This window comes from Vicinamibacterales bacterium (assembly GCA_035699745.1).
Taxonomy (GTDB): domain Bacteria; phylum Acidobacteriota; class Vicinamibacteria; order Vicinamibacterales; family 2-12-FULL-66-21; genus JAICSD01.
Window position 1 is genome coordinate 1 of record DASSPH010000097.1, and the last position, 57,671, is coordinate 57,671.

At 68.7% G+C, this 57,671-nt stretch carries 45 protein-coding genes (1 of these 45 running past the window's edge); 28 read left to right on the forward strand and 17 right to left on the reverse strand.

Annotation, left to right across the window (positions count from 1 at the left end):
* Window positions 1-26: 26 nt before the first annotated feature.
* The 9 genes from VFK57_22140 to mutS form a co-directional block, all read right to left on the reverse strand.
* Window positions 27-1,370, reverse strand: coding sequence for a TldD/PmbA family protein (locus tag VFK57_22140; GenBank protein ID HET7698431.1), 1,344 nt, complete (start codon window positions 1,368-1,370; stop codon window positions 27-29).
* Between the two features lie 173 nt (window positions 1,371-1,543).
* A complete protein-coding gene (locus tag VFK57_22145; protein HET7698432.1) occupies window positions 1,544-3,094 on the reverse strand; it encodes a TldD/PmbA family protein in 1,551 nt (516 codons plus the stop codon).
* Between the two features lie 206 nt (window positions 3,095-3,300).
* Window positions 3,301-3,708 (reverse strand): hypothetical protein, encoded by a 408-nt coding sequence (locus VFK57_22150; protein HET7698433.1) that lies wholly within the window; start codon window positions 3,706-3,708, stop codon window positions 3,301-3,303.
* Between the two features lie 166 nt (window positions 3,709-3,874).
* Window positions 3,875-6,778 carry a sigma 54-interacting transcriptional regulator gene (locus VFK57_22155; GenBank protein HET7698434.1) on the reverse strand — a complete coding sequence of 968 codons (2,904 nt, stop codon included), beginning with the start codon at window positions 6,776-6,778 and terminating at the stop codon, window positions 3,875-3,877.
* 42 nt (window positions 6,779-6,820) lie between these two features.
* Window positions 6,821-7,729, reverse strand: a complete 909-nt coding sequence (gene speB, locus VFK57_22160; GenBank protein ID HET7698435.1) for an agmatinase — start codon at window positions 7,727-7,729, stop codon at window positions 6,821-6,823.
* Between the two features lie 2 nt (window positions 7,730-7,731).
* Window positions 7,732-8,802: a deoxyhypusine synthase family protein gene (locus VFK57_22165; protein ID HET7698436.1), complete on the reverse strand. Its 1,071-nt coding sequence runs from the start codon at window positions 8,800-8,802 to the stop codon at window positions 7,732-7,734.
* Window positions 8,803-8,852: 50 nt separating this feature from the next.
* Complete coding sequence (locus VFK57_22170) at window positions 8,853-11,699, reverse strand: hypothetical protein (GenBank protein HET7698437.1); 2,847 nt, start codon at window positions 11,697-11,699, stop codon at window positions 8,853-8,855.
* The gene (locus tag VFK57_22175) at window positions 11,674-13,233 is read right to left on the reverse strand and encodes an ABC transporter substrate-binding protein (GenBank protein HET7698438.1); all 1,560 of its coding nucleotides are present in this window, start codon (window positions 13,231-13,233) and stop codon (window positions 11,674-11,676) included. Before VFK57_22175 ends, VFK57_22170 begins: the two co-directional genes overlap by 26 nt.
* The gene (gene mutS / locus VFK57_22180) at window positions 13,230-15,872 is read right to left on the reverse strand and encodes a DNA mismatch repair protein MutS (protein HET7698439.1); all 2,643 of its coding nucleotides are present in this window, start codon (window positions 15,870-15,872) and stop codon (window positions 13,230-13,232) included. Before mutS ends, VFK57_22175 begins: the two co-directional genes overlap by 4 nt.
* Window positions 15,873-15,908: 36 nt before the next feature.
* Here mutS and tsaB point away from each other — a divergent pair, with 36 nt between their 5' ends.
* The 5 genes from tsaB to pssA all read left to right on the forward strand — a co-directional run bounded on the left by tsaB (window position 15,909) and on the right by pssA (window position 18,937).
* Window positions 15,909-16,658, forward strand: coding sequence for a tRNA (adenosine(37)-N6)-threonylcarbamoyltransferase complex dimerization subunit type 1 TsaB (gene tsaB / locus VFK57_22185; protein HET7698440.1), 750 nt, complete (start codon window positions 15,909-15,911; stop codon window positions 16,656-16,658).
* Complete coding sequence (gene rimI / locus VFK57_22190; GenBank protein ID HET7698441.1) at window positions 16,658-17,125, forward strand: ribosomal protein S18-alanine N-acetyltransferase; 468 nt, start codon at window positions 16,658-16,660, stop codon at window positions 17,123-17,125. Before tsaB ends, rimI begins: the two co-directional genes overlap by 1 nt.
* Before the next feature lie 69 nt (window positions 17,126-17,194).
* Entirely contained in the window at window positions 17,195-17,443 is a 249-nt protein-coding gene (locus tag VFK57_22195) for a YdcH family protein (protein ID HET7698442.1), read from the forward strand.
* A gap of 64 nt (window positions 17,444-17,507) precedes the next feature.
* On the forward strand, window positions 17,508-18,149 hold the full coding sequence (locus VFK57_22200) for a phosphatidylserine decarboxylase (protein HET7698443.1): 642 nt from the start codon (window positions 17,508-17,510) through the stop codon (window positions 18,147-18,149).
* On the forward strand, window positions 18,146-18,937 hold the full coding sequence (gene pssA, locus VFK57_22205; GenBank protein ID HET7698444.1) for a CDP-diacylglycerol--serine O-phosphatidyltransferase: 792 nt from the start codon (window positions 18,146-18,148) through the stop codon (window positions 18,935-18,937). The genes VFK57_22200 and pssA overlap by 4 nt, the downstream gene beginning before the upstream one ends.
* Here the strand turns inward: pssA and VFK57_22210 are convergent.
* Window positions 18,909-22,856 (reverse strand): HAMP domain-containing sensor histidine kinase, encoded by a 3,948-nt coding sequence (locus VFK57_22210; protein HET7698445.1) that lies wholly within the window; start codon window positions 22,854-22,856, stop codon window positions 18,909-18,911. The genes pssA and VFK57_22210 overlap by 29 nt on opposite strands.
* Before the next feature lie 25 nt (window positions 22,857-22,881).
* Here VFK57_22210 and VFK57_22215 point away from each other — a divergent pair, with 25 nt between their 5' ends.
* On the forward strand, window positions 22,882-23,871 hold the full coding sequence (locus VFK57_22215) for a hypothetical protein (GenBank protein HET7698446.1): 990 nt from the start codon (window positions 22,882-22,884) through the stop codon (window positions 23,869-23,871).
* Window positions 23,868-25,127, forward strand: a complete 1,260-nt coding sequence (locus VFK57_22220) for a PLP-dependent aminotransferase family protein (protein HET7698447.1) — start codon at window positions 23,868-23,870, stop codon at window positions 25,125-25,127. Before VFK57_22215 ends, VFK57_22220 begins: the two co-directional genes overlap by 4 nt.
* On the opposite strand, the gene VFK57_22225 is transcribed toward VFK57_22220, so the two are convergent.
* Window positions 25,060-26,331: a PQQ-binding-like beta-propeller repeat protein gene (locus VFK57_22225; protein ID HET7698448.1), complete on the reverse strand. Its 1,272-nt coding sequence runs from the start codon at window positions 26,329-26,331 to the stop codon at window positions 25,060-25,062. The genes VFK57_22220 and VFK57_22225 overlap by 68 nt on opposite strands.
* A gap of 156 nt (window positions 26,332-26,487) precedes the next feature.
* Between VFK57_22225 and guaA the strand changes: the two genes are divergently transcribed.
* The 15 genes from guaA to VFK57_22300 all read left to right on the forward strand — a co-directional run bounded on the left by guaA (window position 26,488) and on the right by VFK57_22300 (window position 45,370).
* Window positions 26,488-28,038, forward strand: a complete 1,551-nt coding sequence (gene guaA / locus VFK57_22230) for a glutamine-hydrolyzing GMP synthase (protein HET7698449.1) — start codon at window positions 26,488-26,490, stop codon at window positions 28,036-28,038.
* A 211-nt stretch (window positions 28,039-28,249) separates the two neighbouring features.
* The gene (gene dnaE / locus VFK57_22235; GenBank protein ID HET7698450.1) at window positions 28,250-31,762 is read left to right on the forward strand and encodes a DNA polymerase III subunit alpha; all 3,513 of its coding nucleotides are present in this window, start codon (window positions 28,250-28,252) and stop codon (window positions 31,760-31,762) included.
* Window positions 31,763-31,898: 136 nt separating this feature from the next.
* Window positions 31,899-32,906, forward strand: coding sequence for an acetyl-CoA carboxylase carboxyltransferase subunit alpha (locus VFK57_22240; GenBank protein HET7698451.1), 1,008 nt, complete (start codon window positions 31,899-31,901; stop codon window positions 32,904-32,906).
* On the forward strand, window positions 32,903-34,624 hold the full coding sequence (gene recJ / locus VFK57_22245; GenBank protein HET7698452.1) for a single-stranded-DNA-specific exonuclease RecJ: 1,722 nt from the start codon (window positions 32,903-32,905) through the stop codon (window positions 34,622-34,624). Before VFK57_22240 ends, recJ begins: the two co-directional genes overlap by 4 nt.
* A 96-nt stretch (window positions 34,625-34,720) precedes the next feature.
* Window positions 34,721-36,886, forward strand: a complete 2,166-nt coding sequence (locus VFK57_22250; GenBank protein HET7698453.1) for an LptA/OstA family protein — start codon at window positions 34,721-34,723, stop codon at window positions 36,884-36,886.
* Window positions 36,887-37,612 carry an LPS export ABC transporter ATP-binding protein gene (gene lptB, locus VFK57_22255; GenBank protein ID HET7698454.1) on the forward strand — a complete coding sequence of 242 codons (726 nt, stop codon included), beginning with the start codon at window positions 36,887-36,889 and terminating at the stop codon, window positions 37,610-37,612. It abuts the gene before it with no gap.
* A gap of 30 nt (window positions 37,613-37,642) precedes the next feature.
* On the forward strand, window positions 37,643-39,103 hold the full coding sequence (gene rpoN / locus VFK57_22260; protein HET7698455.1) for an RNA polymerase factor sigma-54: 1,461 nt from the start codon (window positions 37,643-37,645) through the stop codon (window positions 39,101-39,103).
* A gap of 9 nt (window positions 39,104-39,112) precedes the next feature.
* Window positions 39,113-39,652 (forward strand): ribosome-associated translation inhibitor RaiA, encoded by a 540-nt coding sequence (gene raiA / locus VFK57_22265; protein ID HET7698456.1) that lies wholly within the window; start codon window positions 39,113-39,115, stop codon window positions 39,650-39,652.
* A gap of 175 nt (window positions 39,653-39,827) precedes the next feature.
* Window positions 39,828-40,808 (forward strand): HPr(Ser) kinase/phosphatase, encoded by a 981-nt coding sequence (hprK, locus tag VFK57_22270; GenBank protein ID HET7698457.1) that lies wholly within the window; start codon window positions 39,828-39,830, stop codon window positions 40,806-40,808.
* A gap of 18 nt (window positions 40,809-40,826) precedes the next feature.
* Window positions 40,827-41,792 carry an RNase adapter RapZ gene (gene rapZ / locus VFK57_22275; protein ID HET7698458.1) on the forward strand — a complete coding sequence of 322 codons (966 nt, stop codon included), beginning with the start codon at window positions 40,827-40,829 and terminating at the stop codon, window positions 41,790-41,792.
* Between the two features lie 108 nt (window positions 41,793-41,900).
* Window positions 41,901-42,332, forward strand: coding sequence for a PTS sugar transporter subunit IIA (locus VFK57_22280; GenBank protein ID HET7698459.1), 432 nt, complete (start codon window positions 41,901-41,903; stop codon window positions 42,330-42,332).
* Window positions 42,329-42,637: an HPr family phosphocarrier protein gene (locus tag VFK57_22285; GenBank protein ID HET7698460.1), complete on the forward strand. Its 309-nt coding sequence runs from the start codon at window positions 42,329-42,331 to the stop codon at window positions 42,635-42,637. The genes VFK57_22280 and VFK57_22285 overlap by 4 nt, the downstream gene beginning before the upstream one ends.
* A 2-nt stretch (window positions 42,638-42,639) precedes the next feature.
* A complete protein-coding gene (gene ptsP / locus VFK57_22290; GenBank protein HET7698461.1) occupies window positions 42,640-44,361 on the forward strand; it encodes a phosphoenolpyruvate--protein phosphotransferase in 1,722 nt (573 codons plus the stop codon).
* Between the two features lie 88 nt (window positions 44,362-44,449).
* Entirely contained in the window at window positions 44,450-44,818 is a 369-nt protein-coding gene (locus tag VFK57_22295) for a hypothetical protein (protein HET7698462.1), read from the forward strand.
* Window positions 44,819-44,926: 108 nt separating this feature from the next.
* A complete protein-coding gene (locus tag VFK57_22300; GenBank protein HET7698463.1) occupies window positions 44,927-45,370 on the forward strand; it encodes a single-stranded DNA-binding protein in 444 nt (147 codons plus the stop codon).
* Between the two features lie 7 nt (window positions 45,371-45,377).
* Here the strand turns inward: VFK57_22300 and VFK57_22305 are convergent, their stop codons facing one another.
* The 6 genes from VFK57_22305 to VFK57_22330 form a co-directional block, all read right to left on the reverse strand.
* Window positions 45,378-46,214 (reverse strand): tetratricopeptide repeat protein, encoded by an 837-nt coding sequence (locus VFK57_22305; protein HET7698464.1) that lies wholly within the window; start codon window positions 46,212-46,214, stop codon window positions 45,378-45,380.
* Between the two features lie 143 nt (window positions 46,215-46,357).
* Window positions 46,358-46,933: a peptidoglycan-associated lipoprotein Pal gene (gene pal / locus VFK57_22310; GenBank protein ID HET7698465.1), complete on the reverse strand. Its 576-nt coding sequence runs from the start codon at window positions 46,931-46,933 to the stop codon at window positions 46,358-46,360.
* A gap of 2 nt (window positions 46,934-46,935) precedes the next feature.
* Complete coding sequence (locus VFK57_22315) at window positions 46,936-48,324, reverse strand: hypothetical protein (GenBank protein HET7698466.1); 1,389 nt, start codon at window positions 48,322-48,324, stop codon at window positions 46,936-46,938.
* A gap of 2 nt (window positions 48,325-48,326) precedes the next feature.
* Window positions 48,327-49,106: a TonB family protein gene (locus VFK57_22320; GenBank protein HET7698467.1), complete on the reverse strand. Its 780-nt coding sequence runs from the start codon at window positions 49,104-49,106 to the stop codon at window positions 48,327-48,329.
* Window positions 49,107-49,119: 13 nt separating this feature from the next.
* On the reverse strand, window positions 49,120-49,581 hold the full coding sequence (locus tag VFK57_22325) for an ExbD/TolR family protein (GenBank protein HET7698468.1): 462 nt from the start codon (window positions 49,579-49,581) through the stop codon (window positions 49,120-49,122).
* A gap of 282 nt (window positions 49,582-49,863) precedes the next feature.
* Complete coding sequence (locus tag VFK57_22330; protein HET7698469.1) at window positions 49,864-50,640, reverse strand: MotA/TolQ/ExbB proton channel family protein; 777 nt, start codon at window positions 50,638-50,640, stop codon at window positions 49,864-49,866.
* 136 nt (window positions 50,641-50,776) lie between these two features.
* Here VFK57_22330 and recN point away from each other — a divergent pair, with 136 nt between their 5' ends.
* The 6 genes from recN to VFK57_22360 form a co-directional block, all read left to right on the forward strand.
* The gene (gene recN, locus VFK57_22335) at window positions 50,777-52,432 is read left to right on the forward strand and encodes a DNA repair protein RecN (GenBank protein HET7698470.1); all 1,656 of its coding nucleotides are present in this window, start codon (window positions 50,777-50,779) and stop codon (window positions 52,430-52,432) included.
* Window positions 52,429-53,805, forward strand: coding sequence for a tRNA (N6-isopentenyl adenosine(37)-C2)-methylthiotransferase MiaB (gene miaB, locus VFK57_22340; protein ID HET7698471.1), 1,377 nt, complete (start codon window positions 52,429-52,431; stop codon window positions 53,803-53,805). The genes recN and miaB overlap by 4 nt, the downstream gene beginning before the upstream one ends.
* Window positions 53,795-54,280, forward strand: coding sequence for a bifunctional nuclease family protein (locus VFK57_22345; GenBank protein HET7698472.1), 486 nt, complete (start codon window positions 53,795-53,797; stop codon window positions 54,278-54,280). Before miaB ends, VFK57_22345 begins: the two co-directional genes overlap by 11 nt.
* Before the next feature lie 82 nt (window positions 54,281-54,362).
* Window positions 54,363-55,121 carry a ParA family protein gene (locus tag VFK57_22350; GenBank protein ID HET7698473.1) on the forward strand — a complete coding sequence of 253 codons (759 nt, stop codon included), beginning with the start codon at window positions 54,363-54,365 and terminating at the stop codon, window positions 55,119-55,121.
* Window positions 55,122-55,139: 18 nt separating this feature from the next.
* On the forward strand, window positions 55,140-55,964 hold the full coding sequence (locus VFK57_22355; GenBank protein HET7698474.1) for a ParB/RepB/Spo0J family partition protein: 825 nt from the start codon (window positions 55,140-55,142) through the stop codon (window positions 55,962-55,964).
* Between the two features lie 325 nt (window positions 55,965-56,289).
* Window positions 56,290-57,671, forward strand: the 5' portion of a protein-coding gene (locus tag VFK57_22360) for an LptF/LptG family permease (GenBank protein HET7698475.1). Its footprint extends 1,021 nt past the window's final position; the window shows 1,382 of its 2,403 coding nt (coding positions 1-1,382); it begins with the start codon at window positions 56,290-56,292; the stop codon falls past the right edge of the window.

Consider the following 57,671-nt stretch of genomic DNA (forward strand, 5'->3'; position numbering starts at 1 on the left):
GGCAACCGGCAACCGGCAACTGGCAACTACACAGCGTCAGACCCCGACGTAAACGTGAACTCGCGGATCCGCGCCGCGGGGCACACCACCGCGAAGCCCGAGCCGCCGACACCTTCGCCGCTGACGGTACGCTCGGGCGCCGTCATCGCGTCGAGATTGTTCAGCGCGAACACCGGACTTTCGTTCCAGCGCATGTTCTTGACCGGTCGGGTCACTTTGCCTTTTTCGATCAGGAACAGCCCGTCGCGGGTCAGCCCGGTCACGAGCAGCGTCTGCGGATCCAGCGAACGGATGTACCAGAAGCGCGTCACCAGCACGCCGCGCTCGACGCCGCGGATCAGATCGTCCATGGTGGCGGTGCCGCCGTCCATGATCAGATTGCCGGGATTCGGCGTCGGCTCCTTGCCCTGCTTCTGCGCCCAGAAGCGCGAGTACGACAGGTTCTTGAGCACCCCCTTGTCGATCCAGTCGATCTTCTTCACCGGGAGGCCCTGGCCGTCGAACGGCAGCGACGGGGCCAGCGGGTGCGCAGGATCCGAATAGAGCCGGACCTTCTCACCGACGATCTGTTCGCCGAGCCGCGTGCCGCCGCCCTTCTTCGAGAAGAAGCTGCGTCCCTCGTCGGACTGGCGGGCATCGGCGGCGAAGATCAGGTTGACGATCAGATCCGCCATCGCCGCCGGCTCGAGGACGACGGTGTACTTGCCCGGTTCGATCGCGGTCGGATTCTGCGAGCGGGCGGCCTTGTCGATGGCGGCGCCGGCCAGCCGCACGGGATCCAGCAGCCGCAGCTCGTTGTACGACTTCGACGCCCAGCCGGAGCCGCTGCCGTCCGGCGTCCGCGCGGTGAGGTTGTAGTCGGCGGCGGTGAACCGCCCGTAGCCGAACTGCCCCTTGGAGGTGGCCACCGCCTGGATCTGCGCCGAGGTCTCGACGAAGCCCGCCGCCACGACGTTCTTCGTCCTGGCCTCGTCGATCGCCGCCTTGACGGCATTCGCCCGCCAGTCCGGCGTCGCGCCCGCCGCGTCTTCGAAGTACGGGTTCAACGCCGCGTACGTCTGCGCGCCGAGCATCGGCATCGCCTCGGGGTTGTCGGGCGACAGCCTGGCGATCTCCTCGGCGTTGCGCGCGGCGCGCTGCAGGCTGGCATCGCTGAACTCCGACGCGGTGACGGTGCCGCTCTTCTGGCCGAACTTCGCGACGATCGCCAGGCTGTAGCCTGACGACGCCCCGGCCGTGGTCACGCTGTTGCGCGCGAAGCGCACGTTCGCGCGATCGCCGCCGGTGAGTACGACCTGCGTTTCCTCCGCCTTGCTGTACGAGAGCGCCCTGTCGGTGAGCGCCTTGGCCTGTTCGCGTGTCCAGATCATGAGCGTCCTTCGGCTGTCGAACGGAGGTGGGCGGAGAGGGAACGGATCTCAAAACGGAGGAACGGAGGGAACGGAGGTGAACGGAGAGCAGGAATCATATTCTTGCTCCGTTCACCTCCGTTGCCTCCGTTGCTCCGTTTTTGAGATCCGTTCCCTCCGCCACCCTCCGTTGATCAGCGTGCGGTGTTCAAAACATTCACTTTCGCGAACCGCGCGACCGGGCAGCCGTGGCTGACCGAGTTGCTCTGCACCGGCTGCCCCTTGCCGTCGCTGAACGCGCCGCCCAGCGCATACGTCGACTTGCCGCCGAGCATGTCGAGCGACTTCCAGAACTCCGGCGTGTTCGATTGATACGCGACGTCGCGCAGCTGGGTGGTGATCCGGCCGTTCTTCACCTCCCAGAAGGTCTGGCCGCTGAACTGGAAGTTGTAGCGCTGATGGTCGATCGAGTAGCTGCTGTCTCCCTTCACGAAGATGCCGTCCTCGGTCGCCGAGATGATGTCCTGCTCGGTGACGTCCTTCTCGTTCGGCAGCAGCGACACGTTGGGCATCCGTTGGAAGGGGACCGACGACCAGTTGTCGGCATAGCTGCAGCCGTGCGACTTCGTCTGTCCGATCAGATGCGCCTGGTCGCGCGTCGTCTGGTAGCCGACGAACGTGCCGTCCTTGATGATCGGGAAGCTGGTCGTCTTCACCCCGTCGTCGTCATAGCCGCAGGTGGCCATCGCCTTCTCCTGCGTCTTGTCGCCGACGATGTTGACCGTCGGCGCGCCGAACTGGAACGTGCCCAGCTTGTCGGTGGTCAGGAAGCTGGTGCCGGCGAAGTTCGCCTCGTAGCCGAGCGCGCGATCCAGCTCGGTCGGATGGCCGACCGACTCGTGGATCGTGAGCCACAGGTTGGAGGGGTGCAGGATCAGCGTCTTCTGGCCGGGGACGACCGGCTTGGCCTTGTGCATCGCGACCGCTTCTTCGGCGGCCTGCTTCGCTTCCTGCAGCAGCGGCAGGCTCTCGATGTACTCGTAGCCCATGCTCATCGGCGCCACCAGCGCGTTGCGCTGGTAGAAGCGATTGGTCGATCGATCGACCGCGGTGATCGAGAACGTGGGGTAGGAGCGGATCAGCGACTGGGTGATGTACGAGCCCTCGCTGGAGGCGAAGAACTTCTTCTCGTTGACGAACAGCATGAAGGCGGAGACGAACGTGGCGCCGGGGACCTTCAGCGCTTCGTCGTTGATCTGCAGCAACAGGTCGATCTTCGGCTGAATCGGGACCTCGAAGGGATCCTTCTTCACCGGCGTGTTCCACTCCGCATCGGGATAGGACTCGACGGGCGCCAGGCGCACCGGATCGGTGTTGATGGCCTTGTTCGCCTTCGCGATGCCGACCGCCTGCCGGGCGATCGCGGCGACGTCGTCCCTGGTGACGGCGCTGCTGCTGGCGAAGCCCCAGGTGCCGTCGACCAGCACCCGCACGCCGAAGCCGAAATCCTCGGCGTTGACGATGTTCTGGACGCGGCGGTCGCGGGTGAACAGGAACTGGTTGCGATAGCGGTTGATGCGGATGTCCGCGTAAGAGGCGCCGAGCTGCTTCGCGGTCGTCAGCGCCACGTCGGCCAGCCCCTTCAGCTCCTGATTGGGGGCCGCGAACAGCACCGAGGCGGGACGAAGCGTGGTTGCCGCGCCCAGCGCCAGCATCGACTGTACGAACTCGCGTCTATCGATCATGGCAGTTCCTCTGGATGGAGCAGCAATTCTAGAACGGACGGCGCCGGGCGCGCCGGATTTGGGACGAACGGCAGGAGAGCCGATCAGGAGGACTTCCACATCCGCGGCTCGAGTGCATACCTCGTATCCGCAGGCCTGCAGGTTTGAGCCGCAGTGGGCGGCGTGCACGGTCGGCGCCTCGCCGCGCGAATCGCGGCGAGCGCGTCTCAGGCGGTGCGGGTCTCGACCTGCGGGGCGGCGGCGCGGACCGGTTCGACGAGCAGGCGCAACGCGTAGGACGAGGGGGCGCCGGTCGCGCGGCTGTCGTCGCTGACGCGGAAGATGGCCGACAGGACGTTCGGTTTCCGCAGCGCTTCGGGCAGATCCGGGCGATGACGCGCCTCGCGATCGACCTGGAAGTACACCAGCCGGTAGAGCGGAATCGCGGCGCCGGTCAGCGCCTGCACGGAGACGCCGTGATCGCTCACGTCGCGCGTCACCACCGAGGCGAGCCTGGTGTTGCCGCGGGCGTCCTTCCACACGATCTGCCCCGGCACGGCCACAGGCCGGCGTTCCGAGGTGCGCTTCTCGGCGCGAGGCTGGCTGCCCTGAACGAGGCGAAGACGCTGCTCCATGAGTCCTCCGGTTGTTGGTGAATCCGCCATCCCTTATTACAAGGCGCGGGCCGCAGGACGACCAAACTGTGATTGCCGACGATAAGTCGCTGGATTAAAAGACGTTACTTCGATTTACGCAGATCGTCAGCGCCGGTGAAAATCGTATACCAGGTAACCATGTGGCTCACACCGTGGATACTTTGTATTCGATCCCCAGCCGCTCCATCTTCAGATAGAGCCCGCGGCGCGTGAGGCCCAGCGCGCGCGCCGACTGCGAGACATTCCCGGCGGTGCGCTGCAGCACCCCCTCGATCAGCTCGCGCTCCAGCCGCTCGACCGCCGCCGACAAGGTCACGTTGCGCGCGCGCCGCGGCGCCGAGGGCGTGTCGTCCGGCCCGGCGAAGACAGGGGAGAGCAGATCGGGAGTAATGAGCCCTCCGGACGCGGCCATCGCGACGGCGCGCTGCACTTCGTTCCGCAGCTGGCGGACGTTGCCCGGCCAGCTGTACGCGTCGAACAGGTCGAGCGTCTCCGGGCTCAGGCGCACGTCAGCTTTGCCGAGGCGCTCGCACGCTTCGCGCGCGAAGAACGTGCTGAGGTGGGGAATCTCCTCGCGCCGGTCGCGCAGCGGCGGGACGTGAATGCGGATGACGCTCAACCGGTAGAAGAGATCTTCGCGGAACCGTCCCTCGGTGACCCGCTGCTCGAGATCCGCATTGGTCGCGGCGACCACGCGGACGTCGACGCGGATCGGGCGGGTCTCGCCGACCGGGAGGATTTCCCCCTGCTCGAGGAATCGCAGGAACTTGGGCTGGACGTCGAGCGGCAGGTCGCCGATCTCGTCCAGGAAGATCGTCCCGCCCGACGCGCTGCGGATGACGCCCGGCTGGTCCGAGATCGCGCCGGTAAAGCTGCCGCGGCGGTGGCCGAACAACTGGCTGTCGGCCAGCTCGCGCGTCGCGCTGGTGCAGTTGTAGGGCAGGAACATCGCGCCTGAGCGCGCCGACCCCGCATGGATCGCGCGTGCCACGAGGTCCTTGCCGGTGCCGCTCTCGCCGGTGATGAGCACCGTGAGGTCGCTTCCCTGGAGGCGCTGGATCAGGTCGGCGACGCGCTGCATCGCGGCGCTCGAGCACACGAACCCGGGCAGCAGCGGCTCCAGCGAGCGCTCCACCGTGCCGGGCGCCGGTTCCGCCGGACGCTCGCGGGCGTAGCACAGCTCGAATCCCTGACGGAGCACCGCGCAGAGGGTGTGGAAGCGCTGCATCATCGGCGTCGAGAACGGACGGACGGCCGAAACCGCGGCATACCGCGCCCCCGCCGGGTCCCGGCCGATTCCCTCGACGACGACGAGGTGCGACGGCCCGCCGGTCAGCGCCCGCAGCGCCGCCCGCGCCAGGGCGCGCGCCGCTTCGGTGTCGCAGCCGGCCGCCGCCACCAGGTGCGCGTCCCCCTTCTGCGGCTGCGTGAAGATGATCGCCGCCTGCGCGTCACACGCCTCGAGCAGCGTCGTCGCCCCCTCCTTGGCGAGGAGCGCGGGGGTGACCGCCGCGTCCACGATCCGGCGGACGAGGGCGGCATCGCCGTCCGCATTGACGCCGAGGAACGCCCCCGTCCCGGCGGCGGGCATGGCGGCAATCGCCGCGCGCGTCTCCGCGAGGTCCGGCTGCGCGTCCAGCGACTCGAAGATCGCCACCGCGTCGGAGAGATACCGCGTCGCGCGCGACCGCGCCCCGGCGTAGCCCGCCAGCTTGCCCAGCTCGAGGTGGCTCAGTCCCGCCTGGTACTTCTCGCCGAGCAGGTCGAACACGCTGACGCTCTGACCGAGGTCGTGATACGCCTCGGTCGCGCGTCCGGCCTGCGCGTGAACCCGGCCGCGCAACCGCAGGAACTCTCCCCAGACGCTGCTCATCCCGGCCGCGGTGAACTGGCCGGCGACGTCGTTCAGCCGCTGTTCGGCCTCGTCGCGGCGGCCGGACGCGAGGAGCGCCTCGATCGCGATCAGCTCCGCCTGCGCGACGTACGCGGACGGCGCGTCGTCAGAGCGCGAGATCTGCGTGGCGGCCGCCAGGGCAGCGCGCGCATCGCCGCGACGGAGGGCGAGCCGCGCCTCGAGCGCCTGCACCGACCACTGGTACCACTTGTTCGAATCGCCGTAGGCTTCACGGGAGCGCTGCAGGCAGCGGCTGGCTTCCTCGTGGTTGCCGCGCACCAGGTGAATCTGCGCCAGCGTATCGAACACCGCGCCGGTGGTCTCGCGCATGAACTGAAGCGGGCTGCGGACGTCGAGCGCGCGATTGAGCGCCTGCTCGGCGCGGCGCAGGTTGCCCAGCCGGACGCTGATCTGGCCCAGCGACGCGAGCGCGATGCCCAGCCCGTGCGGCGTGCCGGCCGCTTCCTGCAGCTCGACGCTTCGCTCGGCGAGCGACAGCGCCTGATCGTGCCGGTGCTGCATCATCGCCACGTTCGCCTGGTTGCCGCAGACCGTGGCCACGACGTCGCCGGCGCGGACCATCAGCGCCAGCCGCTCTGCCTGGCGCAGCGCCGCCATCGCCTCGTCGAGACGCCCTTCCTGGGCGAGGGTGACGCCGCTCAGCGAATGCACGAGCGCCAGATTGCGGCTGTCGCCGGCGGCGTGCAGCGCGGACGCGGCCTGCGCGATGTGCTCGCGGACGATGGCGGTGTCGCCGACGTGGCGGTAGCAGAGCCCCAGTTCGTAGTGGGTGAGCCCGATGGCGCGCGAGTCGTGCGCCCGCTCGGCCTGCTTCAGCGCGCGGCCGAGCAGCGCGATGCCGCGGGAGGGCTCCCCTTTGGCGATTGCCAGCTTCCCGTGCAGCCGCCACAGCTCGGAGAGGCGTGCCGGATGCAGCCGCTCGCGCTCTTCGGGCGGCTGCCCGAGTGCGTCCGCCGCCTGCCGGATGTCATCCTGCTGGAACCACGCTTCCGCGAGGGCGGTGCGGACCTGGAGCGTCTCGTCGCGCGTGAGCCCGGGCGTCTTCAGCGCGCGGACGAGGAGGCTGGCCGCCTCGGCCCCGTGGCCGTGCTGCAGGGCGTCAGTCGCCTTGGCGAAGGACTCTGGAAGCGGCACCGCCGGGAGTATACCCGGTATACAGCCGGATGGATAGGGGGTTTACAGCCGCCGGGCGCGCGGGTCGGCAGCAAAGCGGTAGGTCAGCAGCTTGTAGATCAACTTCGCGCAGAGGAAGTTCGGGGCGATCATCCCGGGGATCGGGCTCAACTCGACCACGTCGGCGGAGACGATGCGCCGCTTCTCCGAGACGAGCCGCAGCAGGCGGGTGATTTCCGGCCAGGAGAGGCCGCCGGGCTCGGGGGTGCCGGTCGCCGGCATGATTGCCGGATCCATTCCGTCGACGTCGATGGTCACGTAGACGTCGTTCGACAGGCCCTCGACGACCGCGTCCATCCACGTCGGGCCGCGCCGCATGTCGGCGTCGTAGAACACGCGGCTCTTCAGCTGCGGCAGGACCTCGGCCTCCTCGGTCGAGAGACTGCGGATCCCGACCTGCGTCACCTCCGCGTACTGGAGCGATCGCCGCATGGCGCAGGCGTGGTTGTGGATCGTGCCCATGTAGGAGTCGCGCATGTCGGCGTGGGCGTCGATCTGCAGCACGGACAAGCCGGGGTATTTCCGCGCCGCCGCGGAGACGAGCGGCGGCGTGATCGAGTGCTCGCCGCCAATCGTGACCAGGAACTTGTCGCGCCCGATGATTTCGTAGGCGACGCGCTCGATCTCGTCGACGAGCGGCGCCATTTCGCCGAACGGCAGCTCCATCTCGGGGAGCGTGTAGATGCCGACGCCGTGCACGTCCGCCTTCAGCTCGTCGTCCCACAGCTCCATGTGGGAAGAGGCCTGCAGGATCTCGTGCGGACCGTTGCGCGTGCCTCCGACGTATGAGGTCGTGCGATCGACCGGACAGGGCAGGATCACGACGGCGGCCTCGTCGAAGCTGGGGCGGAGAGGCAGGGCGCCGCCGAACACCAGCGCTTCGGTGTGGTCGTACTTGAACGGGACATCCATGACTAGCGGGCCTCGAAGCGCGCGGCGGGAAAAGGGCGGCCGTTGACGGCCATCGTCGGACCCGAGAGCTCGAAGGCGATCGGCTTCCGGGCGGCGAGCGTCTCGCGCGCGCTCCCCGCCAGCGCGCTGACCAGCAGCGGCAGGGCGATGGTCGCGTCGGCGTGGACCGTGACCTGCTCGGCGTCGGTCGCCAGCTTGCCCCAGCTGCGCGCCTCCTCGAGGCTGGAGCCGGAGGCGCCGCCGAAGTGCGGCACGTCGGTCACGATTTGCAGGGCGTAGCGATGACCGCCGACGCGGTCGTCGAAGAACTCCGCCTGCACGCTCGCCTGGTTGATGAAATTCTTCGGCGTGCCGCCGCCCAGCACGATCGACGCCGTGCGCGGGTGGCGGATCACGATGTTCGCCGACTCGACGATGTCGCCGATGACGTCGATGAGCCCGGCGGTGGCGTCGCGGTTGCGGGCCTGCGAGAGGCCCATCCCGATGGACGAATCGGCAATCGCCGGGCAGAAGACCGGCACGTTGGCCCGGTACGCGGCGGTGAGGATGCCGTCCTGCCCGGTCTGCTGCCAGAGGTACTCGCCGAGCCGGTACAGGAACTCGCGCGAGGTATACGGCCTGCGCTCGAGCGTGAGCGCGAACGCCGCGATCCACTCGTCGTTGTCGCAGAACTCGTCTTCACTCGCGTAGGTGTCGTACACGCGATCGATGTGCTCGCCTTGCAGCTTGGCGTCGTCTTCGTGCGGCGACCCGATGAAGTGGTGCCGGCCGCGCGTTTCGTGCAGATCGTGGTAGAGGTTCGCGCCGGTCGACACCAGACAGTCGACGTAGCGGTTGGCGATGAGGTGGGCGACGATCATCCGCAGCCCGCCGGCGCTGAGCGCGCCGGCCATGCCGAGGAAGATCGTGCAGTCGGCGCCGAGCATCTTCTCCCAGATGCGCCGCGCCGTCGCCAGGTTGCGCCCCTGGAACGAAATCTTTTCCATCCGCGCCAGCAGATCGCCGGCTGCCGCGTCCGCCTGCACCGTGAACGGCTCGACGGGCGTGCGAAGAAAACGCGATTTCGTTTTCATGCCGCAGACATTCTGACACAGCAGCTTTCAGCTTTCAGCTGGGAGCTCGGTTAAAACGCGTAGCCGATCCGCGCGAAGCCGGCGAGGCGATCGCGCCCGGCGCCGTGCGTCCATGCGGCGCCGCCGGTGAGCGTCAGCGGCACGTAATGCAGAACGACGACGTCCGCGGAGATCTCGGCGCCGGTGGACGTGCGGATGTCGGCGGCGCGGAATCGGCGGTCCCACGCGTGACCGGCGTCGACGAACGCGGCCGCGTGGACGGTGTGGAGAAAGATCGGCCAGGTGCCGGCGCCGCGCTGCGGCCGCGCGAGCGGCACGCGGAGATCGAGATTCAGCACCGCAGCGCGTGTGCCGACCAGATCGTCGGGCGCAACCCCGCGCAGCAGACCGATCGCGTCGCGGCCGAAGTCGAACACCGGGTACGACGGTCCGGCGCCCGCGGCTGAGAACAGGCGCCGCGCGCGATTGTCGCCGAACGACGCAGCCGCGGCGATGCGGGCGGCCAGCACGGTGTGGCGTGTGAACACGCGCTGGAACCCGCGAAGGTCGACGATGGCTGCCGACGCGTTGCCATCGGAGCCGAGCGCCTCGCGGCTGGTTTCGCCGGCGACCTGGAGCGCGAACCCCTCCTCCGCGCCGATGGAGTAGCCGAACTGCCGGCGCCGGTCGTGGAGCCAGCCGCCGCGCAGCGATCGGAGATCGCGCCGGGGATCGATTGCCGCGCACGGCTCGTCGCAGGTGAGCGTGTCCGTCTGCGCGTCGAATCCGGCGGCGAACGTGTCGGAGGCGCGAAGCCGCCGGAAGGCGAGCAGCGCGCCGGCGAACAGCTCGCGCGAACGTACCGCGCCGAGCCGGACCGGATCGGTGTCGTCGGAGTAGCTGGCAAAGATCGTCGGACGCCAGCGGTCGTAGGCGTATGACACGCTCCAGTCGGGCCGCGCGCGCGTGCTCCAGCCGGCGCTCGCGGCATACGCATGGCGCCCCAGCGCGTCCGTCATCGCCGTCCCCGCGCCGATCACGGTCTCGCCGGCATCCGTCTCGATGACCGGCGTCCAGTAGGTGGGAGCCAGGGTCCGCAGCGGGTCGTATTTGAAGCTGTCGGCGGCCCCCCCTTCCAGGGTGGCGGTCCCGGCGGACTGCGGGGCGGGATCCGAGGTCCGACGCCCAGACCCGACCCAGGGTTCCGGTTGCCCGCGAGTGATGGCGCGCGGATCATACGCGACCGAGAACAGGTCGCTCCCGTCCTTGGTGTAGCCGACGTAGATCAGCGTTCCATCGGCTGCCAGCTCGGGAGAGTGCGCGCCGCCGACGGTATCGGTCAGGCGTGTGATGAAGCCTTTCCGGTCGGCCCAACAGATTTGAAACGGTGCAGTGCCGTCGGCGGACGCGAACAGCACCGCCTGCCCATCCGGCGCCCAGGAAGGCGTCGCGATGCGCGCGTCATCACGGCTGTACAGCACGTGCACGCCGCCCGACTGGGGATCGACGAGCACCAGGTCGAATGCGCCCTTGTATCGGCGCGCGGCGGCGATGGTCCGGCCGTCAGGGGACCACCGCGGCGCTTCGTAGTCGGCCTCGGGATCGTCGACGAGCGTGCGCGGCGAGGCGGACGCGCCGGGCGTGAAGGGCAGCAGCACGAGTGCGCGGCGCCCGGTGGCCTGCGACGTCGCCACGATCCGTCCGCCGTCCGGCGAGAGATCCGGATCCGCGAGGCGCAGTCCGCGCGTCAGCCGCTCGACGCCGCCGCCGGTCGTGCGGACCGCATAGAGGTCGGAGTAGATCGCGACGGACCGCACTCTTTCGACCTGATCGAACACGATCCACTCGCGGCCGATCGACGTCCGCCCGCCGAGCGCCCGCCACGCGACGCGCGACGGCTCCCCGCCGGGGCGCAGGCGCATCAGAGCGGGGAACCCGTGCGGATTGGCCACGGCGTAGAAGATCGTTCCGTCCGGGGCGGCGCGCGGCGCCGTGACGGTGAATCCGTGATGCGTGAGCCGCCGCGCGCGCGCGTCGGTCCGGCTCGGTGCCGGGGACGTTCGTGACCCGCGGAACTCCTTCCAGAGATCGCTCGAGGATCGTCCGAACACCGTCTTGAACGCGCCGGCGCCGAAGAACGGCAGGCGCCCCGAGGTCGCGTCCGCGAGCTGCGCGAGCCGCTCGGCGCCGTAGCGGTCCGCGAGGAACTGATGGAAGTACGCGCCGTAGGCATACGGGGCATGCCCGCCGGGCCAGTCAGTGAGGCCGCCGCTCACGCGATCGATCGGCTCGAACCGTCCCTGGCTCGCCGCCACGTCCACGATGGCCCTGAAGTCACCCGCCGGGACGCGCCCCTGGCCGGTCGTCCGGCTCTCCTGGAACGTGGCGAGACCTTCGATCTGCCACACCGGCAGGAATCCGTTGGGAAACGCCGCCGGCACCCTGCCGAACGTGCGGCGCACCCCCTGCATGAAGCCGCGCGTGCGATCCAGGTGCAGGATGTGCGTGTACTCGTGGATGAAGACGAGCTCGAGCCAGTCGGTGGTGTTGCCGATGAGCGACGACACCGGCGGCGCCGCGGCGGCGATCTCGATCGTGTCGTAGGGGAACGGCGTGGCCCACCCGTTGGACACGTCGTTCTGGTCCACCAGGATCACCTGGACGCGTCCGCGCGGCACCCCCAGCGTCGTGCGCGACTGCTCGAAGACGCGCTCGGCGATCGCGGCCAGGCGGCGGGCGAGCGCCTCCTCCCCTCGATGCGCGTGAATGTCGAAATGCGGCGTGCGGATGGTGCGGAAGCGGAGCCGCGGATCGTAGCGCTCCGACGCGTGCACTGAAAGCGGCGCCATCGCCGCGATCGCCAGCGCGGCGGCGATCAGGGCGGCCCGGACGCTACCGGCGGCGCGCCCGATACACATCTTTGAGGAACGTGAAGTCCGCGATTGGCGAGAGGCGCACGCCCTGGAGATCGGGCTGAAACACCGCCACGTTGGTCTTGTACCAGAGCGGAATGTAGGGAACGTCCCGGGCGACCGCCTGCTGGATGTCTCCGTACAGCGCGCGCCGCTCGCCGTCGTCCAGCGCGGAGGACGCGCGTTCGATCAGGCCGTCGACCTCGGGATTGCGATAGTGCACGCGGTTGATGCCGGCGCGCGGCACCTGGCTGGAGTGGTAGAGCAGACGCAGCATGTCGGGGTCGGTGACCCCCACGAACTGCGCCGTGTACATCTGGAAGTTGCCCGCCACCATGTCGCGCTGGAGCGTGGCGAACTCCTGCGATCGGATCTGCAGCGCCACGCCGACGCGCGCCAGATCCTGCTGGATCGCCGCCGCCTGAATCCGGTAGACCTCGGCGGTCGATGTCTTGAGGGTGAGCGTCAGCCGCGGCCGCGGCCCGTCGCCGTCCGGATCCGGATACCCGGCCGCATCGAGGAGGCGGGCGGCTTCTGCAGGATCGTGGCGGAACTCGAACACGTCGCGGCGGAACGCCCACGACATCGGCGGCAGGACGCCGACCGCCGGAGCGGCGAATCCGCGGCGCAGGTACTTGACGATGGCCTGGCGATCGATCGCGAACCCGAGCGCGCGCCGTACGTCGACATGCTGCAGGATCGGATCTCTCAGGTTCAGGGCGACGTAGGCGTAGTCGGTGCCGGCAGCCGTCTCGATGCGCAGCTTCCCTTCGCGCTGCATCTGCCAGACGATGTCGGGGGAGACGTCGTTGACGACCAGGTCCACCGTCCCCTTGCGCAGCTCGAGGCCGCGCATCGTGTCGTCGGGCACCACCTTCAGCACGAGCCCGGGATTCTTCGCCGGCCCGTCGAAGTACTCGTCGAACCGCGCCAGCACGATGCGATCGTCCGGCCGGAACGAAACCAGCTTGTAGGGCCCGGTGCCGACGGGCGACCGCGCGTTCGCGCTGCCGGATCCCGCCTGGACGATGCCCATCACGAGATTGATCGGAAACGATCCAAACGGCGCCTTCAGCCGGAATGCGACGGTGTATGGGTCGAGGATGTCGACCGCCGCGACGTTCCGGTAGGCATTGGTGCGCCCGATGAACTTCGGATCGATCAGGCTGCGGAACGTGTACGCGACGTCTTCGGCGGTCAGCTCGCGGCCGTCGTGGAACGTCACGCCGCGGCGGATCCGCGCCACGTAGGTCAGCGGATCGGGGCGCTCGAGCGATTCGGCCAGCTCGGGCACCACGCGCAGGCTGGCGTCGATGCGCACCAGCGAGTTGTAGAGGAGCTGATGCGCCTTCTGCGACGCCTCGTCGATCCCGACGCGCGAATCGAGATTCACCGCGGAGTTCGTCATGCCGACGACGACGTAGCCTGGATCGTCGCGCGCGGTGCCGCACGCGCCCGCGGACAGCGCGACGGCGCCCAGCGCGACGACGGCCAGCACCCGACGCCCGCGCGCCGAACGCCGGGCGGAAGTGACGGTCACGATCCCGCTTCCTCCTTGAGCTGCGCGAGAAGCGTGAGGGCCTGCATGGGCGTGAGGTTGTCGAGGTCGAGGCCGCGCAGCTTGAGCCGCAGCGGATCGTCCTCCGGGGCGGGGGCGGCGAACAGGCCCAGCTGCTGCTGCGGCGCGGCGCCGCTCAACGAGGGCCGGCCGCCGCGCGACAGTTCGTCGCGCTCGAGGCCGGTGAGGATCTCCCGGGCGCGCGAGACCACCGCCGGCGGCAGTCCGGCGAGCCGCGCCACCTGGATGCCGTAGCTGCGGTCCGCCCGCCCCGGCACCACCTTCCGCAGCAGCACCAGATCGTCCTTCCACTCGCGCACCACGACGTGGAAGTTGGCCACGGAGGGGAGGGCGTCCGCCAGATCGGTCAGCTCGTGGTAGTGCGTGGCGAAGATCGTCTTCGGCCGCGACCGCGGGTTCGAGGCGAGATATTCCGCGACCGCCCAGGCGAGGCTCAGGCCGTCGAACGTGGCCGTGCCGCGGCCGATCTCGTCGAGGATCACCAGGCTGCGCGAGGTCGCGCAGTGCAGGATGTTGGCGGTCTCCTGCATCTCCACCATGAACGTGGACTGGCCGCGGGCGATGTTGTCCGACGCGCCGACGCGGGCGAAGATGCGATCGACGATCGGCAGCTTGGCGCTGCGCGCCGGCACGAACGATCCCGCCTGCGCCATCAGGCTGAGCAGCGCGCACTGCCGCAGGTAGGTGCTCTTGCCCCCCATGTTGGGGCCGGTCAGGATGATCAGCTGCTGCGCCGCGGCGTCGAGCGCGACGTCGTTGGGCACGAAGGCGTCCGCGACGTGCCGTTCCACGACCGGGTGCCGCGCGTCGGCGGCGGTCAGCTCGTCGCCGGCGTGCATCAGCGGCTTGGTGTAGTTGTGCACCGCCGCGGTCTCGGCGAGCCCGGCCAGGACGTCGAGCGCCGCCAGGCCGCGCGCGGTGTCCTGGATTCGCGGCGCCGCCGCCGCGACCCGCCCGCGCAGCGCGTCGAAGATCTCCACCTCGCGCTCGAGGATGCGTTCGTCGGCGCCGAGGACCTTCTCTTCGTACTCCTTGAGCGCCGGGGTGATGAAGCGCTCGCCGCCGGCGATGGTCTGCTTGCGATGGTAGTCCGCGGGCACGCCGCCGAGGTTCGACTTGGAGACCTCGATGTAGTACCCGAACACGCGGTTGTAGCGAATCTTCAGCGAGGCGATGCCGGTGCGCGCCCGTTCGGCCTCCTCCATCGCGGCAATCCGCTGCTTGCCGCTCCGGCTGATGCCGCGCAGCTCGTCGAGCTCGCCGTCGACGCCGTCGCGGATGGCGCCGCCGTCGCGCGCCGCGGCCGGCGGCGCCTCGACGAGCGAGGCCGCCAGCGCGTCGCGGACGTCCGCGACGTCGTCGAGCTCCGCCGCCAGGCTGCGCACGAGGGGAGACTGGAACTCGTCGAGCAGCAGGCGGACGCGCGGCACGGCCGCGATCGACTGCCGCAGCGCCACCAGGTCGCGCGGCCCCGCGGTCCCGAGCGCAGCGCGCGCCACCAGCCGTTCGATGTCGTGAATCGACTTCAGCGTCTCGCGCAGCTTGGCGCGCGCCGTGCCGCGGAAGGCGAAGTCCTCGACCGCGTCGAGGCGATCCTGGATCCGCTCGATGGCGACCAGCGGACGCAGCAGCCAGGCGCGCAGCTGCCGCCCGCCCATCGGCGTGATGGTTCGATCGATCTCGTGCAGCAGCGATCCGGCGCGGCCGCCGTCGGCGGCCTCGATCACTTCGAGGTTGCGCAGCGTGGTCGGGTCGACGATCAGGCAGTCGGCGCCGGTGCGGAACGAGAGCCCGCGAACGTGCGCGAGATCGGCCTTCTGGGTGTCGCGCAGGTAGTGCACGAGCGCGCCGGCCGCGGCAACGGCGGCGGTGCGTCCCTCGACGCCGAAGCCGAGCAGCGACTGCGTCTGCAATTGCTCCAGCAGCGTCCGGCGGGCGGCCTCGTACTCGAACGTCCACGGCTCCGCCTGCGTGATCCGCGCGTCGATGCGCGCCGCCGCCACCAGCGGCGCGGCGCCGGCGAAGCCTGCCGGCGCGAGCAGCTCGCGCGGCCTCAGCACCGCGAGCTCGTCTGCCAGCGACGCCATCGCCGTCTCGCCGGCGTACTCGGCCGTCGTGAACTCGCCGGTCGAGAGGTCGAGCAGCGCCACGCCGAAGCCCGGCGCGCCGCTCGCCGGCGCCAGCGACAGCATGAACGCCGGCTCCCGCGCGTCGAGATAGCCCGCGTCGGTCAGCGTCCCGGGCGAGACCACCCGCACGACTTCCCGGCGCACCAGCCCCTTGGCCTTCTTCGGGTCCTCGACCTGCTCGACGACGGCGACACGGAATCCCTTCTTCACCAGGCGCGCGATGTACCCGTCGGCGGCGTGGTGCGGCACCCCGCACATCGGAATCGCGCCGCCCGCCGCGTCCTTCGATCGCGAGGTCAGCGTCAGCTCGAGGGCGCGCGCCGCGGTCAGCGCGTCCTCGTAGAACATCTCGTAGAAATCTCCCATCCGGAAGAAGACGATCGCGTCGCGGTACTGGCGCTTCGCCTCGAAGTACTGACGCATCGCCGGCGTGGCGCCGGCCGGCTCGACCGACACGGGAGGGGAGGACATCGGCGGGGACTGGCGCGAGTATAACATTGCAGATCGATGCTGATTCTCGCGCTCGACACGTCGTCGGCCGCCGGCAGCGCGGCGATCGTGCGCGACGGCGCGCTCGCGATCGAGCGCGAAGGCGATCCGTCGCGGACGCACGGGCAGCGGTTGCCGCTGGAGCTGATGGCGATCCTGAACGAGGCGCACGTCGCGCTCGCGGAGGTCGACGCGTTCGCGGTCGTGACCGGCCCGGGATCGTTCACCGGCTTGCGCGTCGGCATCGCCACCATCCAGGGGCTCGCGCTGGCGCGCGGCAGGCGCGTCGCGCCGGTGAGCGCGTTCGAGGCGCTGGTCTTCCCGGCCGCCGGAGGCTCCGGAGTTTCCGGCCTCGAAGCCGGCGAGTCCTGCCGCGCGGTCTGGATCGATGCGCATCGGCGGGAGGTGTTCGCGGCGTTGTACGCCTCCGACGGACGTACGGTCCTCGAGCCGCCGACTTCGCTGTCGCCGGAAGCGACGATCGAGAACTGGATCGGCAGGATCGAGACCGGCGCGCGCGTGCACTTCGCCGGCGACGGCGCCGTCCGCTACGCCGACGTCATCCGCGCCGGCCTGGGCGAACGCGCGGTGATTCCCGGTGCGGTGCCCCCGCTGGCCGGCGCTGCCGGCCTGATCGCCGCGGCCGATCCCGCGCGCGCGGTCGCGCCGCACGCGCTCGTGCCCCTCTACGTCCGCCGCTCCGACGCGGAGCTCGCGCGCGATCGCGCGCGGTCCGGCTCCGCCGTTCCGCCGGTTCCGCGTCGCTGATGCAGGTCGAACGGCTGCGCGCCGGGGCCCGCGGCAGCGATCTCGACGCGGTCGCCGCGCTCGAAGCCGAGTCGTTCACCAATCCGTGGCCGCGCGAGACGCTGGTGTGGGAGCTCGAGAACTCCGACGTCACGCGCGCCTACGTGCTCCGCGAGGCCGATGGCGCCGTCGTGGCGTTCTGCGTCTGCTGGGTCATTTTCGACGAGTTGCACATAAATACACTCGCCGTGGCGCCAGCCGTCCGCCGGCAGGGGCGAGCGACGGCGCTCCTCCGGCACGTGATGGCCGAGGCCGCCGCCAGCGGGGCCACCAGGGCCACGCTCGAGGTTCGGGCTTCCAACGCGGCGGCCCTGGCGCTCTACGAGCGGCTGGGATTCCGGGTGGCCGCCACCCGGCCCGGCTACTACGTCAAACCGCCGGAAGACGCCCTCATCCTGTGGCGGGAAGGGCTTGACGCTTCACCTTGATGCCCCTTGTGCCTTGTGGTAGTTTCCCGGTTATGAATGTCCTCGGGTAGCTCCAATCAGGAGGCGGAAATGCCGACAGATTTCGAAGCAATAAGGCAGCAGCTGTTGGAAAGCAACGACGAGTTCCGCCAACTCGCCAGTCAGCACCACGACCTCGACGAACGCATCCATAATCTCGCCACCCGCCCGTATCTATCCGAACCCGAGCAACTCGAAGAAGTCACTCTGAAGAAGCGCAAGCTCCACCTGAAGGACCAGATGGAGAGCATCCTGCGGCACAGCCAGGCCGAGCACGGCCTGTCGTCCGCTCGTCATTGACGCGCTGTTAACGGCATAGATCGAGGCCGGTCCCACACGTTGAGACCGGCCTCTTTTTTTCCTCATGAAGATCGATCGCGCGGGACTTCCGTTCATCGCCGGCGCCATGCTGCCGGCCGCGGTGCTGGCCGGGGCGCGCCGCTACGGCTGGGCGGCCGGGTTCGCGGCGCTCGGCGCGTTTTTCACCTACTTCTTCCGCGACCCCGAGCGCAATGTCCCGACGGCTCCCGGCCTGGTGGTGTCTCCCGCGGACGGCCGCGTCGTCATTGCCGGGCCGACCGATGGCCGCTGGAGCCCGCCCGGCGACTGGCAGCAGATCACGATCTTCCTGTCGCCGATGGACGTGCACATGAACCGCTCGCCGGTCGAGGGGCGCGTCACCCGGATCGAATACCGGCCCGGCAAGTTCCTGCCGGCGTATAAAGAGGATGCCGGCGCCAACGAGCTGAACGAGATCTGGATCGACCATCGGGGCGAGGCGGTCGTGGTGCGGCAGATCGTCGGCGTGCTGGCGCGCCGCGTCGTCTGCCGCGTGAACGAAGGGCAGCAGCTCGAGCGCGGCGAACGGATCGGCCTGATGAAATTCGGCTCGCGCATGGACGTCTTCCTCCCGAAGCGCGCGCACCTGCTGGTGTCCGTCGGCCAGGCCGTCGTCGGCGGAGAGACGGTGCTGGCGCGTCTGGACCCGATCGCGGGAGCGCGGTGATCAATCCGCTGGCGCGCCGGCGCGGCGATCGCCCGGAGCGCTTCCGGCGGGGGATCTACCTCGTTCCCTCGCTGTTCACGCTCGCGAATCTCTTCTGCGGCTACGGCTGCGTCGTGTATGCGACCCGCGGCGACTTCGACACCGCGGCGCTGCTCATCGGCGTCGCGATGGTCGTGGACATGCTCGACGGCTTGATCGCGCGGCTGACCAACTCGCAGTCGGCGTTCGGCGCCGAGCTGGATTCGCTGGCGGACGTCGTCTCGTTCGGGCTGGCGCCGGCGATCCTGGCGTTCACCTGGGGCTTGTGGCCGCTCGGACGGATCGGCTGGGCGACCGGCTTCATTTACGTCACCGCGGCGGCGCTGCGGCTCGCGCGCTTCAACATCCAGGCGACCACGGCCGGCGACAAGCGCTACTTCGCCGGGATGCCGAGTCCCGCCGCGGCGGCGGTCATCGCGTCGACGGTGTATCTCTGGCCGTGGGGGCTGCAGGATCCGAGGGCGGCGGCGCCGGCGCTGGCCGTCGTGCTGGTGCCGGCGTTCCTGATGGTCAGCACGATCCGCTTCCGCAGCATCAAGGCGATTGACGTCGGCTGGCGCCGCTCGTACTTCGCGCTCTTTCTCGGCGCGATCGTGATCGCGCTCATCGCCGCCCACCCGCGGATCGCGCTCGTCGTGATGTCGTACACCTACACGCTCTGGGGCGTGACCAACGTGGTGCTCGCCCGCGTGCGGCATCCCAAGCCCAAGGGGCACGCCCTCAAGCCGACGGATCCACCGGTAGTCTGATCGTCACCGTGGTGCCGGCGCCGCGGCGGCTCTCCACCTGAATGTGGCCGCCGCTCAACTCGACGTTGCGCAGCGCAATCGGCAGTCCCAGCCCCGTGCCGGTCGTCTTGGTGGAGAAGTAGGGCTCGAACACGCGGGCGAGCGCTTCGTCGTCCATCCCCACGCCGGTGTCCGCCACTCGAATCGAGACCCAGCCCGGCTCCACCGTCGACGTGATGTGCAGCGACCCGGTGCCGGGCATCGCGTGCAGCGCGTTCTCGACGACATTCGCCAGCGCGCGCGCGACGAGGGTGCGGTCCACCAGCACCGGAGGCAGCGGCGCCTGGATCTCGTTGACGATCTCGATGCGTCCGGCAAGTCCGGCACGGTACGGCTCGACGACGTCGTGCACCAGCCGCGCTGCGTCGACCCGCGCGCGGCGCGCGGTCGGCGACGAGGCGAAGCTCGAGAACTCTGACGCGATCTGTCGCAGCAGCCGCACCTGGCCGAGGATGGCGGTGACGCAGCCTTCGAGCACCGGCCCGAGCGGCTGACCGCGGTCGGCGTGCACGCGCTGGAGGTGTTCCGCCGAGAGCTGGATCGGCGTCAGGGGATTCTTGATCTCGTGCGCCACCTGCCGCGCCATCTCGGCCCAGGCCTCGAGGCGGTGGGTGCGCTCCAGCTGATCGCGCTGCGCTTTCAGCTCCGCGGCCATGCCGTTGAACGCGTCGACCAGCCGGCGCAGCTCGTCGGACGAACGCACCGCGATGCGCGCGTCGAAATCGCCCCGCGCGATGCGCCCGGTGGCGCGGGTCAGCTGCCGGACGGGGTCGGCGATCCGCTCCGCCATCGAGAGGCCGATGCCGGCGCCGAGCAGCACGAAGAACAGCGCCGCCAGGTGGACGCCGCGATCGAGCTCGTCGATCTCGCGCTCGACTTCGTGCTGGCGGAAGGCGAGCGGCACGGTGAGCGCGCCGGTGGCCCCGCCGGTCCGCACCGGCGCCGCCGCCACCATGTACGGCACCGCGCCGATCTGGTCCTCGGTGACGAAGCTCGGCAGCCGCTGCAGGATGATGGCGCGGTACACGCCGTCGGGCGTTCGCGTCGGCAGGACGCCCGAGGCGAACAGGTCGCGCTCGCTCGTCGCCACCAGCTCCGCGTCGGCAAAGACGTTGACGTCCTGGTTGATCAACTGGCTGATCCACACCATCACGTCGTCACTCCCGAACGTGCCGGCGGCCGCTTCGCCGCCCCGGCGGAGCAGCGCGTCGGACTCCTCGATCACCCGCTGCGCGACGGCGGCGGTGCGGGCCGCCTCCGCGCGAATCCCTTCGTTCAGCAGTCCGGCGAAGTAGGTCCGGATGACGAGCGCCAGCGTCAGCACCGGGACGATCGACGCGAGCACGAAGGCGAGGAACAGCTTGCGGTAGAAGCTCGCGCGGATTTCGCGCAGCAGCGCCCGTCCGGTCTGCGGGCGCACGCGCGAGAGCCGCGTGAACACCGCCGTGCCGATGAGCGCGAGAACGTAGCCGGCCGCCGCCAGCGTGGTCAGCTCGGCGAGCCGTACCAGGTGATCGAACACTCCCGGAATCGGATATCCGAGCGCGTAGATGAACTGCCGATCGTTGGCGAAGTAGACGTTGTACGCGGTGTCGTTCTTCTCGAGCACCGTCCAGAACGGCTCGCGCGAGCGGTAGACGCGCGCGAAGGTGGCGTCGTCGAGCGGCCAGGCGTCGGGCGCGGACGAATAGATCGTGGTCAGCCCCCACCCGTAGGCGGTGAACTCGACGTCGCCGGCGGGCGGCCCCTCGAGCGGCGCGCTGCCGGTGGGACTGAAGACGTCGAGATACGCCGATTGGGAGCTGATGAAGGGCAGCGTGCGGTAGTCGAACACGACGTGGACCGCGATCATGCCGATCCGCCGCCCGTCCGCGCACACGCTGCGCTGCGCATGCAGCGTGTTGCGCTCCTGCCCGCCGGCGAAGAGCAGCGCCTCGCCGAAGATCTCCCAGTGGCAATCGCGCAGCGTCTCGCTCGCGGCCGCGCGGTTGTACTCGGGGAAGTTCAGCGCGAAGCAGCTCACCAGCGTCCCCGAGCCGTCGTAGATCTCGATGTCGCTGGTGAGCCGCGCGCGGGCGAGCACCGTCTGGTTCCAGATCCGGAACGCCGGATCCGTGCTGCAGCCGCCGACGGCGCCCCGCGCCGAGGTGACGAGCGTCGTCAGATCGGGCAGCGCATCGATCTCGGCGAGCGCTTCGTTCAACCGCGCCTGCAGCGCCTGCGGGTGGCTCATCGCCTCGACGGCGTAGCGGCTCTCGATGAGCGAGCGCATCTTGCGCTCGGCGACGAAATGCACGGACGGGTAGACGAGCAGCGCCGGCAGCAGGAATGCCATGAACAGCGCGAGAATCCGCGACCCCGCCGTCACCCTGCGGTACCAGATGACGAGCCGCGGCGCGACCAGCGCCGCGGCGGCGCAGGCCGTCGCGCCGAGCACCACCGCGGATACGGGCACCGCCCATCCGCCGCGGTAGGCGATCGCGGCAATCACCAGGATCGGCCCGAGCCAGAGCGCGGCAGCGGCGGCGTGGCGCGAGGACCAGCGCCGGGGCATCCGCCATCGCGCCAGGGCGATCACGCACGCCAGCGCGCCGGCCCAGAGCGCCGCCGCATGGCCGAGCAGCACGCCCGAAAGCGTCGCCAGCCGCGGAGCCGTCCACGGATGCAGCGAAAAGTGGCGCAGATCGACTTGCGAGGGATCGACGCTGCGGCCGAGCAGCCGCTCGAACGCAATCAGCAGCGCGGCGAGCACGATGCCGCACGCGAGCTGCGCCGCCACGAACAGGACCCAGCCGCCTTCCGGCGAGCGCCGGATCGCCCGGAGCGCGACACGCAGCCGCACGGCGGCAGACACCAGCGCCGCGGCGACCGCCGCGGCGGTCGCCCCTCCCAGCAGCACGGCCACCGCCCGGCGGTGGCCTTCGGCATCCGCGGCGGGAGACACCAGGAATCCCAGCCACAGCAGGCCGGCGCCGGCGAGGACGACGGCGACGATGGCGGCGGTGAGCCGCAGCTCGCGCCAGGGCTCGCGCGCGCGCACCCGCGCGTCGAGCAGCGGCCCGGCCAGCAGCAGGATCGTCAGCGCCACCAGCGAGACCGCGATCAGCGTGACGTAACGCCGCAGGTGCCGGCGTCCGCCGGACAGCTCGCCCGGCGGAATGACGACGTCGACGAGCGGCGTGCCGTCAGGCGCGGCAACGGTGAAGGCCGGCGCAGCCGGTACGGGCGGATTCGCCGGGTCGTGCAGCCGCAGCTGCACCTGCGCGCGGCGCGTCGGCATGACGTACTCCGGAGACGTCAGCAGAGAACCCGCGCGCACCGGCGTGAGCACATGCTCGACCGCAACCGAGCCGAGCCGGCTGCGGTCCGGCGACGGGGAGACGATCGCGTCGAGGTAGACCAGCCGCAGTCCGAGCGGAGACGGCGCCACGAACAGCGGCGCCGCCGGACGCTCGCGCGGCAGATCGGAGGCGCGTCCGGCCCAGCCCCGCGCGCCGCCGCGGGCGTCGTAGATCGTGATCGCGACGAGCGGCACGCTGTCGGCCAGCTGCGCGCGCGCGCCGGCCGCGGCGTCGAAGAGCGTCCGGACGCCGTCGTCCGTCTCGAGCCCGGACGCCATCGCCTTCGCCACGGCCGGATCGCCCGCCACCGCGTGCGCCAGCCGCTCGACGTCGGCGGTCATGTCCGCGAACGCGGCGCGCACGTCCTGCTCGACCCGCGCCGCGGCGGCGGCGTCGTTCCGGCCGAAGCGCAGCAGTTCGACGGCGGCGCCGATGAGGACGGCCAGGACCGCCGCGCCGCAGCCGGCGGCGACGATGCGCGGTACGCTGACGCGGCGCTCGCGCGTCAGCACCGCGCCGGCAGTCGTCGTCTCGACCACACCACGAGTGTATAGTGGTTGACTGGTGGCGACGTCGCAGACTCCGGGGCTGAAGGCCGCCTTGAAGCGCGGCGCGCTGATCGCCGCGGCCAACTGGCCGCTGGTCCTGGTCCAGTTCGTCACCGAGTCCGTGCTGAAGCTGCTGCTCGCGGTGCCGATCGTCGGCGGCGCGTTCCTCGTGGCGCTGCTCCTCGACACCAGCCTTGCCGACCTGCTGCGCGGCGACGTGCGCGACATCGTGACCTCGATCCTCGCGGCGCTCATGGCCAGCCCGATGGCGCTCGCCGCCTTCGTCACCGCCGCGCTCATCGTGCTCGTCGGCGGATCGCTGATTACCTTCGTGGTGAAGGGCGGGACGGTGTCGCTGCTGGCCGACGCCGAGCGCATCGCGGGCCCGATCGAGCGGCCGCCGCTGCGGCTGGACGCCCTGCGCCGCGCGTCGGTGGTGGCGATCGACCCGTTCGTCGCCGGCATGACGCGGCTCTGGCGGCGTTACGTGCGCATCGGCCTGGGCCTGCTGATCATGTACGGCCTGACCGCGGCGACCTACCTGGCGATCGTCTTCGGCGGCTATTCGCTGGCGGCGAACTCCGCCATCCTGCTCGGCTGGACGGCGATTACGGCGCTCGCCTCGAGCGTGCTGATCGTCTGGATCACGCTGCTGAACTTCTTCTATCTGATGACGCAGATGGTGGTCGCGATCGAGGACGTCAGCGTGCGGCAGGGCGTCCGGCTGGCGTTCGCCTTCATCTGGGGGCACCTCCGCGAAGTCGCCGGGGTCTTCGGCGTCGTCCTCGTCGTGGTGATCCTCGCGACGGCGGCCTCGATCCTCGCGACCGCCGGCCTCGGCCTGATCGCCTTCGTGCCGCTCGTCGGCCTGGCGGTGCTGCCGCTGCAGATGGCGGCATGGCTCCTCCGCGGAATCGTCTTCGAGTACCTCGCGCTCGCCGCGCTCGGCGCGTATCTGTCACACTATCGCTGGTACCATTCCTCGTCCGACATCCGCGTTGCATGACTGAGTCGAACAGCCTGTTCTCGCGCGCCGCCGCGCAGATGACCGAATCCGCCATCCGGAAGATGGGGACGGTGCTCGCCAGCGGACGCGACGTCATTTCCTTCGCCCCCGGGTATCCGGCGCCCGAGACGTTCCCGTGGGACGAGTTCTCACAGATCGCCGCGGAGCTGCTCGCCAGCCGCGACGGCGGCGTACTGCAGTACGGCCCGACCCGCGGCTACCGGCCGCTGCTCGAGGCGATCGCCGGGATCATGCGCCAGCGCGGCATTGCGGTCTCGCTGGAGCACCTGCTGGTCACCACCGGATCGCAACAGGGACTCGACCTGGTCGCGCGCGTCTTCATCGATCCGGGCGACGTCATCCTCGTCGAGCTGCCGACCTACGTCGGCGCGATCAGCGCGTTCCGCAACCTCCAGGCGTCGATGGTCGGGGTGCCTCAGGAAGCGGACGGCATCGATCTCGATGCGCTCGACGCGACCTGGGATCGGCTCCGCCGCGAAGGGCGCCGCGTCAAGTTCCTGTACGTCGTGCCGAACTTCCAGAATCCGACCGGCCTGCTGATCGGCCCGGGCAAACGACGCCGCCTCCTCGAGTGGGCGGAACGCCGCGACGTGCTGATCCTCGAAGATGATCCGTATCGCGAGCTGTACTTCGAAGACTCCGCCACCGAAGCGGAAGTGCGGCCGATCAAGGCGGACGACGCCGCCGGGCGCGTGGTCTATCTGAGCAGCTTCTCCAAGACGCTGGCGCCCGGGTTCCGGGTGGCGTGGATCGCGGCGCCACCGGCGATCGCCGCGAAGCTGGAGATGGCGAAACAGGCCGAGGACCTGCTGACCGGGTCGCTCGACCAGCGGATGATCTACGAGGCGTGCCGGCGAGGCGTGCTCGAACGGCAGCTTCCGATGCTCCGCCGGCACTACGCGCACAAGCGCGACGTGATGCAGACGGCGCTGCAGCGCGAACTGCGGGGCGCTACGTGGCCGACGCCGAAGGGCGGATTCTTTCTGTGGGTCGCGCTGCCCGCCGGCATCGATGCGGGCCGCATGATCCACCGCGCCATCGAACACGGCGTGATCTACGTCGCCGGCGAGGCGTTCTACGTCAACGCTCAGGGCCGGAACATGCTGCGCCTGTCCTTCTCCGCGCCAACGCCGGAACGGATCGACGCGGGCGTCGCCCGGCTCGCGGCTACGCTCCGCGACGAGGCGGCAGCACAGGCGACAGCGGCCGCAGCTGAAGGCCCGGCAGCGTCGTAAGCGGCACCAGCGGCGGGTCGTCCATGCGCAGCGGCCACCCGAGGTCCTCGAGCGGCTGCAGTACCGGATCGCCGAGCACCCACGGCAGCACCTGCGCGATCGGCGCCAGCACCGGATCGGTCAGGAACATCGCGCCGGGGATGTCCATCGACGCGAACGGCACCATCGCCGCCTCTCCTGCGGGTCCGATGTGCGTCATCTTCCAGAGATTCGAGAGCCCGCCGGTGACCACGAACAGCTCGAGGCCCGCCTCGGTTTCGCGGAACGCGGGAGGCGTGTCGCGGGACGTGTCCCCGGCGAGCGTGATGATGCCGCTCGGCACGCCGTCATGGTCGTACAGCATGACCAGCTCGGCGCCGGCAATCGGCACGAACACGACATGGCCGAGCAGCCGGACCCCGGCAATCGGGCGCCGGTTCAGCGGCCGCTTCCAGCGCTGGTTGCCGGTCGCACGGTCCAGGGCGCGGACGACGTTGTCGAGCGCGGAAAAGTAGACGCGGTCCCCGTCGACGGCGAGGCGGCCGTTGATCAGCGCGCCGACGTGGAAGGACCACTCCGGACTCCCGCTCCTCGCGTTCAGGCAATGGAACCGCTTGTCGCCCGCGCCGGCGTACACGCGCCCGGCGCCCGCGCCGATCGCCGTGACGCCGAGCCGCACGTACTTTTCCCATCGAAGGGTTCCGTCGGCGACGTCCAGCGCGATGATGCGGCCGTCCTTCGCGCCCAGGTACACGCGAGTGCCATCGATCGCCGGCGGCAGATCGACGCCGCCGGCCGGCTGGCGCCAGGCGATCGCCCCATCCGCGGCCCGCACGGCAACGATCTCCTCGGCCGTGACCGCGAACAGCAGCGTGCCGGCGACAACCAGCGGTGCCACCGCCTTCACGCGCGGCAGCAGCCACACGCTCCGCCCGTCGGCCGCGCTCAGCGCTTCAATCGCCTCGTCGGCGGCGATGAACACGAGGCCGTCCGCGGCGGCGAACGGGACGGAGACGGTCTTCTCGACGCGCCACGCCTCGCCGCCGTCGGCGGCGCGGAGGGCGACCAGGTGGGCGGAGCGCAGCGCAAGGAACACGCGGTCGCCGTCGGCGACCGGATCGCTGGCCACCGCGGTGGTCAGATCAACCGACCACTTGGCGGCGATCGGCAGCCGCGGCGGCGCCGGCCGGTCGGCAGCGAACGCCGATGCGGTCAGCAGCCCCAACAGAAGGGCACTGAACGCCAACGTCGCGCAACATCTAGTGGTCACAACGTTTATAATACCGTCACAGCATCGGGTCATCGCGCGATCGGGCCATCGGGTGGTCGAGTCAGTCGCCCGATCACCCGATCGCCCGATCACCCGATCACCCGATTCACTGTGATTCACCATCAAACCATCGTCGTGCTCGACTTCGGATCGCAGTTCACGCAGTTGATCGCGCGCCGGCTGCGCGAACTGTCGGTGTACTCCGAGATCCTGCCGTTCAACACGCCGCTCGACGAGATCCGCGCCCGCAAACCCGTGGGGATCGTGCTCTCCGGCGGTCCGCGCAGCGTCTCGGAAGACTCGGCGCCGCGCTGCGAGCCGGGAGTGTTCGACGCCGGCGTGCCGGTGCTGGGCATCTGCTACGGCATGCAGTTGATGACCGACGCGCTCGGCGGGGAAGTCGCCCCGGCGCCGCACCGGGAATTCGGCCTCGCGACGATCAAGATCGAACAGAACGCGCCGATGCTGGCGTCGATCGGCTCGGAACTGCGGGTGTGGGCGAGCCACGGCGATTTCGTGAAGTCCGCACCGGCGGGCTTCACGGTCACCGCGACCAGCGCGAACGCGCCGGTGGCGGCGATGGCCGACGAAGACCGGCGCTTCTACGCCCTCCTGTTCCATCCGGAGGTGGCGCACACCGATCAGGGCACGCGGATCCTGCGCAACTTCGCGTTCGATATCTGCGGCTGCACCGGCGACTGGACGATGGCGTCGTTCGTGCAGGAGACGGTGGCGGCGATCCGGACGCAGGTCGGCGGCGGCCGCGTGGTCTGCGGGTTGAGCGGCGGCGTCGATTCGACCGTCGCGGCGCTGCTGATTCACCAGGCGATCGGCGATCGACTGACGTGCATCTTCGTCGACAACGGCGTGATGCGGCTCGACGAAGCCGCGCAGATCCGCACCCGGTTCGAACGGCTGCGTCTGCCGCTCGACTTCGTCGACGCCTCGACGCTGTTCCTCGATCGCCTGGCCGGCGTGACCGATCCGGAAAAGAAGCGGAAGATCATCGGCGCGGCGTTCATCGAGGTGTTCGAGGGGGAAGCCAGGCGGCTCGCCGCGCAGCAGGGGGCGTTCGACTTTCTCGCGCAAGGCACGCTGTATCCCGACGTGATCGAAAGCGTGTCGGTGATCGGGCCGTCGCACGTGATCAAGAGCCACCACAACGTCGGCGGCTTGCCCGAGGGGATGCGGTTCACGCTGGTCGAGCCGCTCCGCCAGCTGTTCAAGGATGAAGTGCGCGCCGTCGGCAAGGAGCTGGGGCTGGACGACGAGTTCGTCTGGCGGCAGCCGTTCCCCGGACCCGGACTGGCGGTGCGGATCCTCGGCGCGGTCACGCCCGAGCGGCTCGATCTGGTGCGCAAGGCGGACGCGATCGTCGCCGAGGAAGTGAAGAAGGCGGGCTGGTACCGGCGGCTGTGGCAGTCGTTCGCGGTCCTGCTGCCGGTGCAGAGCGTCGGCGTGATGGGCGACGAGCGCACCTACGAGTACACGGTGGCGCTTCGCGCGGTCGAGAGCCGGGACGGCATGACCGCCGACTGGGCGCGGCTGCCGCACGATCTGCTCGCCTCGATCTCGTCGCGCATCGTCAACGAGGTCCGGGGCATCAATCGTGTCGTGTATGACATCAGCTCGAAGCCTCCGTCCACCATCGAGTGGGAGTAGCGATTGCAGATTGGCGGTTGCAGATTGCAGATCGACGGGTTGATGATTGTGGATTGCGGATCGACGGATTGGCGATTGGCGATTGGGGTGACCGCCACTCGGCAATCCTCAATCCGCCAATCGCCGCTCCCCAATCGCCAATCTTCAATCCGTCGATCGCCAATCGCCAATCGTCAACCGCCGATCGCCAATCTGCAATCTGCACTCGGCAATGACTGATTTCGTCCACCTGCACCTGCACTCGGAATTCTCCCTGCTGGACGGTGCCTGCAGGATCGAGGAATTACTCGACAAGGCGGTCGAGCTGCGGATGCCGGCGATGGCGATCACCGAGCACGGCAACATGTTCTCGTCGGTGGTCTTCCACGACCAGGCGCGCAAGCGGGGGATCAATCCGATTCTCGGCTGCGAGGTCTACGTCGCGCCGGGCGATCGGCGGACGAAGAGCGGGACGCCGGGGGAGACGGCGAATCACCTCGTCCTCCTCGCCGAGACCAACGAGGGGTACCACAACCTGATCAAGCTGGTCTCGTCCGGCTACACCGAGGGGTTCTATTACAAGCCGCGCATCGACAAGGACCTGCTGGCGCGGCACGCCACGGGGCTGATCGGTCTGAGCAGCTGCCTCAAGGGGGAGGTCGCCACCGGCATCCGCACCGAGCAGCAGCAGAAGGCGATCGCGGCGGCCGCCGCCTACCGCGACATTCTCGGCCGCGAGAACTTCTTCCTCGAGATGCAGTTCCAGGGGATCGAGGAACAGAAGACGGTCAACGCCGGGCTGCAGCCGATCGCGAAGGACCTGGGGCTGGACCTGGTCGTTACCAACGACGTCCACTACCTCAAGAACTCGGACTTCAAGCCGCACGACATCCTGCTCTGCATCGGCACCGGCAAGACGGTGAACGACGCCGAGCGCCTGAAGTATCACGGCGATCAGTTCTACCTGAAGACGGCCGACGAGATGCGCGCCGTCTTCCCGGACTTTGGCGAGGCCATCGCGCGGACGGTGCAGATCGCCGCCCGCTGCAACGTCGATCTCTCGTTCAAGGAGAACTACCTCCCGAACTTCGACGTCCCGCCCGGCTTCACGCTCGATGACTACTTCGAGCACGAGGTCCGGCTCGGTTTTGCGGCGCGGCTGCCGAAGCTGCAGGAACTGGCGGCGCGCGGCGTCCTCAAGCACACCATCGACGAGTACGAGCGGCGGCTCTCGTACGAGATCGACATGATCAAGAAGATGAAGTACCCCGGGTACTTCATGATCGTGTGGGATTTCATCCGCTACGCGCGGGAGCAGGGGATTCCCGTCGGACCCGGACGCGGATCCGCCGCCGGCAGCCTCATCGCCTACTGCCTCCGCATCACCGACGTCGATCCCATCGAGTACGACCTGATCTTCGAGCGCTTCCTCAACCCCGAGCGCGTCTCGCTGCCCGACATCGACATCGATTTCTGCGAGCGGCGCCGCGGCGAGGTCATCGACTACGTCACCCGCAAGTACGGCCGCGAGAACGTCGCCCAGATCATCACCTTCGGGACGATGAAGGCGCGCGCGGTGGTGCGCGACGTCGCGCGGGTCATGGACATTCCGTACGCGGACGCCGACAAGGTCGCGAAAGCGGTGCCGCCGGCGCTCGACATGACGCTGAAGAAGGCGCTGGAGGAGAGCCCGGCGCTGAAGGACATGCAGCAGAAGGACGAGCGCGTCAGGGAGCTGCTCGCCGTCGCGCAGCGTCTCGAAGGGATGACCCGCCACGCCTCGGTGCATGCCGCCGGCGTGGTGATCGCGCCGCGTCCGCTGACCGAATTCGTCCCGCTCTACAAGTCGCAGAAGGACGAGATCGTCACCCAGTGGGCGATGAAGGAGGTGGAGCGCGTCGGCCTCCTGAAGATGGACTTCCTCGGGCTGAGCACGCTGACGCTCATCCAGGACTGCCTCGCCGAGATCAAGCGGACGGAGGGGATCGACCTCGACATCGACGCCATCCCGCTCGACGACGACAAGACCTACAAGCTGTTCGCCGACGGGCAGACCTACGGCGTGTTCCAGTTCGAGAGCTCCGGGATGCGCGAGCTGCTGCGCAAGGCCAAGCCGGAGCGGCTCGACGACCTGATCGCGCTCAACGCCCTCTATCGGCCGGGTCCGTTGAAATCGGGGATGGTGGACGACTTCATCTCCCGCAAGCAGGGGAAGACCGAGGTGAAGTACGAGCTGAAACAGCTCGAGCCGATCCTCTCCGACACCTACGGCGTCATCGCCTACCAGGAACAGGTCATGCGCATCGCCGCGGTCCTGGCCGGGTTCACGATGGGGCAGTCGGACGTGCTGCGCAAGGCCATGGGCAAGAAGGATCCCAAGGTCATGGCCAAGCAGCGCGAGGCCTTCATGGAAGGGGCGCTGAAGAACGGCATCAACGAGAAGAAGGCCAGGAAGATCTTCGATCTGATGGAGTTCTTCGCCGGCTACGGCTTCAACAAGTCGCACTCCACCACCTACGCCTGGGTGGCGTACCAGACCGCGTATCTGAAGGCGAACTATCCCTCGCATTTCATGGCGGCGCTGCTGACGATCGAAGCCGCCAACACCGACAAGCTGGCGATGTACCTCGGCGAGTGCCGCGACCTCGGGATCCCGATCCTGCCGCCCGACATCAACACGAGCCAGCTCGCCTTCACGGTGGAGACCGGCCGCGCGGCGCAGGCGGTGCTCGACGGCATCACGCTGCCGAACCCGCCCGTCCGCTTCGGCCTGTGCGCCGTCAAGAACGTCGGCGAAGGGGCGATTCTCTCGATGCTCGGCGTCCGCGAGAAGCGCGGGCGCATCGACTCGCTGTTCACGCTCTGCGAGGAGGTCGACCAGCGGCTGGTCAACAAGCGTCCGATCGAGAGCCTGATCAAGGCCGGCGCCTTCGACGACCTCGCCGACGGCCCCATTCCCTCGCGGCGGGCGCGGCTGTACGCCGCCGTCGACAAGGCCATCGAGCACGGCAGCCGCCACCAGCGCAATCGCGACGAGGGCATGGTGTCCTTCTTCGACCTGACCCATGACGACGAGCCGGCGGCGGCGATTCCGCTGCCCGAGGCGCCCGCGTGGAGCGAAGCGCAGCAGCTCGCCTTCGAGAAGGAATCGCTCGGTCTGTACATGAGCGGCCATCCGCTCGAGCGCTTCAGCGACGAGCTCAAGGCGTTCGGCGCGCAGCGCATCGCCGACTTGTCGCAGTCGCTCGCCGATGTCTGGGCCGGCGGCATCGTCAGCGGGCTGCGCCCGCTGAAGACCAAGAAGGGGGACCGCATGGCGGTCTTCATGCTCGACGACATCGCCGGCGGCGTCGAAGTGGTCGTGTTCCCCGAAACGTTCGGCAAGCACGGGCATCTGATCGCCGCCGATGCGATGCTGCTGGTGCGCGGCAAGTTCGAGAAGGACGACGAGTCGGCGCGGATCGTCGCCACCGAGCTGCAGCCGATCTCGCTGCTGAAGGAGCGCACCACGCGGGAGGTCGTGATCCACCTGCAGGTGCCGTCGCGGCACCAGATGGAGGCGCTGGCGGAGCTGCTCTCGCGCCACCGCGGCGACCGCAAGGTGCTGCTGGAACTCGACGTCAAGAAGAACGGCGGCCCCGGCCTGGTCGTCCGCGCGGACGTCGCGCAGCGGGTGAGGCCGTCGGAGAAGCTGGTCGAGGAGGTCGAGTCGCTCTGCGGCGCGGGGTCGGTCGAACTGCGTTAGCCGAGTGCGAGAGTGAGTGCGATACTGTCCCTCACAGGAGAACGGGAGCACAGGAGCTTTTTTCGGGAGAGGAAACAGCGTCTCTTGTGCTCCGCTGCTCCGGTGAGAGACAGCGGAGACTGGCCGAAAGCGGACTATGCCCGAACTGCTGGAATTTGAAGAACCGATCGCCGTCCTGATGAAGGAAATCGAGGCGCTCAGCATGCTGCCCTCGACGCCGGCGCGCGACCGATCGATTGACTCGCTGCGGCGCCGCGCCGACGAGATCCGCGTCGAGATCTTCCGCACGCTGACGCCGTGGCAGCGGGTGCTGGTCGCGCGGCATCCGAGCCGGCCCAACACCCTCGACTACGTCGAGCGGTTGTTCACCGAGGTCGAGGAGCTGCACGGCGATCGCCGCTTCGCCGACGATCACGCCATCGTCGCCGGCACCGCCAGCTACAAGGGGCAGTCCGTGGTGTTCGTCGGGCACCAGAAGGGGCGGGACACCAAGCAGAAGATCTACCGCAACTTCGGCTACGCCCGTCCCGAGGGCTACCGCAAGGCGATGCGGGTGATGCTGATGGCGCAGAAGTTCTCGCGCCCGATCGTCGTGTTCATCGACACCCCGGCGGCGTATCCCGGGATGGAGTCGGAGGAGCGCGGCGTCGCCGAAGCGATCGCCTGGAACCTGCGCGAGATGATGATGCTCGAGGTGCCGATCGTCGTCATGGTCTGCGGCGAAGGGGGCAGCGGCGGCGCGCTGGGGATCGCGATCGGCGACCGCGTGCTGATGCAGGAGTTCTCGGTCTACAGCGTCATTCCGCCGGAGGGCTGCGCCGCGATCCTCTGGCGCGACGCGAACAAGAAGGTCGAAGCCGCCACGGCGCTGAAGATCACCGCCCCCGACATGGTCGCGCTCGGGCTGGTCGACGACATCATCCCCGAACCCGCGGGCGGCGCCCACAACGACTACGACAAGGCGACCGCGCTGATCGATCAGGCGCTGTCGGATTCGCTGGCGAAGAGCCTGTCGATGACCGTCGCCCAGCGGCTCGACGCCCGCTACGAAAAGTTCCGGCGGATGGGGGATGTCGGGTACGTGGAGGCGGCCCCCGGCCTCACGCCCGAGCCTTCGGCCGGGGCCGGGCCGACCGGTTCATGAAATCGATCTTCTGGGACCATCTCCCCTGTGACGACGAGGCCGCGCGGCAGCTGGGCGCGGCCCTGAACCTGCACCCCACCGTCGCCCGCCTGCTGTGCCTGCGCGGACTCCGCGATCCGGAGGCCGCGGCACGTTTCCTCAGTCCGTCCATGGATCACCTCCACGACCCGTTCCGCCTCGCAGGCATGCGCCAGGCCGTCGAGCGGCTGGAGCGGGCGATCGCCAACCAGGAGCGGATCGCGATTCATGGCGACTACGACGTCGACGGCATCACCTCCACCGTCATCCTGCGGCGCGCGCTGGAGATGCTCGGCGCCGAGGTCGTGCATTTCATTCCGGAGCGCCTGCGCGACGGGTACGGACTGCAGCCGGCGGCGATCGAGCGGCTCCATGCGGAAGGCGTCCACCTCATCGTCTCGGTGGACTGCGGCATTCGCGCCACCGAAGCCACCATCCGCGCCCGCGATCTCGGCGTCGATCTGATCATCACCGACCACCACGAGCCCGAAGGCACGCTGCCGCCGGCGCTGGCGGTGATCAATCCGAAGCGGCAGGACTGCTCGTACCCCGACAAGAATCTCGCGGGCGTCGGCGTGGCGCTGAAAGTCGTCCAGGCCCTCTGCACTCGCGCCGGGAAGGAGAAGTGGCTGCCCGCGTTCGTCAAGATCGCGGCGATCGGCACGCTCGCCGACGTGGTTCCGCTGGTCGGCGAGAACCGGGTGATTGCCAAGCTCGGACTCCAGTCGCTGAGCCGCGGCCGGCACACGGTCGGTCTGCGCGCGCTCCTCGAGGCGTCCGGGCTCACCGGCAAGACCATCGACAGCTATCAGGTCGGGTTCATCCTGGCGCCGCGCGTCAACGCCGCGGGCCGGATGAGCACCCCCGACATCGCCACCCGTCTGCTGCTCGCCACCGACGAGGGCTCGTTGGAGGAGGCGCGGGCGCTGGCGCAGCAGCTCAACGAGGAAAACCTGAAGCGTCAGACCGAGGAAGCGGATCTGATCGCGCAGGCGAAGAAGGCGATCGAAACCGACCCGGCGATCGGCGCGCACAACGTGCTCGTCGTCGGCGGCGACGGCTGGCACCGCGGCGTCATCGGCATCGTCGCGTCCAAACTCGTCGACGCGTTCTGCAAGCCGGCGATCGTGCTGTCCGTCGACGGCGGGATCGCGCACGGCTCGTGCCGCAGCATCCCGGCGTTCGACATGCTCGGTGCGCTCGAGCGCTGCGGCGAATTCTTCCTCCGCTACGGCGGCCATCGACAGGCCGCGGGTCTGACGATGGACGCGGCGAACATTCCGGCGTTCCGCGCGCGGATCAACGCCCACGCCGACGACGTGCTCGAGCCCGACCATCTGCGTCCGCGGCTGCGCATCGACGGCGCGCTGAACCTGAAGCACATCACGCCCGAACTCGTCGAAGGTCTCACTGCGATGGCGCCGTTCGGGCTCGCCAACCCGCGCCCCGTCTTCCATGCCATGCCGGTCGAGATCGTCGACGGTCCCCGGCCGATCAAGGACCGGCACCTCAAGATGACGTTCCGCCAGGACGGCCGCAGCTTCCGCGCCATCGCCTGGCGCGCCGCCGAGCGCGCCGCCTTCCTCACCGAGAACCGGGCCGGCGTCAATCTCGCCTTTTCACTCGAGCAGAACGAGTTCCAGGGCGAGACATACCTGGAGCTCACCGTCGCCGACTTCAAGAGCCTCAGCGACCTATAATTGATTTGGAAATCTGGAAATTTGGAAATTTGGAAATCTGGATCTTAGATTCCCACATTTCCACATTTCCACATTTCCAGATTGCCCGGATCTCCCATGTGGCAGAAGCGCCTGCGCTTTGCGATAGCCCTGTTCGTGGCGATCTTTGCCATCGCCGTCGTGGTGTCGCTGCGGAAGGGACGCGAGGCGGGGCGGCGGGCGGCGGTTCCGGCGCCGCAGCTCGAAAAGGACGCGATCAGCAAGGGAGGCGCGGGGCACGTCGATACCCGCGACAGGGGGAAGGGCGGCATCTCGCTGAAGTTCGGCAGCCAGATCACCTATGCCGACAACCGGTCCAGGTTGTCCGACGGCGTCACCCTGATCATTCCCGACAAGAACGGGCGGTCGATCACCATCGAATCGAAAGAGGCGGAGATCACGCGGCCCGAGGGCAGGCAGATCGGCAACTCCAGCTTCACCGGCGGAGTCAAACTCACCACCAGCGACGGCATCGTCGTCACCTCGCCCACCGCGACCTACAGCGACCAGGACCAGACGGCACGCATACCCGGCGCGGTCGCGTTTTCGAAGGGGCGCATGACCGGCTCGGCGGTCGGCGCGACGTTCGATCAGACGCGCAACGTGCTGTGGCTGCTCGACCAGGCGAAGGTCGACGTGGCGCCCGACAAGACCGGCGGCGGCGAGATTCACATCACCGCGAAGACGGCCGGCATGGCGCGCAACGAGCATTACATGAAGTTCCAGGGGAACGCGCGCCTCGAGGGGCAGCACCACACCCTCACCGGCGACGACGTCACGGCGTTCCTGACCGAGGATGACGAACGGATGACGCGGATGGAGCTGCGCGGCAGCGCCGCGATCGTCGGCAAGCCGGGCGCGAGCGGACCGGAGGACATGCGTGCCAGGGACATCGACCTCGCCTACGCCGAGGACGGGCGCACCCTGCGGTCGGCGAAGATGATCGAGAACGCGTCCATGCAGCTGCCCGGCGAGAAGGGGCGCGCCGGGCGCCGGATCGCCGGACGGACGATCGACGTCGCGATGGCGCCCGACGGATCGACGGTCACGAACCTCGCCGCGAACGAGAGCGTCCAGGTCGACCTGCCGGCCGAAGGGGAGACCCCGGCGCGACGCATTCGCGCCGCGTCGCTGCTCGCGACCGGGCAGTCGGCCGCCGGCATCGACGCCGCGACGTTCTCCGGAAACGTCGAGTATCGTGAGTCGCGCGCCGCACGCGGCAAGACCCCCGCCGTCGAGCGCACCGCGCGATCCGCGCGCATGGACCTGAAAACCCGGCCGGGCTTCGGAGACATCGAGCAGGCGAACTTCCACACCAACGTGCACTTCACCGATGGCGCCAAGACGTCCGCGGACGCCCCGACCGCGGTGTACGTCATCGGCCAGGATCGGCTCGACCTGGGCGCCGATCAGGGAGACACCGGACCCGGGCCGCACGTCTCGGACGGCCGCATCAGCGTCGAGGCGCGGACGATTTCGATGGTGCTCGGCACGCAGATCATGAAGGCGGACACGAACGTGCGCAGCGTGATGATCGGATCGAAGCCGGGCGCCAAGGCGGAGGGGGGCGTCCGCATGCCTTCGATGCTGAAGCAGGAACAGCCGGTCAACGTCAAATCGAACCGGCTGGACTACGATGGCGCCAACTCGATGGCCACCTACGACGGCAACGCCCGCCTCTGGCAGGAGGATACGACCATCCGCGCCGACCGGATCAGGCTCGAGGACAAGACCGGCAACCTGCGCGCGACCGGCAGCGTCGTGACCTCGATGGTGCTGACGGAGGCGAACGATTCCGCCGCCAAGCCGGGCGCAGCGCCGCAGGCGACCAACACGACCGCCGAAGAGCTCCTGTACGAGGATCAGCGTCATCGGGCCACTTACACCGGCAAGGCGCACATGAGCGGACCCAACGGCGACATCACGGCGGCAAAGATCGAGCTCTTCCTGGCGGAGCAGGGGGGGCAGCTCGAGCGCGCCGAAGCCGACGGCAATGTCGTCTCCCGCCAGGAGCTGCGCCGCGCTTACGGCCAGCACCTCACCTACAACACGAAGGACGGCACGTACACGATGACCGGCAGTCCGGTGAAGGTCTACGACGACACCCCGGGCGACTGCCGGGTCACGGAAGGGGCGATCGCGACCTTTCAACGGGTCGCCGGCGCCTCGTCCGTGCAGGGCAGCGACGCATTTCCCCACAAGAGCGGCCCAGCGGTCTGCGGTTCCGGCCCCGGGACCTACTGAATGGCGACGCTGCGCACACGCGATCTCACCAAGTCGTACAGCGGACGGACGGTAGTCAGAGGCGTCAACGTCGAGATCGCCTCCGGCGAGGTGATCGGGCTGCTCGGCGCCAACGGCGCGGGGAAGACCACGACGTTCTCGATGGTGGTCGGCCTGACGGCCCCCGACTCGGGCCGGGTGCTGCTCGACGGCATCGACGTCACGGATGACCCGATGTACATCCGCGCGCGGAAAGGGATCGGTTATCTGCCCCAGGAGGCGTCCATCTTCCGCGGGCTGACGGTCGAGCAGAACATCATGGCGATCCTCGAGACGCTCGACCTCGACGGCTCGGGCCGGCGGACCCGCCTGCGCGAACTGCTCGCCGAGCTGGACCTCACCCGGCTCGCGAAGTCTCCGGCCTACACGCTGTCGGGCGGCGAGCGGCGCCGCGTCGAAATCACCCGCGCGCTCGTGATCTCCCCCAAGTTCATGCTCCTGGACGAGCCGTTCGCCGGCATCGACCCCATCGCCGTGACCGACATCCAGAAGATCATCTTCCACCTCAAGTCGCGCGGCATCGGGGTGCTGATCACCGACCACAACGTTCGGGAAACACTGCGGATCACCGACCGCGCCTACATCGTCCACGACGGCGTGATCTTCAAGAGCGGCACGCCCCGCAGCCTGGCCGACGACGAGGAGGTGAAGCGCATTTACCTCGGTGCGGACTTCCGGTTGGACTAGAATCGAAGGGTAGGCCCGTTTACAGACCACATGGCGATTTCGCAGAAGCTCCATACCAAGCTCGTTCAGAAGCTCATCCTGACGCCGTCGCTGCAGCAGGCCATCAAACTGCTGCCGATGTCGACCCTCGAGCTGGCGGATCTCCTGAACCAGGAGATGGTCGAAAACCCCCTGCTCGAGGAGGTGCCGACCGAGGAACTGCAGCCCGCGGAACAGCAGGCGCAGAACGAGAAGGCCGACGCCGAGAAGACCGGCGCGGAGAAGAGCGACCAGTGGGACGACGCGGACTACGAGTACTTCTTCGGCGACTACCTGGACGACGGCTACAAGTCGCGCGCGCCGTCAGAGGTCAAGGAGCTGCCGCCGATCGAGAACACGCTCTCCTCGGCCTCGTCGCTGTCGGACCACCTGATGTGGCAGTTGTCGCTGCAGACCGAGAACGAGCAGCTGCGCGATCTCGGCGAGAAGGTGCGGGAGATCGGCCAGGCCATCATCGGCAACCTGGACGACGACGGCTATCTGGTCGCGTCGGTCGAGGAGATCGCGGCGATGGGCGACTGGCCGGTGTCGGACGTCGAGCGCGTCCTGCAGCACGTCCAGACGTTCGATCCGATCGGCGTCTGCGCCCGTGACCTGCAGGAATGCCTGTGGCTGCAGATCAAGCAGCTGGGGCTGGAGGGAACGCCGACCGAGAAGATCGTGACCGAGCACCTGCGCCTGCTGCAGAACCACCAGGTGCCGGAGATCGCCCGCCGCATGGGAATGCCGATCGAGGATCTGAAGGAGCACATCGAGATCATCCGCAACCTCGATCCGAAGCCGGGCAGCCGCTACAACCCGCAGCAGTCGCAGTACGTCATCCCCGACGTCTACGTCGTGAAGGTCGAGGATCAGTACGTGGCGATGCTCAACGAGGAAGGGCTCCCGCAGCTGCGCATCAGCCCGACCTACCGGCGCCTGCTCGACAAGAACGTCGGCGGCACGCCCGAGAACAACGAGACCCGGGCCTACGTGAAAGACAAGTTCCGTTCGGCGCTCTGGCTGATCAAGTCGGTGGATCAGCGGCAGAAGACGATCCAGAAGGTCGCCAACAGCATCATCAACTTCCAGCGCGAGTTCCTCGATCACGGCATCGAGTACCTCCGGCCGCTGGTGCTGCGCGACGTCGCCAACGACATCGGCATGCACGAGTCCACCGTCAGCCGCGTCGTCAACAACAAGTACATGCACACGCCGCAGGGCGTGTTCGAGCTGAAGTACTTTTTCCACAGCGGCATCAGCAGCTCCTACGGCGACAGCGTCTCGTCGGTGACCATCAAGCAGCGGATCCGCAAGATCATCGAGAACGAGGATCCGCGCAAGCCGCTCAGCGACTCGAAGATCGTCAGCATCCTGCAGAAGGAAGGGCTCATGCTGGCGCGGCGCACCATTGCCAAGTACCGCGAGGAACTGAAGATCCCGACCTCGAACCAGCGAAAGGTTCTCTATTAGATCGCCCTCATGCGCGTAGACATCACCGGCCGCCACATCGACATCACCCCGGGCCTGCGGCAGCTGATCGGCCGCCGGCTGGACAAGCTCGAACGCCTGCTCAACGATCGCGCCCTCTCCGCCACCGTCATCCTCACCAAGGAAAAGTACCGCTGCCGCACCGAGCTGGTCGTCCACGCCAAAGGGGACAACATGCTCAGCGGCAACGGCGAAGGCAATGGCTGGCCGCTCTCGGTCCGCCAGGCGGTGGAGAAGGTCGAGCACCAGGCAGGCAAGTTGAAGTCGCGCTGGACGGAGAGCAAGCGGCAGCGGGGAGGGGTGCGCGGCGCCAACGCCGCCAGCACCGCCGAGCCGCGGCGCCGCCCGGCCCGGCCGGCGCCCGTCCGCGCGACCCGCTATGCCGTCAAGCCGATGTCGGTCGAAGACGCGGCGCTGCGCCTGGAGAGCGGCGGCGAGAGCTTCGTCGTCTTCCGCAACGCCGACACCGACGCGGTCAGCATCGTCCACCGGCGGAAGGACGGGTCACTGGGCCTCATCGAGCCCCAGTGACCATTGGCGAGTGGCGATTGGCGAGCGCCGATCGACGCATGATGAGTGAAGATTGGCGATCGACGGATTGGCGAATGGCGATTGCCATGCCCCTACAATCGACAATCATCAACCCGTCGATCGACACTCCCCAATCGACACTCGTCGATCGCCAATCGCCACTCGCCACTCGGCAATGACCATGCCTGGCGTGCCGGTCGCAACGCTGCTGAAGGACCTGGCCGAGTACCGGGGCATCGACCTCGAGCTGGTCGCCGGCGCGGCCGGCCTCGACCGCCGCATCTCGAACCCCCATCCGCAGAAGACCGGCCTCGCCCTGTCGGGGTTCGACAAGTACCTGCGCGAGGGGCGCGTGCTGGTGCTCGGCGAGAGCGAGGTCCGCTTTCTCGAGTCGCTGGACTCGTCCGAGCGCACCGAGGTCGTCCGCCGGGTGCTGTCGCACGCGCTGCCGTGCCTGGTGGTGACGGCCGGGTTCAGTCCGCCGCCGGAGCTCAGCGCGGAGGCGGACCGGGTCGGCCTGCCGCTGCTGCGCACCCGGGCGGCGACGCCGCTGGTGATGGCGCGGCTGTCCGCCGCGCTCGACACCCACCTCGCGCCGCGGACGGTGATTCACGGCGTGCTGATGGACATTCTCGGCCTCGGCGTGCTGATCATCGGCGAGAGCGGCATCGGCAAGAGCGAGTGCGCGCTGGACCTGGTCGTCCGCGGGCACCGGCTGGTGGCCGACGATACCGTCGAACTGCGCGTCCGCGCCGATTCCTACCTGCTCGGCAACTGTCCCGAGCTGACCCGCCACCACATGGAGATCCGGGGGCTCGGGCTGATCAACGTGCAGGACCTGTTCGGGGTCGCCTCGACGCGCCGGTCGAAGCGCGTCGAGCTGGTCGTGCAGCTCGAGCGGTGGGATCCGACCCGCGAGTACGACCGGCTCGGCATCGAGGAGGCCCACCACGAGTCGCTCGGCGTGCGGGTGCCGATGATCCGGATGCCGGTCGCACCCGGCCGCAACCTCGCCATTCTGGTGGAAGTGGCGGCGCGCAACCAGCTGCTCCGCGCCGGGGGCCTGAACTCGGCGCGGCGGCTGGCCGAGCGGCTCGACGCGCGGCTGGCGAACGCGCACGAAGGCGCGGATCTCGAATTCGGCGATGACCTGTAGAGCGGGAAGCAGAGAGCGGTGAGCGGCAGGCGGACGGCGGCAGGCGGAACGCGGCGGACCGCGAAGGGCGTGCGGGAAAAGCGTCATGCGGCGCGGCGCGCGGCGCGGACTGCGGTCGCATCGAGGTTCGTCGTCCTCACCGGGCTGTCGGGCTCGGGGAAATCGCAGGCGATCCGCGCGCTCGAGGATCTCGGATACTTCTGCGTGGACAACCTGCCGGTGGCGCTGCTGCCGATGCTGGCCGAGCTGACGCTGCGCGCCGGCAACGAGATCTCGCGCGCCGCGGTGGTGGTCGACGTGCGCGAGGGGAAGATGCTCGACGAGCTGCCGCGCGTGCTCAAGCGGCTGCGCGCCATGCCGCGGCTGCACCCGGTGCTGATCTTCCTCGACGCGGCGGACGACGCGCTGGTGCGCCGCTTCAGCGAGACGCGGCGGCCGCACCCGCTGGCGCCGAACCGGTCGGCGATCGAGGGCATCCGCGAGGAGCGGGCGCTGATGCGGCCGCTCCGCGCGCTGGCCGATCACGTGGTCGACACCTCGGCGATGACCGTGCACGAGCTGCGGCACGCGTTCCGCAACGTCGAGAGCGGGCGCTCGCCCGGCTCCCAGCTGGTGGTGACGGTGCTGAGCTTCGGATTCAAGCACGGCATCCCGGTAGACTCGGACCTGCTGTTCGACGTGCGGTTCCTGCCCAATCCCCATTTCGTGCCGAAGCTCCGGCCGCACACCGGCCGCGATCGGGAAGTCCGCGCCTTCCTGGACAAGGCCGACGCGACGCACGAGTTCCTCGAGCACACCCTGAACCTGCTGCGGTTCCTGGTGCCGCAGTACGTCGCCGAGGGGAAGAGCTATCTCACCGTCGGCATCGGCTGCACCGGCGGCCGCCACCGATCGGTCATGATCGCCGAAGCGATCAAGAAAGGGCTCGCGGGACTCAAGGGGGTCCAGGCGCGGGTGCGACATCGTGACATCGCGATTGACTGAGATGATGCGCCCGCCTACGCTCGTCGAGCTCCGGCGGGGTCTCGCCGGAGCCTCGGCGAAGGCGGAAGCGTGCAGGGGGGTCCGGCGGGGCGAAGCCCCCGGAAATAGATGAAGGTCGGAGTCGTCGTCGTGACGCATGGGCAACTCGCGACCGAGCTGCTGAACGCCGCCGAGATGATCGTCGGCGACCTGCCGCACTTCACGGCAGTGTCGATCGGCTGGCACGACGACGTGGACAACGCCCGCGAGGAGATCGGGCGGGCGATCGCGCGCGTGCGCGAGAAGGCGGGGACGGCCGACGCGCCCGCCGGGGTGCTGGTGCTGGCGGACATGTTCGGCGGCACGCCGGCGAACCTCGGCGTCACCTTCCTCGAGAAGGACAATGTGGAAGTGATCACCGGCCTGAACCTGGCGATGCTGATGAAACTGGCGCGGCCGCTGAAGGACACCGACCTGCTGACGCTGGCGCGCGAGATTCGCGACCAGGGACGCAACGCCATCTGGGTGGCGTCCGATCTGCTGCGCGGGAATCAGCCATGACGGCGTGCGAGGTCCCGATTCTCAATCCGCTCGGCCTGCACGCGCGCGCGGCGGCGAAGTTCGTGCACACGGCCGGCGCGTTCGCGTCCCACATCCGCGTCGCCCGCGGCGAGCGCGAAGTGGACGGCAAGAGCATCATGGGACTGCTGCTGCTGGCCGCGGCGCATGGCAGCGCGATCCGGATCACCGCCGACGGGCCCGACGAGGCGCAGGCGATCGGCGCGCTGTGCGCGCTGATCGAGCGCGGCTTCGACGAGACCGCGGCGGGCGACGCGCCGCGCGCCGCGAGGGCGCAGGAGCAGTAGCCGTGCAGCTGTCCGGCCTGGGGGTGTCGCCGGGAATCGGCATCGGCCGCGCGCTGGTGGTGACGCGGGGCACGCGCCGCCTGCGCTTCCGCATCCCCGAGCACCGCATCGCCGCCGAGCTCGAGCGGCTGCACCTGGCGCGCGACCGCGCCCGCGAGCAGCTGGCGCGGATCACGCAGCGCATCACCGACGCCGCCGGCACCGAGCACGCCTACATGTTCGAGGCGCAGCGGCTGATGCTCGACGATCCGATGCTGGTCGATCGCGCCGTCGAGATCGTCCGCGCCGATTGCCTCAACGCCGAGTCCGCGCTCGAGCGGGCGCACGACGAGATCGCGGCGCTCTTCGATCGCATCGACGATCCGTATCTGCGCGAGCGCAAAGGGGACGTCGACGACGTCGTCGGGCGCCTGTGCATGAACCTCAGCGGCGGCGATCCGATCGAGATGTTCCGCGATCTCGAAGGGCCGCTGGTGCTGGTGGCGGAGGAGCTGAGCCCGTCGCTCGTCGCCCAGCTGGATCTGCACCGGCTCGCCGGCTTCGTCACCGACGCGGGCAGCTGGACGTATCACACCGCGATCCTCGCCCGCTCGATCCACCTGCCGGCGGTGTCCGGCGTGCGCCACGCCAGCGGCGCCATCGCCCCCGGCGCGCTCGTCGCCGTCGACGGCTCGGCCGGTGAGGTGTGGATCGACCCGCCGCCGGCGCAGCTCGCCGAGCTGGAGGCGCGCTCCAAGCAGCGGCGCGCCTACGAACGATCGCTCGATGACTATGCGGCGCTGCCGTCGGTCACGCTCGACGGCACGGCCATCCGCATCGAGGCGAACGTCGAGCTGCCCGAGGACGCGGCGCGCGCGCGCCAGCGCGGCGCCGAAGGGATCGGCCTGTACCGGTCCGAGTTCCTGCTCGCCGGAACGACCGCGACCGGTCTCGACGAAGACGCCCAGTACGCCGTCTACCGGCAGCTGATCGAGGCGATGAACGGCGGGCGCGTCACCGTCCGCACGTTCGACGTCAGCGAAGGGCAGATGGGCCTCGCGCCCGACGACGGCCCGGCGCGCTCGCCGCTCGGCCTGCGCGGGCTGCGTCTGAGCCTGTCGTTCGAGGAGGTGTTTCAGGCGCAGCTGCGGGCGCTGCTGCGCGCGGCCGTGCACGGTCCGCTGCGCGTGATGTTCCCGTTCGTCACCGGCATCGAGGAGCTGCGCGCCGCCAGAGCCGCCGTGGCGCAGGCGGCGGCGACGCTGCGCGCCCGCGGCGTGTCGACGCCGCACGTGCCGATCGGCGTGATGATCGAAGTGCCCTCCGCGGCGCTGACGATCGATCTGCTTGCCGGAGAAGCGGACTTCGTCAGCATCGGCACCAACGATCTCATTCAATACACCCTGGCGGTGGACCGCAACGACGATCGGGTGTCGGGCATGTATGCGCCGCTGCACCCGGCGATCCTGCGCGTGCTGCGCCACGTCGCGCGCGGGGCGCGGCGCCGCGCGCTCCCGGTGTCGGTGTGCGGCGAGATGGCGGCGGATCCGGCGCTGCTGCCGCTGCTGGCCGGACTCGGCCTGCGCGAGTTCAGCATGACCCCGCTGGCGATCCCGATCGCCAAGCAGGTGGTGCGCGGGCTGCGGATCTCCGAGACCGCCCGCCTCGCCAGCCGCGCGCTGCGCGCCGCCACCGTCGCGGACGTCGAAGCGGTGCTCGCAGATGCGGCGGCGGTCAGGCGATAGACCGCGGGCGGCGCGGAGCCTGCCAAGCGCGCCGAATGGAGCGAGCGGCGACAAGAAATGACCTGGCTTGTCACGACAAGGAGCGATAGTGAGTGAACTGACGCGAGTGGAAAAGCCGTGGGGCTACGAGCTGCATTGGGCCAGGACCGATCGCTACGTCGGCAAGCTGATTCACGTCAACGCCGGCCACGCGCTCAGCCTCCAGTACCACAACCAGAAGGACGAGACGATCTTCCTGTGGTCGGGCCGGATGCTGTTCGAGATCGCCGAGGGGCACGAGGGCACGGCCGGCGGGCCGCTCACGCAGCGCGAGATGAAGCCGGGCGAAGCGGTGCACGTCACGCCGAAAACCGTCCACCGGATGACGGCGATCACCGACTGCGACATCTTCGAAGTCTCGACGCCGGAGCTGCAGGACGTGGTGCGGTTGGAGGATCGCTACGGCCGCCAGAGTTGACCTTTCGCCTCCGCCGGCGCCGCGGCGAGACCGCCGCGGTCCCGGGGCAGGCGGCTTTCAGCAGCCTGGAGCGGGCTGCTTCAACGGGGAGAAGAACGTATGGGCAGTGTGAACAAAGTCATCCTGGTGGGCAATCTCGGGCGCGACGCGGAACTCCGCTACACGCCGGGCGGCGCGCCCGTGGCGACGCTGAACCTCGCCACGACGGAGGTGTGGAACGACAAGGCGTCGGGCCAGAAGCAGGAGAAGACGGAATGGCACCGCATCGTCCTGTGGGGCAAGTCCGCGGAGTCGCTGTCTGAGTACCTGACGAAGGGGAAGCAGATCTTCGTCGAAGGGCGGCTGCAGACGCGGAAGTGGCAGGACAAGGACGGCCACGAGAAATACACCACCGAGATTCGCGCCGATCGCATCACGCTGCTCGGCGGCGGCGGCGGAGGCGGCCCTCGCGCCCAGCAGCAGCGGAGCGCCGGAGCCGGCGCGCCCGGCGGCGATCACGAGCCGATGGGCGAGCCGATTCACGACCTCACGGACGACGACATTCCGTTCTGACGGGCCGCTATTTCTTCGTCAATCGATCGAGCGCGTTCTTCGCCTGCGTGGCGGTGAACGCGTTCGGAAAGCGCTGAATCAGCGTCTCGTAGGCCCGCTTCGCGTTGTCGACCTGCTTCAGCATCTCGAACGTCTGTCCGAGCTTGTAGTAGGCATCGGCGACGCGATCGGTCGCCTGCGGGTAGTCGTTGATCGTCTTCTGGAAGGCGTCGCGAGCCTGCGGCCAGTTGCTCTGGTTGAAGTACGACATGCCGATGTTGTACTGCGCGTCGGCGGCCTGGGGCAGGCGCGGAAACGCCTGGATGAAGCCCTGGAACCCCTGGATCGCGAGATCGTAGCGGGCGGCGGAGTAGTCGTCGAAGCTCGCGTCGAACATCCGCTGCGGCGACACCCCGGTGGGTGTCGGCGGCGGGGCGGTTGCGGTCGGCGGCGCGGCCGCCGGCTCGGTGCCGGGCGCGCCTCCCGGCGGCGTGCCGACAGGGATTGCGGCCGGCTGTGACGCCAGCGACTGGCGCAGCGCATCGATCTCCTGCGCCACGGTCGAGAGCCGGACGTTGGTCTCATCGGTCTTGTCGCGCAGCACGCGGACGTTGTCGCCGATGTTGTTCATCGCCAGCGTCTGATCCGCCATCGCCTTGCGCGTCGCGGCCGACTGCTCGTCCAGCTTGGTCGTGACGGTCTTCAGCGCGTCCTGCAGGCTGCCCAGCAGGATCTGCAGCTGCTGGCTCTGCTCCTGCAGCATCCGGATCTCCGCCATGAGCTGCAGGTGCGTCTTGTCGGCCGCCGCCGCGGGAGACGCCGACAGCACCAGCCCGCACAGCACGCCCCATCTGATCGCTTTCATAGCCAACTCCCGATCACCCGATTGCCGATCGCCCGATCACCCGATCACCCGATCGCCCGATCACCCGATCGCCCGATCGCCCGATCACCCGATCACCCGATCGCCCGATCACCCGATCACCCGATCACCCGATCACCCGATGACTACCGGCTGGTGACCACGAAATGCGCGCGGCGGTTCTTCGACCACGCCGCCTCGTCATGTCCCGGATCGAATGGAAACTCCTTGCCATAGCTGACGGTCCGCAGCCGATCGGCCGGGATGCCCAGCGACAGCAGGTAGGTGCGCGCCGCCAGCGCGCGCTTTTCGCCAAGCGCCAGGTTGTACTCCGCGGTGCCGCGCTCGTCACAGTGCCCCTCGATGGTGATCACCCACGTCGGGTACTTCTTGAGGATCTCGGCGTTCGCGGTCAGCGCCTGCTGGGCCGGCCCCTCGATCTCGAAGCTGTCGAGGCTGAAGAACACCGGCTGGAACGGCGAGTTCTTGTTGATCGCGTCGAGGTCGCCGGACACCAGCGGATCGTCGGTGATCTTCGGCTCGGGCGGCACCGTGGTCTCGGGCACCGGCGTCGGCGGCGCCGGAGTCGGGTTGGTGGCGCCGCCGCCGCTCCCGGCGGGCGGCGGCATCGGCCGCGCCACCGGCGGCTTCTTCCCGCCGCAGGCACCAGCCGCCAGCGCGGCCGCGAGCAGAGCGATCGCCGCAAACTGTGTGTGTCTCATCGTCACTTCGGCTCCATCGACCAGTTCGGATACTTGTTGTTGCCTTCGCGCGTGATCTGCCGCAGATCGTTGCCGTCGCGCGCGATCGTGTAGACCTGCACCTTGCCGTTCCGGGTGGACGTGAAGGCGATGTGGCGCCCGTTGGGCGCGAACGCCGGACTCTCGTTGCTGCCGATCCCGTCGGTGATCCGCCGCGACTCGCCGGTCTGGAAGCTGTACACCTTGATATCGTACCCGGGGCCGCTGCGCGCCGCGTAGGCGATCTCGTTGAACGGCTCCGACGACCAGGTCGGCCGGTAGGACTCCTCGTTGATCAGGACGCGCTGGCCGGTGCCGTCGACGTTCATGATGTAGATCCGCCCGGTACCGGTGCGATCCGACACCCACGCCAGCTGGTTGCCGCTCGGCGACCACGTCGGCGAGACGTCGATCGCCGGATGGGTGGTCATCCGGCGCAGGCCGCTGCCGTCCCGGTTCATCACGTAGATCTCCGGATTGCCGTCGCGATTGCTGGTGAAGGCGATCTTCGTGCCGTCCGGCGACCAGATCGGCAGGTAGTTCTGTTTCTGCGGGTCGCCGTTGGCCGGCGTCGTGCGGGCGCCGGTCTCGATGTACGACAGCACGATGTCCTGGAACGTGCCGGCGCCGCCGGAGGGGCGGTAGCTGGTGTAGGCGATCACCTGGCTGTCGGGCGACCACGTCGGCGTGATGTTCAGCGTCCGCGTGTTGGTCACCTTGCGCGGATTCGCGCCGTCGTAGTCGGCGAGATAGATCTCCTGGACGTCGCGATTGACCGGCCCCTTCAGGCGCTCGGCGTCGCGATCGGACGAGAACGTCAGCCGGGTGCGCGCCACGCCGCGCCCCTGCAGCTGCTGCTTGTACATCTCGTCCCAGATCGTGTGCGCGAACCGCCGCGGGTTTCCGGCGGACCCGGTGTATTCCTTCCCGAACGCGGACTGTCCGCTCGCCACCTGGATCACCCGCACCTGGACGACGATCCCGTTGCCGGCGCGGCGCACCGTGCCGGCGACGATGCCGTCGGCGTTGAGCTCCTTGTAGCGATCGAGCGGCACATCGTTCACGGACGTGTGCCTGGGGATGGTCGCGATCGCGTCCTTCGCAATCATGTAGTACTCGCGCTCGTAGGCGATGTCGTCCCAGAGGACGTCGGTGATGGTCCTGGCCGCCGCGACGGTCTCCGCGTCGTTGGAGAGGGGAACGAATCCGGCGACCGCGAGCTTCGGCGGACCGCCGCCGGAGCCGCTGATCTTCAGCTCGAAGATCTCCTGCTGCGGGCGCGGCGGAGGGGTCGACGGCGCGGGTTGCTGCCCGCCGGCCTGAAGGGAACTGAACGCGCCCAGAGCGACAAGTGCGAGGAGTGTTGGTTTCATCGTCACCGCTGATACTCGAAGACTAGATAGACGGTCATCTGCTGGGGTGGGAACCCCGCCGGCAGCGGCGGCACACTGCGCGTCAGAATCAGCGCCCGCTGCGATGCGAGGTTCAGCAACTGGTTGCTGCCTTCCTTTATCGAGACGTCGGTAATCGTCCCGTCGCGCTGAATCGTGAACTTCACCGTGCTCTGGCCGACCTGCCCCTGGCGCGGCTGCCAGTTGCGCTTGATGAGTGTCTGGACCTGCACGAGATATTCCGGGCAGCAGAAATCGGCGTAGTCGGTGTACATGCCGCCGGTGCCGCCCCCGCCCGTCGCCAGCCCCGGCGTCTGCGTCTGCGCCGTGCTGTTCGTTTCGATGCGCGCGGTCCCCTTGTTCACTTCGGCCCCCTGCGAAGGGGTGCGTCCCTGCAGCTGGGGGAGCGGCTTGGCGGGATCCGGCTTGGCGTTCGCTTTCGGCGGCGCCGGCGCCTTCTTCACCGGCTCGATCATCTCCGGCTTGGTCGCCATCGGCGGCGTGTCGGCCGGCTTCTTGCCCTCGGGGACGACGGTCTCCACCTTGCGCGCGTCCATGGGGTTGCGCCCCTGCTGCGGCCCTTCAGCCCCGGCCAGCGAGATCGTCATGACCCGCACCCGATCGTCCTGTCCGGTGGAGAAGCGCGGCATGATCGTCAACGCGGCAATGATCGCGACGTGGGCCGCGAGCGACACCGCGACCATCCGCGCCAGCGAGTCGGCGTCGCGCGATCGAACGTCGAGGACTTCGGAAACCGCGTCCATGTTCAATCGGTGTTCACTTCGCGCCCACCGGTACGGTGATGAGGCCGACCTTCTCGATCCCGCCTTCCTTGAGCCGGTCGACGACGAAGACGAGATCCCGATAGGCGACCGAGCCGTCGGCGCGCACGAAGAGCGACTTCTCGTCGCGTCCGAGCAGCGACTGCTTCGCGCGCTCCGCCAGGATGTCGACGCGAATCGTTTCGTTGCCGATCTGCACCCGCCGCTCCGCCGCGAAGTTCGCCGGCACGGTGATGTAGATCGGCTCCGCCGTCACCGGCGTGGCCCGCCGCGCCTGCGGGAGGTTCACCTGCATCCCCTGCGTCATCATCGGCGCCGCGACCATGAAGATGATCAACAGCACGAGCATGACGTCGACCAGCGGGATGACGTTGATCTCGGCGAGCGACGTCGACACCCGATTGCCGCGCCCGCGCCGCGCGTTCACCCCGTGGCCGTTCTGATGGACCTTAGGCATCCTGCGTTCCTGTCATTCGAATCGAAGGGTCGAAGGAGGCGAAGAGGCGAAGGAGCGTTCGGCTCGGCGTCGAAGGGGCGAAGAGCGAAAGAGCGTTGCCGTGCAGTCGAAGGGGCGAAGAGCGAAGGAGCGTTCGCCTCCGCAGTCGAAGGGGCGAAGAGCGAAGGAGCATGCCGTTCACCTTCGACCCTTCGACCTTCGACCTTCGCCCCTTCGATTCACGAATCACACTCTCCTTCGCCACCTTCGCAATCCTTCGACTCCTTCGAGTAAAACGACAGCTCACGTGAAGTTGCGCTCGCTGATGTTCAGGAACTCGAGCGCGAAGTCATCCATCTGCGCCGCGAACTCCTTCACCCGGTTCGAGAACGCGTTGTAGAAGTACACCGCCGGCACCGCCGCGAACAGGCCCGCCGCGGTCGCGATCAGCGCGTCGGCGATGCCGGGCGCGACCACCGCGAGACTCGTCGATCCCTCCGCGCCGATCCGCGAGAACGCCACCATGATCCCGACCACGGTGCCGAACAGCCCGATGAACGGCGTGATGCTCGCCGTCGTCGCCAGAAACGGCACGCGCTTCTCGAGCTTGCTCACTTCGACGCTCGTCGCGCGCAGCAGTGCCCTGTCGACCGCGTCGAGGCTGCGTAGAGTTGGACGCGCGGCGCCCGCGGCTGGCTTGGGCTCGCCGTCGGGCTGCGACGAGGCGCGGACGCCCGGCTGCCGCAGCTGCGTGTTCAGCTCCGCGTAACCCGCCTGAAAGATGCCGACCAGCGGACTCGACGGCACGCTCGCGGCGATCGACTGCACCTCGGAGAACTTGGTGCTCTTGCGGAAGACCTGCAGGAACGTGTGCGTGTCGCGCGCCGCGCGGCGATACTGCCAGGTCTTGGACAGAATGACGCCCCAGGAAACGGCGGAGAAGAGGAGCAGTATCAGAAGGACGCTCTTCGCAAGCCAAGTGGCTTCCGCGATGAGGGTGATGAAGTCCACTCCGCCGGTCCCAGGGTCCGGCGCCGCCGCCGCCTGAAGGGCGACGGCAACAAAGCCAAGCGTGTGCAAACGGAGACCTCCGGTCCTGCCGCCCAACCGCCACGATTGGCCGGTGACCCTTGATGCGCCGCTGGGACAGCGCAGTTGCAGCAGCGTAACACGCACCTCAGGCGCTGTCAAAGCTCTGATAGAATTGAAGTTCTGCATGATCCGGTTCCTCAGCATCCGTCACCTCGCGGTCATCGACGGCCTCGAGCTCGAGTTCGGCCCCGGACTGACGGTCCTGACGGGCGAAACCGGTGCGGGCAAGTCGATCCTGGTCGGCGCCGTCGGGCTGCTCGTGGGCGGCCGCGCGAGCGCGGATCTGGTGCGCACCGGCGAGGAGACCGCCACCGTGCAGGCGGTATTCGAGAAGCCCGACGGCGGCGAGCTCATCGTCCGCCGCGAGATATCCGCCCAGGGACGCAGCCGCGCGTTCGTCGACGGGGCGCTCGTCACCAGCGCGGCGCTGCGCGATGCCGCGGGCGCGCTCGTCGATCTTCACGGCCAGCACGAGCACCAGGTGCTGCTCGATCCCGCCGCGCATCTCGATCTGCTCGACGAGTTCTCCGGCCTGACGTCCGAGCGCGGCGCGGTCGCCGAGGCGTTCCGCGCGTGGCAGACGGTCCGCGACGAACGGGCGCGGCTTGCCGCCGGCGAGCAGCAGAAGGCGTCGCGCGCCGAGTTCCTGTCGTTCCAGCTCGCGGAGATCGACAAGGCGTCCCCGAAGCCGGGTGAAGACGAAGAGCTCGCGGCGACGCGTCAGGTGCTGTCGAACGCCGACCGGCTGCAGCGCCTGTGCGCCGAGGCGTACACGTCGCTCTACGAAGGTGACGACGCGGCGCTGCCGGCGCTGGCGGCGACGTGGAAGCGTGTGGGGGAGCTGGCGGCGCTCGATCCCAGGTTCGTGCCGTACCTCGACGCGAAAGACGCGGTGAAGTCGCAGCTCGAGGACCTGGCGTTCTTCCTGCGCTCGTACGCGGAGGACATCGACGCGTCTCCGGCGCGCCTGCAGGAGATCGAGGATCGCCTCGCGCTGCTGGAGCGTCTGAAGAGGAAGCACGGCCCGTCCCTCGCGGACGCGATCGCCAAGGCGGCGGCGCTGCGGCGCGAACTGCACGACATCGAGCACGCGACCGAGCGCGCCGCCGAGCTCGACGCCGCGCTCGACCGGGCCCGGACGGAATACACGCGCGTCGCCGGAGCGCTGTCGGCGCGCCGCCGGGCCGCCGCGACGCAGTTCGCGCGCGCGATCGAAAAGGCGCTGGCAGACCTCGCCATGGCCAGGACCCGGTGCGAGGTGCGCTTCGCCGCTCCCGGCGGGGAAGCGCAGTGGACCGAGCGCGGCCTCGACGAAGCGGAGTTCTACATCTCGCCCAATCCCGGCGAGGAGCTGCGGCCGCTGGCGCGGATCGCCTCGGGCGGCGAGCTCTCGCGCATCATGCTGGCGTTGAAGACGCTGGCCTCGACCGATGCCCCCGGCAAGACCCTGATCTTCGACGAGGTCGACGCCGGCATCGGCGGCGCCGTCGCGGACGTCGTCGGCGCCAGGCTGCGCCTGCTCGGGGATCGGTGCCAGGTGCTGTGCATCACGCACCTGCCGCAGATCGCCGCGTACGGAGCCGCGCATTTCCGCATCGAGAAGGCGGTGAAGGGCGGCCGCACGTCCACCAGCGTCAGCCGGGTCGAAGGGGTGGCGCGGGAAACCGAAATCGCGCGCATGATGGGAGGAGCGGACGTAAGCGCCGCGGTGCTCGCCGGCGCGCGCGAAATCATCGAAGCGAAAGCGAATATCGGGCGAAAGGCGAAAGCGAAACCGTGAAGTACCTCGTCGAGACGTACGGCTGCCAGATGAACCAGCACGACTCCGAGCGCATGGCCGGACTGCTGGAGCAGGCCGGCTACGAGCGCACCGGCGACGACCGGGACGCGGACGTCATCGTGATCAATACCTGCAGCGTGCGGGAGAAGGCGGAAGAGAAGCTGTACACCCGCCTGGGCGAGATCCGCATGATGGGCGAGGAAGCGGGCTCGCGCCCCGTCGTCGCGGTCGCGGGCTGCGTCGCGCAGCAGGAAGGCGAGAAGCTGCTCGCGAAGTCCAACGGCCACGTCATCGACGTGCTGATTGGAACGCAGAGTCTGAAGATGCTGCCGCTGCTCGTGTCCGAGGTGCGAGGGTCGAGGGTCGAGGGTCGGCGGGATCTCGTGGACGTCGGACGGCGGACGTCGGTCGCCGCTGCGCGCGTCGATCTGAATCCGTACGACGACGTGTCGTTCCCGCTCGGGGTCGCGCGGCGGCAGGACGGGCATCGGGCCTACGTCACCATCATCGAGGGCTGCAACGAGTTCTGCGCGTTCTGCGTAGTGCCGTACACGCGCGGCAAGGAGCGCATGCGGCCGGCGCGCGACATCGTCGCCGACGTCCGGCACGCTGCCGACACCGGCGCCCGGGAGGTCCAGCTCCTCGGGCAGATCGTCAATCACTACCAGGCGCCGGACGAGGCGTGCGACTTTGCCGACCTGCTGGCGCGCGTCAGCGACGTGCCGGGCATCGAGCGGATCCGCTTTGCGAGCCCGCATCCACGCCACGTCACGCCGCGCATGATCGCGGCGCTGCGCGATCTGCCGAAGGTGTGCCGGCATCTCCACCTGCCGGTGCAGAGCGGCTCCACGCGCGTCCTGCAGGCGATGCGCCGGCGCCACACACGCGAGGAGTATCTCGGACTGCTGGCGAGGCTGCGCGAGGCCATGCCGGATCTGGCGCTATCGACCGATATGATCGTCGGCTTCCCGGGCGAGAGCGACGAGGATTTCGAGCAGACGCTCTCGCTCACGGCGGCGGCGCGCTATCACAGCATGTTCTCGTTCAAGTACTCACCGCGTCCCAACACCCTCGCGATCAAGCGCCTGCGCGACGACGTGAGCGACGCGGAGAAGACGCGGCGGATCGTCGCGCTGCAGTCGCTGCAGAAGACCATTCAGGGGGAGCTGTTCGCCGCGGCGATCGGCCGCGTCGAGCGGGTGCTCGTGGACGCCACGAGCCGCCGCCGGGACTGGGAGCTCTCCGGCCGCACGTCCGGCAACACCGTGGTGAATTTCCCGGGCGACCCGTCGTGGGCAGGCCGGCTCGTCGAGGTTCGCATCACCGGGGCCAATCCCAACAGCCTCCGGGGCGAGGCCATCCATGCTGATTGAAATGACGATCAAGGGGCTGATGGTGGATCCGATCACCAACATGCCCATCATCATCCTGCGCGACAAGGACGGGCATCGCGTGCTGCCCATCTGGGTCGGCGTGTTCGAGGCCAACGCGATCGCGCTGCAGATCGAGAACGTCACCACGCCGCGGCCGATGACGCACGACCTGCTGAAGAACGTCATCGCCGACCTGCGCGGGCGCATCGAGAAGATCGTGGTCTCGGACCTGAAGGAGAACACGTTCTTCGCGCTGATTTATCTCAACGTCAACGGGGAAGTGGTGGCGGTCGACGCGCGGCCGAGCGACGCCATCGCGCTGGCGCTCCGGGCGCAGGCGCCGATCTTCGTCGACGAGAAGGTCATCGATCACGCCAAGACGGTGGACATCGCGCCGGAAAAAGGGGAGACCGAGCGGCTCCAGAAGTGGCTCGAGAACCTGGATCCGGACGATTTGGGCAAATACAAGATGTAGCGGTCGGCGGCGAGACGCATTCCATTCTTGGTGGTTCAGGGCGCGGGTGTTAAGATGCCGACACTGCGCCCCTGATCACCTGATGATCGTTGCTATCGCGAATCAGAAGGGCGGCGTCGGCAAAACGACGACCGCCATCAACCTGGCCGCGGCTCTCTCGCTGCGCGGCACACCCACCCTCCTCGTCGATCTCGACCCGCAGGCCAACAGCACGATGTCGTATCTCGACGTGACCACGGTCACGCGAAGCGTGTACGACGCGATTGCCGAGCGGGACGTCACGTTCGACGACGTCATCCTGCCGTCGACGTCGCAGCCGAACCTGTGGGTGGCGCCGTCGCGCATCGCCCTGGCGAAGCTCGAGTCGAAGCTGGTGGGGGAGATCGACGCGCACTTCCGGCTGAAGGACAAGCTCGCGCCGATCGTCGAGCGGTATCCGAACATCGTCATCGACTGTCCGCCGACGCTGGGGCTGCTGACGGTGAACGCGCTGGTGGCGTCGACGCACCTGCTGATTCCGATCCAGTCGTCGTACTTCGCGCTCGAGGGGACGGACGATCTGCTGGAGACGATCGAGAAGGTCCGGGCGCGCGCCAATCCGTCGCTGAACATCCTGGGCGTGGTCATCACGATGCACGACAAGCGCACGGCGCTGGCGCGCGACATCCGCGCGCAGATCGACAAGGTGTTCGGCTCGAAGGTGTTCAACACCGTGATCACCAAGAGCGTGCGGCTGGAGGAGAGTCCGGCCTACAAGGAATCCATTTTCACCTTCGCGCCCGATTCGACCGGCGCGGCGGAGTATTACCGATTGTGCGAGGAAGTGATGGATCGCGCATGACGTCGAAGGAGATTGCCCGTGGCTAAGCGAGGCCTTCCCTCCAGTGTCCGGATGCGCCACGACGAGCATTACGTCGAGGCGCTGGCGAGTTCCGCCGGTGCGCCGATCGGGCGGCTCGTCAGAATCGACGAAATCGACCCGAACCCGAACCAGCCGCGGCAGGTCATGGGGGACCTGTCGGAGCTGATGGCGTCGATCGCGGAGAAAGGGATCATCGAGCCGATCATCGTCCGCCAGCGAGGCGGGCGGTTCCAGATCGTCGCCGGCGAGCGGCGCTACCAGGCGGCCATCCAGGTCGGTCTGCGCGATGTGCCGATCGTCATCCGCGAAGTGGATGACGACGAGATCATCGAGGTGGCGCTGATCGAGAACATCCAGCGCAAGGACCTGACGCCGTTCGAAGAGTCGGAGGCGCTGCAGTCGCTGGCCACGCGGTGCGGCTACACGCACGAAGACATGGCGCGCCGGCTGGGGAAGTCGCGGACGTCGATTACCGAGTCGCTGTCGCTGAACAACATGCCGGACGAGGTCAAAAACCTCTGTCGGCTGGCCGACATTTCCTCCAAGTCCTTGCTTTTAGAGATAGTTAGGCAAGGCGACCCGCAGAAAATGGTCGCCCTGATCGAGAAAATCTCCGCCGGCGGCGGCGCGACGCGCGAGGCGGTCCGGAAAGAAAAAGAGGCGGCCAGGCCGAAAGCCGGCCGCCCGAAGCATTACACCTTCAGCTATAAGGCGCCGACCAAGGCGTTCAATCTGCAGCTGCGCTTCACCAAGTCCCGCGTCGACAAGGACGAAGTGATCGAGGCGCTCCAGGCGATCATTCGAGAGCTGAGAAGTCAGTAGCCCAGTTACCAGTTACCAGTTACCGGTTACCGGTTACGAGTTACGGCTTACGGGCTGCCGGCTACCGGCTCCCAGCTACCGGCTCCCAGCTACCGGCTACCGGCTACCGCCAACCGAAAAGCCGAGAGCTGAAAGCTGGGAGCTGGGAGCTGGCAGCTGAAAGCGGTCTTGGTTAACATAACATACATTATCAGAACCACCGGAAATGCCCCGCAAAACCGGGCTGTGGATAATCCGCGCGGCCGAATTCCGGTGAACGCCCCAGCGCCGCGCCGCCGTTTCCGTTTCCGGCTCCCCGGCCGAACCGGGTTATTCTGACCACACGGTGTTCAAAACCCTCGACCGGTACGTCATCCGCGAGATCCTGCCGCCGTTCTTCCTGTCGCTGCTCATCTTCACCTTCATCCTCGAGATCCCGCCGACGATGGACTATCTCGAGGCGCTGGTCGCCAAGGGGGTGACCTGGAGCGTGGCCGCGCGGATCGTCCTGACGCTGGTCCCCCAGGCGCTCGGCTTGACCATCCCGATGGCGCTCCTGGTCGGCCTGCTGATCGGGCTCGGCCGGATGTCCGGCGACCGCGAGGCGGTGGCGCTGCTGGCCTGCGGCGTCAGTCCGTACCGCCTGCTCCGGCCGGTGTTCCTGTTCGCCGCCGTCATCGGCGCGGCGCACCTGTACGTGATGATTCGCGCCATTCCCGACGCCAATCAGACCTACCGGCAGATCGTCTACGACGTGGTGTCGCAGCAGGTCGAGAACGACGTCCGGCCGCAGGTGTTCTTCACCAATTTTCCCAACTGGGTCCTGTACGCGCGCGACATCCCGAAAGCCGGCGGCGGCTGGAAAGACGTGATGGTTGCCGAGACCGGGCGCCCCGACGGCATGACGGTGCTGTACCTGGCGGCGCGCGGCCGGCTGGTCCTCGATCGGCAGAAACAGACCGTCACCCTGGTGCTCGAGGACGGCACCCGCTACTCGCGCCGCGGCGACCGCGCGCAGTCGATGGAGACCTACCGCTTCCCGACCGACCTGATGGTCCAGCTCGATCCGAAGACGGTGTTCTCGGACTCCGGCAAGCTGCTGCGCGGCCTGAACGAGCTGACGATCACCGCGCTCCAGGAGCAGGCGCGCGACAAGCTGTCGAAGAACACCACCGCCCACCAGGAGATGATGGCGATCCAGCAGAAGTTCTCGTTCCCGGCGGCGTGCGTCGTGTTCGGGATCATCGGCGTCGCCCTCGGCCTCACGGTCGCCCGCGACGGCAAGCTCGCCGGCTTCGTCGTCGGCATCGCGGTGATCTTCGTGTACTACATCCTGCTGTACCTGGCGGAGTCGGTCACCAAGGGGTATTACGCGGGCCCCGACGCCGCGTCGCGGACGCTGCTGGTCGGTCAGCTCGCGCGCTGGGTGCCGAACCTGATTCTGCTGCCCTTCGGCATCCTCGCGCTCATCTGGCGCGCGCGCTGGGCGGAGGGGCGGATTCCCTTCCGTTCGATCGTCAAGCTGACGAACGCCGTCAAAGGCTCGATCGCGCGGCGCCGCGCCGCGGCATCGAGCGCGTCAGCCCCGTCGCCGGCGGCGGCGCCGGGCGCACCGGCCATGGCCAGACGCCGCGGCGTCGTGGTGGTGATCCGCGTGCCGCGGATCGCCTGGCTGATGCCGACCATCCTCGATCGATACGTCGCCGGGATCTACGTCCGCGCCGTCGC

What these genes read in the sequence shown, in the direction of transcription:
- VFK57_22280 (HET7698459.1), top strand. Translation starts at nt 41,901, where the DNA reads ATGAAGGTCGGAGTCGTCGTCGTGACGCATGGGCAACTCGCGACCGAG.
- recJ (HET7698452.1), top strand. Translation starts at nt 32,903, where the DNA reads ATGAAATCGATCTTCTGGGACCATCTCCCCTGTGACGACGAGGCCGCG.
- hprK (HET7698457.1), top strand. Translation starts at nt 39,828, where the DNA reads ATGACCATGCCTGGCGTGCCGGTCGCAACGCTGCTGAAGGACCTGGCC.
- VFK57_22195 (HET7698442.1), top strand. Translation starts at nt 17,195, where the DNA reads ATGCCGACAGATTTCGAAGCAATAAGGCAGCAGCTGTTGGAAAGCAAC.
- VFK57_22350 (HET7698473.1), top strand. Translation starts at nt 54,363, where the DNA reads ATGATCGTTGCTATCGCGAATCAGAAGGGCGGCGTCGGCAAAACGACG.
- VFK57_22170 (HET7698437.1), bottom strand. Translation starts at nt 11,699, where the DNA reads ATGTGTATCGGGCGCGCCGCCGGTAGCGTCCGGGCCGCCCTGATCGCC.
- dnaE (HET7698450.1), top strand. Translation starts at nt 28,250, where the DNA reads ATGACTGATTTCGTCCACCTGCACCTGCACTCGGAATTCTCCCTGCTG.
- VFK57_22220 (HET7698447.1), top strand. Translation starts at nt 23,868, where the DNA reads ATGACTGAGTCGAACAGCCTGTTCTCGCGCGCCGCCGCGCAGATGACC.
- VFK57_22140 (HET7698431.1), bottom strand. Translation starts at nt 1,370, where the DNA reads ATGATCTGGACACGCGAACAGGCCAAGGCGCTCACCGACAGGGCGCTC.
- VFK57_22200 (HET7698443.1), top strand. Translation starts at nt 17,508, where the DNA reads ATGAAGATCGATCGCGCGGGACTTCCGTTCATCGCCGGCGCCATGCTG.
- lptB (HET7698454.1), top strand. Translation starts at nt 36,887, where the DNA reads ATGGCGACGCTGCGCACACGCGATCTCACCAAGTCGTACAGCGGACGG.
- VFK57_22345 (HET7698472.1), top strand. Translation starts at nt 53,795, where the DNA reads ATGCTGATTGAAATGACGATCAAGGGGCTGATGGTGGATCCGATCACC.
- recN (HET7698470.1), top strand. Translation starts at nt 50,777, where the DNA reads ATGATCCGGTTCCTCAGCATCCGTCACCTCGCGGTCATCGACGGCCTC.
- VFK57_22325 (HET7698468.1), bottom strand. Translation starts at nt 49,581, where the DNA reads ATGCCTAAGGTCCATCAGAACGGCCACGGGGTGAACGCGCGGCGCGGG.
- VFK57_22240 (HET7698451.1), top strand. Translation starts at nt 31,899, where the DNA reads ATGCCCGAACTGCTGGAATTTGAAGAACCGATCGCCGTCCTGATGAAG.
- VFK57_22250 (HET7698453.1), top strand. Translation starts at nt 34,721, where the DNA reads ATGTGGCAGAAGCGCCTGCGCTTTGCGATAGCCCTGTTCGTGGCGATC.
- VFK57_22165 (HET7698436.1), bottom strand. Translation starts at nt 8,802, where the DNA reads ATGAAAACGAAATCGCGTTTTCTTCGCACGCCCGTCGAGCCGTTCACG.
- VFK57_22145 (HET7698432.1), bottom strand. Translation starts at nt 3,094, where the DNA reads ATGATCGATAGACGCGAGTTCGTACAGTCGATGCTGGCGCTGGGCGCG.
- tsaB (HET7698440.1), top strand. Translation starts at nt 15,909, where the DNA reads ATGCTGATTCTCGCGCTCGACACGTCGTCGGCCGCCGGCAGCGCGGCG.
- pal (HET7698465.1), bottom strand. Translation starts at nt 46,933, where the DNA reads ATGAGACACACACAGTTTGCGGCGATCGCTCTGCTCGCGGCCGCGCTG.
- rpoN (HET7698455.1), top strand. Translation starts at nt 37,643, where the DNA reads ATGGCGATTTCGCAGAAGCTCCATACCAAGCTCGTTCAGAAGCTCATC.
- VFK57_22320 (HET7698467.1), bottom strand. Translation starts at nt 49,106, where the DNA reads ATGGACGCGGTTTCCGAAGTCCTCGACGTTCGATCGCGCGACGCCGAC.
- VFK57_22305 (HET7698464.1), bottom strand. Translation starts at nt 46,214, where the DNA reads ATGAAAGCGATCAGATGGGGCGTGCTGTGCGGGCTGGTGCTGTCGGCG.
- mutS (HET7698439.1), bottom strand. Translation starts at nt 15,872, where the DNA reads ATGTCCTCCCCTCCCGTGTCGGTCGAGCCGGCCGGCGCCACGCCGGCG.
- VFK57_22315 (HET7698466.1), bottom strand. Translation starts at nt 48,324, where the DNA reads ATGAAACCAACACTCCTCGCACTTGTCGCTCTGGGCGCGTTCAGTTCC.
- raiA (HET7698456.1), top strand. Translation starts at nt 39,113, where the DNA reads ATGCGCGTAGACATCACCGGCCGCCACATCGACATCACCCCGGGCCTG.
- VFK57_22150 (HET7698433.1), bottom strand. Translation starts at nt 3,708, where the DNA reads ATGGAGCAGCGTCTTCGCCTCGTTCAGGGCAGCCAGCCTCGCGCCGAG.
- VFK57_22285 (HET7698460.1), top strand. Translation starts at nt 42,329, where the DNA reads ATGACGGCGTGCGAGGTCCCGATTCTCAATCCGCTCGGCCTGCACGCG.
- rimI (HET7698441.1), top strand. Translation starts at nt 16,658, where the DNA reads ATGCAGGTCGAACGGCTGCGCGCCGGGGCCCGCGGCAGCGATCTCGAC.
- speB (HET7698435.1), bottom strand. Translation starts at nt 7,729, where the DNA reads ATGGATGTCCCGTTCAAGTACGACCACACCGAAGCGCTGGTGTTCGGC.